This window comes from Nocardia brasiliensis, from assembly GCF_011801125.1.
In the GTDB taxonomy this organism is placed as follows: domain Bacteria; phylum Actinomycetota; class Actinomycetes; order Mycobacteriales; family Mycobacteriaceae; genus Nocardia; species Nocardia brasiliensis_C.
Genome location: NZ_CP046171.1, coordinates 2,569,335 through 2,626,049 on the forward strand (window position 1 = coordinate 2,569,335; position 56,715 = coordinate 2,626,049).

Below are 56,715 nucleotides of genomic sequence, written 5' to 3' on the forward strand. Positions count from 1 at the left end.
GGTCGAGCCGGGCCCGCGAGGCGTCCAGTTCGGCCAGTTCCAATTGGCCGCAGGCGTATCGGGCCACCTCGGCCACCGCGCCGAGCCTGCCCGGCCCCGGCTGACCGGTGGTCACGACGCCGATCGCCCCCGCGACGCCGGTGCTGTCGATCAGCAGCGGCTGCGCGATGAGCGTGCGCCCGGCGTGCTCGCTGTGGCCCGGCCCGGCGACGAGCACCGGCCGCTCGCCGGTGACGGCCCGCTTGGCCGCCTCGGCGAAGTGGTCGGCGAGATCGGCGTGCGGCCCGTCCCAGGCGAGCACCGTGCCGTCGGGGTCGGCGATGCCGAGTGCCTCCGCGCCGGTCAGCACCCGCAGATGCGGCGCGGCCTCCTGCGCCGATTGGTCGGTCAGCCCGCGGCGCAGCGGAATCGCCGCCAGCGACGCGGTGTGCAGCGCGGTGTGCACCGCGCGCTCGGCCGGGGTGGTGACCACCCGGCGGGTGCGCGGCCAGATCACCAGCGCCCCGGCGATCAGGGCCGCCGAGACCACGAGGGCGACGACCGTCGCCGTCATCGCGCACCGCCCGGCGCCGCACCAGCGTTCATCCGCCGATTATCGCTAGCCCTGGTACTTGTCGACGCGGAACTCGACCTCGCCGGGTTCGGGGAGGTGCGCGGCCCCGACAGTGAGCGTGGCGGTGAACGTGCCGAGACCGGGATGGAACAGCGCGGAACGTCCGCTGTTGCTCCAATATCCGGGGCCCTGCGCGGTCACCGTGAAGGTGCCGGTCTCGCCGGTCTCCACATTGCGCCAGTTCAGGGTGAGCGGCAGCGTGCAGCCGCCGACGCCGTACATCGTGGTGGCCACGCTGAACGCCGCGTGTTCGGGATAGGCGTTGCTGGTGACGCCGGAACTGACCGACGCGGCGCACAAGCCCTGGGTGAGCGAGTAGACCGTCTCGAACCGGTCGTAGAGCTGGGCGGCGGCCGGAGCCGCGGTGGCGACCATGGTCGCGACGGCGACGGCGGGGACCGCGGGAACGGCGAACAGTGCTTTGAGCGAATTCATCAACACCTCCGCAGGTTTGGGAACACTCGTGTCTGTCACTGCTGACTATGCCCCCGATTCCGCCGTGCCAGCCCCGATTCGGTGCCCTCGATTCCAGGGGCAGCGCGCGGGGGTCCGCCGGTGACCGACGTGCCCGCGCGCGTCGAGTAGGGTCGGTCGGTCCGCGCGGCACGTCACTCGCGGAAATCGGACTGCCCGAGAGTGTCTCGTCGGACGAGCCGGCGTGCGGCCGTTCGGACGCGCCGGTGATCTTCGACACCGACACGCCGGACGCTCCTGGGATGTCTCGATGCGCCGCGCGCGCCTCGAAAAAAATTTCGTACCGACGTGCCTAGAATCGCTAGGCCAACCCCCGTCGAGACCTTGGGAGGAAGGACCGTCTTGGCCGCCTCGTCCGGATCGTTCGTTCACCTGCACAACCACACCGAGTACTCCATGCTCGATGGTGCGGCAAAGATTTCGCCCCTGTTCGCGGAGGCGAAACGGCTGGGAATGAACGCGGTCGGGATGACCGACCACGGCAATATGTACGGCGCGTCGGAGTTCTACAACTCGGCGAAGAAGGCCGACATCAAGCCGATCATCGGCATCGAGGCCTACATCGCGCCCGGCTCCCGCTTCGACACCAAGCGCGTGCAGTGGGGCGACCCCAGCCAGAAGGGCGACGACGTCTCCGGTTCCGGCGCCTACACGCACATGACCATGGTCGCCGAGAACGCGACCGGCCTGCGTAACCTGTTCAAGCTGTCCTCGCTGGCCTCGCTCGAGGGACAGCTCGGCAAGTGGGCGCGCATGGACGAGGAGATCATCGCCCAGTACGCCGAGGGCATCATCGCGACCACCGGCTGCCCCTCCGGCGAGGTGCAGACCCGGCTGCGCCTCGGTCACGACCGCGAGGCGCTCGAGGCCGCCGCCAAGTGGCAGGAGATCTTCGGCAAGGACAACTTCTTCCTCGAGATCATGGACCACGGGTTGTCCATCGAGCGCCGGGTCCGCGAGGGCCTGCTCGAGGTCGGCCGCAAGCTCGGCATTCCGCCGCTGGCCACCAACGACTGCCACTACGTCACCAAGGACCAGTCGACCAATCACGAAGCGCTGCTGTGTATTCAGACCGGCAAGACGCTCTCGGACCCGACCAGGTTCAAGTTCGACGGTGACGGTTACTTCCTGAAGTCCGCCGAGGAGATGCGCGCGCTGTGGGACGCCGAGGTGCCAGGCGCCTGCGACAACACGGTGCTCATCGGCGAGCGGGTGCAGTCCTACGACGACGTGTGGGCCTTCAAGGACCGGATGCCGGTGTTCCCGGTGCCCGAGGGCGAGGACCAGGATTCGTGGTTGCGCAAAGAGGTCGACCGCGGCCTGGCGCGCCGCTTCCCCGGCGGCGTGCCCGAGGAGTACTACAGCCGCGCCTACTTCGAGCTGGACGTCATCAAGCAGAAGGGCTTCCCTGCCTACTTCCTCGTCGTCGGTGACCTGGTCTCGCACGCGAAAGAGGTCGGCATCCGGGTCGGTCCCGGCCGTGGTTCGGCGGCCGGTTCGCTGGTCGCCTACGCGCTCGGCATCACCAACATCGACCCGATCCCGCACGGTCTGCTGTTCGAGCGGTTCCTGAATCCGGAACGTCCGTCCGCACCCGATATCGATATCGACTTCGACGATCGCCGCCGCGGTGAAATGGTCCGCTACGCCACCGAGAAGTGGGGCAGCGACCGGGTCGCCCAGGTGATCACCTTCGGCACCATCAAGACCAAGGCCGCGATCAAGGACTCCGCGCGAGTTCTGTTCGGCCAGCCCGGTTTCGCCATCGCCGACCAGATCTCCAAGGCGCTGCCGCCGCCGATCATGGCCAAGGACATCTCGGTGGCCGGCATCACCGATCCCGACCACGAGCGGTACAAGGAGGCCGCCGAGGTCCGCGAACTCATCAGCACCAACCCCGATGTCGCCAAGATCTACGAGACCGCCCGCGGGCTGGAGGGCCTGATCCGTAACGCGGGCGTGCACGCCTGCGCGGTCATCATGTCGTCCGAACCGCTGACCGACGCCATCCCGGTGTGGAAGCGGGCCCAGGACGGCGCCATCATCACCGGCTGGGACTACCCGTCCTGCGAGGCCATCGGCCTGCTGAAGATGGACTTCCTCGGCCTGCGCAACCTCACCGTCATCGGTGACGCGCTGGACAACATCAAGGCCAACCGCGGCATCGATCTCGACATGGACAACCTGCCGCTCGACGATCCCGCGACCTACGAATTGCTCTCGCGCGGTGACACGCTCGGCGTCTTCCAGCTCGACGGTGGCCCGATGCGCGACCTGCTGCGCCGCATGCAGCCGACCGGCTTCAACGACATCGTCGCGGTGCTCGCGCTGTACCGCCCCGGCCCGATGGGCATGAACGCGCACAACGACTACGCCGACCGCAAGAACGGGCGGCAGGAGATCAAACCGATCCATCCCGAGCTCGAAGAGCCGCTGAAGGACATTCTCGCCGAGACCTACGGTCTGATCGTCTACCAAGAGCAGATCATGTTCATCGCGCAGAAGGTCGCCAGCTACACGATGGGCAAGGCCGACGCGCTGCGTAAGGCCATGGGTAAGAAGAAACTCGAGGTGCTCGAGGCCGAGTACAAGGGCTTCCACGAGGGCATGACCAACAACGGGTTCTCCGAGGCCGCGGTGAAGGCCCTGTGGGACACCATCCTTCCGTTCGCCGGCTACGCGTTCAACAAGTCGCACGCCGCCGGCTACGGCCTGGTCTCGTTCTGGACCGCCTACCTCAAGGCGAACTATCCGGCCGAATACATGGCGGGCCTGCTCACCTCCGTCGGTGACGACAAGGACAAGGCCGCGGTCTACCTCTCGGACTGCCGCCGCCTCGGCATCACGGTGCTGCCGCCGGACGTCAACGAGTCCGAGCAGAACTTCGCCTCGGTCGGCAAGGACATCCGGTTCGGGCTCGGCGCGGTGCGTAACGTCGGCGCCAACGTGGTGTCCTCGATCATCGCCGCGCGCAAGGAGAAATCGCGGTTCACCGACTTCTCCGACTACCTGAACAAGATCGACGCCATCGCCTGCACCAAGAAGGTCACCGAATCCCTGATCAAGGCAGGCGGATTCGACTCGCTCGGCCATCCGCGCAAGGGCCTGCTGCTGGTGCACTCCGACGCCATCGACGCGGTGATGTCCACCAAGAAGGCCGAGGCGATCGGGCAGTTCGACCTGTTCGGCGGCGTGGACGCGGACGAGTCGGTGGCCTCGGTGTTCAACGTGAAGGTGCCCGACGAGGAGTGGGAGTCCAAGCACAAGCTGGCCCTCGAGCGCGAGATGCTCGGCCTGTACGTGTCCGGGCATCCGCTCAACGGCGTCGAGCACGTGCTCGCGGCGCAAGCGGATACCCAGATCCCCGCCATCCTGGAGGGCGACGTCAAGGACGGCGCGCAGGTGACCCTCGGCGGCATCCTCGCCTCGGTGAACCGGCGGATCAACAAGAACGGTCTCGCCTGGGCGTCCGCGCAGCTCGAGGACCTCTCCGGTGGGATCGAGGTGCTGTTCTTCCCGCAGGCCTACTCGGTGTACGGGATGGACGTGGTCGAGGACGCGGTGGTGCTGGTGAAGGCGCGGGTCTCGGTTCGCGACGACCGGATCTCGTTGATCGCCAACGACCTCGTCGTGCCCGACCTGTCCTCCATCGGCGTGGCCAAACCCCTCGCCGTCACCCTGTCCACCCGCCTGTGCACCCCCGACAAGATCGGCGAACTCAAGCGCGTGCTCTCCCGCCATCCCGGCACCGCCGACGTGCACATCCGCCACGTCGGTGCCCGCGACAAGACCACGCTGCTCAAACTCGATGACAGCCTGCGGGTCTCGCCGTCCTCGGCCCTGATGGGCGACCTGAAAGCCCTGCTCGGTCCGGGCTGCCTGGCGGTCTGACCCGGCTCGATTGCGCCGGTCTGATTGCGCCGCGACCACTCTGGCCGGCCAGAGTGGTCGCGGGCGCTGTTCCAGGGTCAGTGGGTCAGGGCTGGGGCCGAGTGGCTGACGACGGGTGCGGCGGTGCGGGGGAGTAGCTGCTCGCACGTCACGGTGACCAGCGCGGCCAGCGCGACGGCGGCGCCGATCCAGGCGACGGCGGCATAGCCGAGGCCGGCGCCGATGGCCAGTCCACCGAGCCAGGGACCGACGGTGATGCCGATGTTGAAGGACGAGACGTTGAAGGCCGGTGCCAGGGTGGGGCCGTCGGCGGCCAGATTGAAGACGCGGCTGTTGAGGGTGGGATTGGTGCCGAAACCGAAGGCGCCGAGCAGGAATACCAGCACCACGACGGGTGCGGGGTACGCGGCGGTGAGGGCGAGCAGCACCGAGGTGACGAGCAGCCCGGTGATGCCGACGTAGAGGGTGCGCACGGGGTACGCGTCGGCGGTGCGGCCGCCCACCACGATGCCGAGCAAGCTGCCGACGCCGTACACCGCGAGCACGATCGGGATCCAGCCGTCGCGCAGTCCGGTGGTCTCGGCGAGCAGCGCGCCGAGGTAGGCGAAGCTGGCCAGCAGCGCGGCGGTGGCGAGCGCGGTGGTGGCATAGGCGAGCCAGAGCCGGGGATTGACCATGCTGCGCAGTTCTTTTCGCAGGTCCGGGGTGATCTCGGCGCGCCAGGCGGGAATCTTGGCGAGCACGCCGAGCATGGCAATGGTGGACATGATCGCGACGGTCCAGAACGCGGCACGCCAGCCGAGGTGCTGGCCGATCACGGTGCCCGCGGGCAGGCCGACGACGGTGGCGACGGTGAGTCCGCCCGCGACGATGCTCATCGCCTTGCCGCGCGCGTTCACCGGAACCAGCCCGATCGCGGTGGTCGCCGCGACCGACCAGAAGCCCGCGTAGACGAAGGCGCCGACCGCCCTGGTCGCGAACAGCACCCAGTAGTCCGAGGTCAGCGCCGCGACCACGTGGGTGGCGACGAAGACGGCGAGGAAGGCGAGCAGCGCGTTGCGCCGCGGCAACCGCAGCGTCGCGACGGCCAGCACCGGCGCGCCGACCAGCATGCCCAGCGCGAAGGCCGAAATGAGCAGTCCCGCCTGCGGAATGGTCACACCGAGGTCGACCGAGAGCTCGGTGAGCAGGCCGGAGAGCATCAGCTCCGAGGTGCCTTGGGCGAAGATGGACAGCCCGAGGATGTAGACGGCTAGGGGCATCGGAGACCTCTCATATTTTGGATCGCGCAGTACAAAACTGGGGCAAAAACGTAGGGGCGTCGAGCTGTCGTGGTCGATCGCGAACCTGTTGTGGTCGATCAGAAGGTGTCGAGTGCGGTCGTCGCGATCGCGATCAGCGCGTCGCGGTCCGCACCGCCGCGGGCGGCGACGCGCATGCCCGCGATGGTCGCGTTCAGGAAGTGCGCGAGCTCGTCGGCGCTCTTGTTCGCGTCGATTTCCCCTGCGCGCCTGCCGCTTTCGAGTGCGCTACGGAGCGCGGCGAGGCGACGCCGCTGGTCCTCGCGCAGTGTGGCGGCGATCTGCGGATCGTGCGGCGCGAGCTCGACCATCGAGTTGACGACCAGGCAGCCGAGCGGGTCGGACTCCGGCGCGTCGACCACCTGCCACAGCAGGGCGCGCATCTTCGCCTTCGCGTTCAGGTCGCTGTCGAGCAGTTCGAAGGTGGCGGTGTTCTTGACGGTCATGTATCGCCGCAGCGCCCGTTCGAACAGGTCGTGTTTGCTGGCGAAGGTGTTGTAGATGCTGCTGCGGCCCAGACCGGTCGCCTCGCACAGCGCCTGCGTGGAGGTGGCCTCGTAACCCGCGCTCCAGAACGCCCGCATCGCGGCGTCCACCGCGCGCTCCTCGTCGAACTGTCTCGGTCGTGCCATGCGGGTCACGCTAGCACATTTTGAACCGATCATTTCAAAACGGGAGGTGCGCACAGGCTGAGCTGCATCGTTGGCAAGCGACTACGCCGCGACCGCTACGCCGAGCGACTGCGCGGCCAGGAACCGGGGCGCGTCCTCGCCGTAGAAGACGTCGATGTCGCGGATCTCGAAGCCCGCGGCGGTGAGCAGGCCACGGATATCGCGGTTCAGGTGGCAGCCGCCCGCGACGGCCTTCTGGATCGGATTGAGCCGGTGCTGCCACACCTGCACGCGGGCGTCGGGCGCGAGGCCGTGCTCGACGAAGTGCAGCGTGCCGCCCGGCGCGAGGACCCGGCGCACCTCCGTCAGCGCGGTCGCGACATCGGGGATGGTGCACAGGGTCCAGGTCGAGAGCGCGCAGTCGAAACTGTCCTCGGCGAACGGCAGCGACTGTCCGTCCAATCCGGAACGCTCGATCGGCACCTTCGCGGCCGCGACCCGCTCGCTCGCCAGCCGCCAGCCCAGATCGGCGGGTTCGACCGCGCTGACCTTGTCGACGGTGTCCGGATAGAACGGCACGTTCAGCCCGGATCCGAATCCGATCTCCACCACCCGGCCGGTCAGGCCGGCGCACACCCGTTCGCGCAGCGGCTCGTTGAACCGCATTCCGCAGGCGAGGTCCACGATCCTCGGCACAACTCGGTCTCGATATAGGCCCACATGCTCACTCTTCCAGTACTCGCGCGATCTCGCCACGCCTGTTTCTGAGACGGACCGCTACCGGATCGCGAACGTGGTCCGGATCGTCCGGTGTCTCGAACGCGCTGGTCCGTGCGCCGCGGGGCCCCTAACGGCCCGACCGGCGACGTTTGCTGTGCCCGCGGACCCGAGAACGCACACGGGTTCGCGCGCCGTTTGCGGGAAGGTCACGAAACGTACTGTCCGAGACAGGTCCATTGCCGGGCGCGGGCGCCGCCATTACCGTGGAAAGATGAGCAACGATGCTGCGGGGGGTCCAGCGCCGATCCCCGACGGGACGAGCGGGCGCGCCACCGCCGAATTCGCGCCCCTGGTGCGCGCTTTCGCCAGGGCCTTCGGCCGGCGTCGCGGGGCGGGCGCAGCGCTGGCGGTACACCTGCACGGCGAGCCCCTGGTCGAGATCTGTACCGGATCGGCGGGTGGTGACGCACCATGGACGCAGGACACCGGGTCGATCATCTTCTCCGCCACCAAGGGTGTCACCGCCACCGTCATCCACCGGCTCGCCGATCGCGGCCTGATCGACTACGCGGCGCCGATCGCCGAGTACTGGCCGGAGTTCGGCGCGAACGGCAAGGACCGGATCACGGTGCGTCAGGCGATGACGCACAGCGCCGGGCTGTCCGCACTCGCCCCGATCGCCACCGGCCTGGACGACGTGCTCGATCACGAGCTGATGGAACAGCGTCTCGCCGCCGCGAAACCCGATCGGCTGCTCGGTGTTCCGGCCTATCACGCACTCACCTACGGCTGGCTGATGGCCGGTCTCGCCCGCGCGGTCACCGGCCGTGGCATGGGCGAGCTGTTCCGCTGCGAGGTCGCCGATCCGCTCGGCATCGAGGGCATTCACCTCGGTCTGCCGCCCGATCACGCGCGCACCACGTACGCGCCGCTGGCGGGCACGCACCTGAAGGCGATCGGAAACCCGCTCGGCGCCTTGATCCTCGGTCGCAGCCACCGGATTCCCGGCGCGCTCGGCGCCGCGACGCGGTGTCTGTTCCTGCCCGGTCTGGAATCCATTCTGGAGGGCGAGGCCCCGCCGATCCTGCGCACCGAACTCGGCGCGGGCAACGGCGTGTGCACCGCGGCCGGCCTCGCCGCGATGTACGGCGTGCTGGCCAATGATGGTGTCGCGCAGGGCAAGCAGTACCTCGGCCCGCGAACCATGAAGGAGATCCGGCGGATTCAGACCTATCGGCTCGACAACGCGTTGTTCTACGTCCCGATGCTCTGGCGGCTCGGCTACCACTCGCTGCCGATGCCGGGCGCGCGGGCCGGGTTCGGTCACATCGGTCTCGGTGGGTCCTTCGGCTGGGCCGAACCGCGCCTGGGGCTTTCGGTCGGGTTCGTGCACAACCGGCTGTCGGCGGCGCAGCTGTCCTATGACCAGTCCGCGGCCTTCTGGCTGCTGCCGCTGGTGCTCAACGGCCTGCGGGCCACCCGCCGTGTCCCGATCGAGACGACCGAGGCCGCGGCGGCCTGAGTCGGGCACTGTCTCGGCGACGATTACGGCCGCACTGCGGAAAGCGGTGCGGCCGTAAGGTTTCGACTCAGGTCAGATAGCGGTACGCGGGCGAGCCCGGTTCGAGTCGTTCGCACTGGATCGGCGACTCGTCCATGCGTTCCAACAGCGGTCCCAGTCCCTCTGGCACGCCGAGTTCGATGCCGACCAGCGCCGCGCCCGTCTCGCGGTTGTTGCGCTTGACGTACTCGAACATGGTGATGTCGTCGTCGGGCCCGAGCACCTCGTCGAGGAAGCGCCGCAACGCGCCCGGCTCCTGCGGAAAGTCCACCAGGAAATAGTGTTTCAGGCCGCGGTGCACCAGGGAGCGTTCGATGATCTCGCCGTAGCGCGATACGTCGTTGTTGCCGCCGGAGACCAGGCACACCACCGTCGATCCGGGCGGCACGCTCAGCTCGGCCAGTGCGGAAACCGCCAGCGCCCCAGCGGGTTCGGCGATGATGCCCTCGTTCTGGTAGAGGTCGAGCATGGTGGTGCAGATCGCGCCCTCGTCGACCTGCATCATCCGGAACGAGCTCGTCCCGCCGGGCGATTCGGTGGTGGTCAGCAACGGGAGCGAGGCGTGCGAAACCACCCGCCCGCCGAAGCTGGCGACGGCCGCGTACGGCACCGCGCCGATCCGGCGCACCGCCGCGCCGTCGACGAACGGGTCGATCTCCGGCAGTGTCACCGGACCGCCCGCGACCAGCGCCGCGGTCATCGAGGCCGCGCCGGCCGGTTCCACGCCGAGGATCGAGGTGCTCGGCGCGCGGTCGCGCAGGTAGGTGCCGATGCCGGCCAGGCAGCCACCGCCGCCCACAGGTACCACCACCAGGTCCGGCGCGGTGCCGAGCTGCTCCAGGATCTCCGGCGCGATGGTGCCCTGCCCGGCCGCGGTGCGCGCGTCGTCGAACGGGGGCACCATGGTCGCGCCGGTGCGGGCCACGTCGTCGGCTGCGGCCGCGGCGGCCGCGTCGTAGGTCTCGCCGACCGCGATCAGTTCCACGAATTCGCCGCCGTGCACGCGAATACGGTCCCGCTTCTGCTTGGGGGTGGTGGTGGGGACGTAGATGCGGCCCTTGATGCCCATCGCGTGGCAGGCGAACGCGACGCCCTGGGCGTGATTGCCCGCGCTGGCGGCCACCACGCCCGCCGCGCGCTCGGTCTCGGTCAACTGCATGACCAGGTTGTAGGCGCCGCGCAGCTTGTAGGAGCGGACCGCGGAGAGGTCTTCGCGCTTCAGGTAGACATTGGCCCCGGTGAGGCGCGATAGCCGCTCGCTGCGCTGCAGCGGAGTCGGCTCGATAATCTCGGCAATGCGCTTGGCGGCAGCGTCGATCTCGTCCGCGCTCAGCGCGGGACGAGAACTGGACAGTGCGTCGATGACATCAAGCGGATTGGACACCCGAAATATGCTGCCACCCGCCGCGTCGCGCGGACGCGGCGGGTGTGCCGCCGAGCCGAATTCGCCCGGCGTTCGCTCAGCGCGGCGTGAGCACGAAGACCGGAATGACCCGATCGGTCTTCTTCGTGTACTCGATGTAGTCCGGCCACACCTCGGTGGCCCGGTCCCACCACAGCCTGCGCTCTTCGCCGAATACCTCGCGGGCGGTGTAGTCCTTGTTCACCTCGCCGTCGCGCAGCTCCACATGCGGCTCGGCCTTGATGTTGTAGTACCACACGGGGTTCTTGGGTGCGCCGCCCAGCGAGGCGACCATCGCGTACTCGCCGTTGTGTTCCACCCGCATGAGCGGGGTCTTGCGCAGCTTTCCGGTCTTCGCGCCCTTGGTGGTGAGCAGGATGACCGGCTTGCCCTGCAGCGTGGTGGCCGTGGTGCCGCCGGAGTTCTCGTACTTCTCGGCCTGTTCGCGGGCCCAGTCGGATGTACTCGGTTCGTATTCTCCAGTCAGAGGCATAAAGAGGACAACACGCGTCGGATCGGCCGTGTTCCCGGCGACTTCGCTGTGTCACCGGGAACATGAAGTTCGGTGGACCGAACTTCGCTGTGCGTATATCCTTACTGGATGGCAATTGTTCACCCATCGGCCCGCCGCGCGACGGTTGACATCGCGGGCAGCGCGTGGCCTGTCTACAAGCTCGATGCGCTCGCCGCCGGGCTGGTGACCTGCCTGATCCTGGCCCTGATCACCGGCTCGCCGCAGCTCGCCGTGCTCGCCGCGGCCGCGGTCGGCGCGACGCGCTGGATCGCCGGACTGATCCTCGCCCGGCGCGCGCACGACCGGCGGGTGCTCGGCGTCGAGCGATAGGCCCGACCCGGCCATAGTTCGCTCGTGTCATACGCATGGGAGATAGCGAACGGCTACTACAGTCTGGGCTATGGCGTCGAACGTGAAGAATGCGGTCCGGGCCATGGCCGGAACGGTCATGGCTTGTGCGTCGGTGGCGACCCTCGCGCCCGCGGCGGACGCCGAAATCCTGAGCCTGCCGCCGCACGAGAAGACCTTCGTCGCGCCCGGTGACTCGGCGATGAAGTTCACCGTCGGCAGCCGGGAGGAGAAGATCCACCGGATTCCGCCGCTGAACTTCATGGGCACCACCCGCGAGGCGCTGGTCAGCACCATCGCCTACGGCAAGCTCGACGGCGCGAGCTCGGGCAAGCTCCGGATGGGGTATCACGTGGGCTGCGCGGTATCGATCGGCGCGGGCACGCTCGGCGTGGCACCCGATGTGATCATCTCGCAGAGTCCCGCGTTCAACCCGAACCCCATGGCCACGTTGAACATCAGCCCCGGCGAGGTCGGTGAGGTCGCGATCGCGGAGAAGGAGATGATCCCCGGCAAGCTGATCCAGCTCAGCGTCCGGGACTTCCACATCAAGGTCAACTCCTGCACCGGGCCGGTCACCCTGCGTCAGTACGCCTACGTGGATTCCAAGTCGCCGGAGGTCGACGATTCCGGGGCCGTCTTCGGTGACCCCACCTGGCTCTGAGCTGGCGAATCCACCCCGGACGTGGTTGGAAACACGCGTCTTTCATTAACGTCCCCGCGGCGTCACTCGATGATTCGAGTAGTCGAGTACGCAGGTTTCCCATGGATCCCAGCGGGAGGATGAGTCCATGAAACGCCTGATCGTGTGTTGTGACGGCACGTGGAAAGCCGAGTCGAGCAGCACGGTATCGAACATCATCAAGATCGCGCAGACGATCCGATTCGACGCGCCGGGACCTGCTGGGGAGAAGATCCAGCAGTGGGTCACCTATGTGTCCGGGCCCGGTGCCCGCGGCTTCCTCGCCGACCGGCTGATGGGCGGCGCGTTCGGCCTCGGCCTCGAGGCGAACCTGTCGTCCGCGTACTGGCACCTGGCGCTGAACTGGGAGCCGGGCGACGAGATCTACATCTTCGGCTTCAGTCGTGGCGCGTTCACCGCGCGCAGCCTGTCCGGGCTGATCGACCGCATCGGCATGCTCACGCCGGAGGCGATGATCAACGGCAAGTACCCGAAGGCGCTGCGGATCCATCAGCAGGTGCCGCCCGGGGACGGTTCCATCCCGGCCGAATGGACCCAATTCCGTAAGGACAACTGCCATCTCGAGCAGCCGAAGGTGAACTTCCTCGGTGTCTTCGACACCGTCGGCGCGCTCGGGGTGCCGGGGCTGACCTCGCTGCGCTACCGGTTCCACAACGTCAAGCTCGCGCCCAGCGTGCACTGCGCGCGCCAGGCGCTGGCCATCGACGAGCGGCGGCGCAACTTCGAGCCGTGCCTGTGGCAGGTGCCGGTCGAACCGAACATCAAGTACCGCAGGGGATTCCAGCGGGTCAAGCAGGTGTGGTTCGCGGGCGCGCACAGCGACATCGGTGGCGGCTACAAGGAGTGCGGACTCTCCGATGTGACGCTGCGCTGGATGGTGCGCGAGGCCGAATCCGTCGGACTGGCCTTCGATCACGATCGGCTGGCCGAATTGTCCAAGTGCTGCCTGGCCACCGGCGCGGACCACATGAAGCTGCACTCCTCGCTCAGCCTGGGCTACCGCGTGCTGAATGTGCTACGCACGCTCCGGCATCCGCGCAGCTCCCGGTTCTATCTGGATTCCTGGCGCCGCCTGGCGAACGGCCGCGAACAGGGGGTCCGGCTGGCTTCGCTGGTCAACGAGGTCGAGGACTACCTGCCGCCCAACCTGCGGCGCTGGCGCGCCCGTTTCGGCGGCATGTTCCCCGAGGAACTGCTGGAGAAGGTCACCCCGGTCTCGGTGCACCTGCTCGACGAAAGCGTCGAGCAGGACCCGGCCCGCGTCTGAGCCGCGGTCTCGTCGCACGCAAGCAGACCCACCGCTCGGCCCCATGCGCTGCCGCAGCGTTCTGCGGTAGCGCCGCGCAGTCGAATAGGCGTGGGGCCGGGCGATCGAGTCCCGGTCAGCGGACGAGCAGTGCCACGGGGAGCCGGGCGAAGAGTCGCTCGATGCGGATGCGGCCCTGGAAGGTGTGGCCGGTCAGGCGATCGATCCAGGTGCCCTCCGGCAATTCGAGAGCGGTGTCGCCCCAGCCGGTTTCGGCGAGACCGACGCTGTGCCGGGTGGCCGCGACGATGATCTCCGGCGCCTCGGCGGGCCTGCCGCGGCTGTAGGCGATCAATCGCTGGGCTTCGCTGCCGGTGCCGAACAGCGGGGCGTAAGTACCGCCGACGAAGCAGTCGGGACGCTCCCGGCGCAGCCAGAGCGCGTAGGCGACGATCCACATCTTGACGGCCCCGGTGACATCGAGTTCCGGTGTGCCGGTGAGCGATTGCAGCATGCCAGCACGCAGCCCGAAATCGACCGGACGGCGGTTGTCCGGGTCGACCAGCGAGTCCTCCCACAGCTCGCAGCCCTGATAGAGATCGGGAATGCCGGGCCCGCACAGCTGCAACAGCTTCTGCGCGAGCGCGTCCGACCAGGCGTGCGGGGCGAGACGGTGCACGAGGTCACCGAGCTCGGTGCCGACCGGTCCGTCGATCACCGTGTCCACCCAGGCGTGCACCTCGTCCTCGAACGCGGCATCGGGCTCCTCCCAGGAGGTCTTGGTGCCCGCCTCCCGAATCGCCTTCTCCGCGAACTGATGCAGACGCTCCCGGAAGCCGGGGATCGACGCCGCGGGCCTGCCGTCCGGCGGCCACACACCGAACATGTTCTGCAGCAGGAACAAAGTGGTGGCGCCGTCGGGGCCGGGCGCGCTCTCCTGCCACGAGGTGACGCTGCGCGCCCAGTCCTTGGCGGCCTGGGAGAGCACCCCGATGCGGGCGCGCACGTCCTCGCCGCGTTTGGTGTCGTGGGTGGACAGCGTGGTCATCGTGGCGGGCCAGCGTTGCGCGCGTTCGATATTGGCGAGATGGAACTCGATCAGCGAGCGCCCGAAGCGGGCCGGATTGCCGCCCATCTCCTGCAGCGACACCAGCCGGGCCGCCTGATAGAACATGGTGTCCTCGACCGCCTTGGCCAGGATCGCGCCGCCCACCTGATGGAAGCGGGTCACCGCCTCGCCGCCGACGGCCAGCGCCGCGGTCAGCACCGCGAGCGGGTTGGTCAGCTCGCTGTTGCGCCGCTCCACCTCGGTGATCACGGCGGCGGTCATTCCGGCCAGCGGCGCGTAATCGGTGCGATAGACCGGCATGAAGGCCAGCACCTCGATGGTCGCGTTGGTCAACGCCATGGTGTCCACCGACTCCGCGCGCGCGTCGCGCTTGATCGCGGCGACCAGCCGCCGCACATCGGCGCTGAGCACGGTCTCGGCGACGGCCCGCTTGATCCGATGCTCGGTCTCGGAGATCCAGGCCCGGTCGCTGCCGTGTCCGGCGAAGCGGCAGGACAATTCGGTGAGCGCGGGCTCGCCGTCCGGATCGATCAGCACCCCGCCGACGTCGGCGAGCGCGTCGTAGCCGGTCGTGCCGTCGATCGGCAGGGTCGCGTCCAGCGGCTCCCGGTTGGACAGCACCTTCTCCACCAGCAGCAGCCGGTTCGGACCGATGAGCTGGCGCAACCGGATGAGATAGGCGCCGGGATCGGCCAGTCCGTCCGGATGGTCGACCCGCACGCCGTCGATGAGGTCGTGCGCGCACCACGCCGCGAGCTCGCGGTGGGTGATCTCGAAGACCTCGGGGTCCTCCTGCCGGAGTGCGGCCAGCCCGCCGACGGTGAAGTACCTGCGGTAGGTGCACACGCCCGCTTTCCAGCTGACCAGGCGGTAGTGCTGCTTGTCGTGGATGCGCAGTGCGTTGTCGCCGTCGGTGCCCGGCGCGATCGGGAAGCGCAGATCGTGCAGTGCCAGCATGGGTTCGGCGCCGGAACGGTCGACCGTCAGTGCGGCAGGGTCGTTCTCGCTCTGCAGCACCGGCAGCGCGAGGCGCCCGCCCGCGCCGTTGCCCGCGCTCCAGTCGATGTCGAAGTAGTGTGCGAAGGCCGACTCGCGGCCGTTGCGCAGCACGTCCCACCACCACGGGTTCTGCCGCGGGTCGGCCACGCCGACGTGGTTGGGCACCAGGTCGACGAGCAAACCCATACCGCGACTGCGTACTTCGTCCGAGAGCGCCTTGAGGCCGGCCGGGCCGCCGAGCGCGGCGGACACCGTGGTCGGGTCGGTGACGTCGTAGCCGTGCGTCGAGCCCTGCGTCGCGGTGAGGATCGGCGACAGGTACAGGTGCGAGATACCCAGCTGCTGAAGGTATTCCGCGATCGCGCGGGCGTCGGCGAAGGTCAAGGCGTCGGGGCGCAGTTGCAGCCGGTAGGTGCTGCGGATGGGGGTCGGGCGGGCGTGGGTCCGGCGCAGGGAAAGAGGATCGGTCACGTGGGTCTCTGTGGCATCCGATGGGGTCATGGGCGGTGGGGTCATCCCGCGTGGCGCAGGACGAGTAGACAACGGGATTCGACCGTGACCGTGGCCGCGGCCGGGTAGTGCGCTTCGGCGATGCCGGTCGGCGTCGCGCAGTCCAGCGCGACCGTCCAGGACATGCCGTAGTCGGAATTCGGCAGGGTGAAATCTATCGGTTCGTCGTGGGCGTTGAAGCACAACAGGAACGAGTCGTCGGTGATGCGCTGCCCGCGCGGGTCCGGCTCGTGGATGCCCATGCCGTTGAGGAACACGGTCAGCGACTTGCCGAACCCGCTGTCCCAGTCCGTGGTGGTCATCTCCGCGCCGTCGGGGGTGAGCCAGGCGACATCGCGCGCGTGGTCGCGCGAGCGCACCGGCCTGCCGTCGAGGAAGCGGCGGCGCCGGAAAATAGGGTGCTCGGTGCGCAACGCGATCACGTGCCGGGTGAACTCGAGCAGATCCGAATTCTTGTGCATCAGTGACCAATCCATCCAGGCCAGCGGGGAGTCCTGGCAGTACACGTTGTTGTTGCCGTGCTGGGTGCGGCCCATCTCGTCGCCGTGCGCGAGCATCGGCACGCCCTGGCTGAGCACCAGCGTGGCCAGCAGGTTGCGGCTCTGCCTGGCGCGCAGCGCGAGAATGTCCGGGTCGTCGGTGGGCCCCTCGACGCCGCAGTTCCAGGACCGGTTCCAGCTCTCCCCGTCGCGGTTGTCCTCGCCGTTGGCCTCGTTGTGTTTCTCGTTGTAGGACACCAGGTCTCGCAGCGTGAACCCGTCGTGCGCGGTGACGAAGTTGATGCTCGCGCTCGGCCTGCGGCCGGTGGCCTCGTAGAGGTCGGAGGAGCCGGTGAGCCGGGACGCGAACTCGCCAAGCGTCGCGGGCTCGCCGCGCCAGTAGTCGCGCACCGTGTCGCGGTACTTGCCGTTCCATTCGGTCCACAGCCCGGGGAAGTTGCCGACCTGGTAGCCGCCCTCGCCGACGTCCCACGGCTCGGCGATCAGCTTCACCTGGCTCACCACCGGATCCTGTTGCACCAGATCGAAGAACGTGGACAGCCGGTCGACGTCGTGCAGCTCGCGCGCCAGCGTCGCGGCCAGGTCGAACCGGAAGCCGTCGACGTGCATGTCCAGGACCCAGTACCGCAGCGAGTCCATGATCAACTGCAACGTGTGCGGGTGGCGCACGTTCAGGCTGTTGCCGGTGCCGGTGTAATCCATGTAGAGCGCCGGGTCGTCGTCCACGAGTCGGTAGTACGCGGCGTTGTCGATGCCGCGGAAGCCGATGGTCGGGCCGCGGTGGTTGCCCTCGGCGGTGTGGTTGTAGACCACATCGAGGATCACCTCGATGCCCTCGGCGTGCAGCGCGCGCACCATCGCCTTGAACTCGGTCACCGCGGAGTCGGCGCGCTTGGTCGCGGCGTACTCGTTGTGCGGTGCGAGATAACCGAAACTGTTGTAGCCCCAGTAGTTTCGCAGGCCCTGCGCCAGTAGCACCCGGTCCTGCAGGAACTGGTGCACCGGCATCAACTCGATCGCGGTGATGCCGAGGCCTTTCAGGTGCTCGATGATCGCCGGATGCGCGATGCCGGAGTAGGTGCCGCGCAACTCTTCCGGCACGTCGGGGTGCGTCGCGGTCATGCCCTTGACGTGCGCCTCGTAGATCACCGTCTCGTGATAGGGCCGGTTCGGCGCGCGGTCGGTGCCCCAGTCGAAGTACGGGTTGATCACCACGCCGGTCATGGTGTGGCCGAGCGAGTCCAGTCCGTGGGTGTACAGCGACGGATGGTCGTCGAACGCGCCGTCGAACGCCTTGCCGTACGGGTCGAGCAGCAGCTTGCTCGGATCGCAGCGCAGGCCGTGCTCGGGATCGTAGGGGCCGTGCACCCGGAAGCCGTAGCGCTGGCCCGGCCCGACGGCGGGCAGATAGGCGTGCCACACGTAGCCGTCGACCTCGTCGAGCGCGACGCGCGACTCGGTGCCGTCCCGGGCGATCAGGCTCAACTCGACGGCGTCGGCAACTTCCGAGAACACCGAGAAGTTGGTGCCCGCCCCGTCGTAGGTCGCGCCCAGTGGGTAAGCGGTGCCGGGCCACACACCGAGTGGTGTCGCGTCACCGGGCGCTGCGTCGGGCTGAGCCATAGCAACGACACTAGCGGCAGCGGTGATTCGGGTGCTGCGGGTGGTTGCGACCGGGCGGTCGGTCCGACGGTGTAAGGGGCGTGATCGGCCCGGTCCGCCGGTGGGTGAACCGGACAGCTTGCCGGGCCGGGCCGCCCGATACCGCACGTGGCCCCCAGCCGGGCGGCCTGTCTGGAGGAAGTCTGGTAATCCCGCAGCTATGCCCGGTGTGCGAGGTTCGCGTGGCACGAGGTCGATTCCGTTGTGGGTGGCTCGGGGCGTCGGCTCCGGGTTCGGCCGAAGAGATCCGCGACCCAGTCGCGGGTACGGCCGCTGCTTCGCGACGGTGTCCTCTGCACGCTGTCATGCCTTGTGTCCCAACTGTATTCGTCGGCGCAGCGGCGGGCGTGGCGTTCGATGACCGAGCCGAAGACGCAGGTTCGACTTGCCCCCGGCGATGAGTCGCACCCGCTGGCGGCGGCCGTCGTGGCTGAATGGCCCGCGCGGCGCCAAGTCGCGTCGAGAAGGCCGTCGACGGCTTTCACGGCGCAGCTCGGATGGTAACTTGAACGCTGTTCAAGCCCGGTCGTCCGGCCGGGCGGTCGCGACCGCGAGGATTGCTGTGGCACTGACACCTGACGAGATCACCGCCATCGACGCCGAACACGTCTGGCACCCCTACGGCGGATTTCCGGCGACCACCGAACCGCTGGTGGTGTCCGAGGCGGCCGGCGCCCGGCTGACCCTGGCCGACGGCCGGGTGCTGGTCGACGGGATGAGCTCGTGGTGGGCGGTCATCCACGGCTACCGCAACCCCGTGCTCGATGCCGCGCTCGTGGCGCAATCCCAGCGGATGAGCCATGTGATGTTCGGCGGGCTCACCCACGAACCGGCCGCGCGCCTGGCCGAACTGCTCGTCCAGATCACCCCCGCCGGGCTGGACAAGGTGTTCCTCTGTGATTCCGGCTCGGTCGCCGTCGAGGTCGCGGTCAAGATGTGCCTGCAGTACTGGCGCAGCCAGCAGCGGCCCGCGAAGCGCAGGCTGCTCACCTGGCGCGGCGGGTACCACGGCGACACCTTCACCCCGATGAGCGTGTGCGACCCCGCGGGAGGCATGCACGCGCTGTGGACCGACGTGCTGGTCGATCAGGTCTTCGCGCCGATGCCGCCGCGCGACTACGAGCCGGAGTACGTGGCGGAGCTGGCGCGGCTGATCGGCGCGCACGCCGACGAGCTCGCCGCGGTCATCGTGGAACCGATCGTGCAGGGCGCGGGCGGCATGCGCTGGCATCATCCGCGTTATCTGACCGAGCTGCGCAGGCTGTGCGACGAACACGGCGTGCTGCTCGTCTTCGACGAGATCGCGACCGGATTCGGCCGCACCGGAACGCTTTTCGCGGCCGATCAGGTCGGCGTGAGCCCGGACGTGCTGTGCGTCGGAAAGTCGCTGACCGGTGGGTATCTCACGCTGGCCGCCGCGCTGTGCACCGCGCGGATCGCCGAGACCATCAGCGCGGGCCACGGCGGGCTGATGCACGGGCCGACCTTCATGGGCAATCCGCTGGCCTGCGCGGTCGCGGTCGCCTCGATCGAGCTGCTGCGCGCGCGGGACTGGCGCGGCGAGGTGGCGCGGATCGCGGACGAGCTCGCCGCGGGCCTCGCGCCGGTGCGCGAGCTGCCCGGCGTCGTCGACGTGCGGGTGCTCGGCGCGATCGGCGTGATCGAACTGGACCGGCCGGTGGACATGCGCACTGCGACCGACGCGGCGGTGGCGGCCGGGGCGTGGCTGCGGCCGTTCCGGAACCTGATCTACACAATGCCGCCGTTCATCAGCACCACCGAGGAGGTCGCGACGATCACCGCGGGGATGCGGGCGGCCGTCGCGGCGCAGGTTCGCTGAGGTCTCGGGCGACGAGCCCGCGCCGCGCTGTCTCGTCGGCGATGGTGGGGGCTCGCGAAGGGGGTGGTGCGCCGGGGAATGCCCGAGTCGTCCGCGTGTGCGACTTGAACGGCGTTCAAGTATGCTGCGGAGCTGTGACTATCGATCCGTTGAGCTGGTTGGACGAGCGTGCTTCGGCGCGGGTGGCCGCTGGGTTGCGCCGGGAACTGCGGCCGCGGGCGGCGCACTCGCCCGCGATCGACCTCGCCTCGAACGACTACCTGGGGCTGGTGCGCCACCCCGAGGTGATCGACGCCGCGGTGGCCGCGGTGCGCCGGTGGGGCGCGGGGGCCACCGGCTCCCGGCTCGTCACCGGGACCACCGCCGCGCATGCCGAGCTCGAGGCGGACCTCGCCGAATTCGTCGGCGCCGAAGCGGGATTGGTGTTCGCCTCCGGCTACGCCGCCAACCTCGGTGTGGTCACCGCGCTGGCCGGGCGTGGGGCCCTTGTGGTTTCGGACGCGGGCAGCCATGCCTCGCTGGTGGACGCGTGCCGCTTGTCGCGGGCCAGGGTGGCGGTCGCCGAGCACCGCGATGTCGACGCCGTCGACCGGCTGCTCGCCGCGCGCACCGAGGAACGGGCGCTGGTGCTCACCGACTCGGTGTTCAGCGCCGACGGAGATCTCGCGCCACTGGTCGAGCTGCACCGGGTCACCCGCGCGCGGGGCGCGGTGCTGGTCGTGGACGAGGCGCACGGCCTCGGCGTGCGTGGCGCCGGAGGTCGCGGCTTGGTGCACGAACTCGGGCTGGCCGGTCAACCGGATCTGGTGATCACCGCGACGCTGTCGAAAGCCCTTGCCGCGCAAGGCGGCGTGGTGCTCGCCGCCGAGCGGGTCCGCGCCCACCTGGTGGACGCTGCCCGCACCTTCATCTTCGACACCGGCCTCGCGCCCGCCGCCGTCGGCGCGGCCCATGCCGCACTCGGCGTGCTGCGCCGCGAACCCGAGCTGGCCACCCGCGTGCTCGAGCGCGCCGCCGACATCGCCCGCATCGCCGCGGTGCCCGCCCCCGCGTCGGCGGTCGTCTCGGTGGTGCTCGGCAAGGCGCAGGTGGCCTTCGAGGCGGCCCAGCAATGCCGAGCCCGCGGGTTGGACGTCGGCTGTTTCCGCCCGCCGTCGGTGCCGGAAGGGACCTCCCGCCTGCGCCTCACCGCCCGTGCCAATCTGACGCCGGACGAGATCGCCGCCATCGCAACGGTTCTCGGTGCGGTACTGGCCGATGCCCAGGCGCCGGAGCTGGCGCACACGTAAGCGAACAACAGTGCCCCGCTGTGCCGCGCACCCGGCGGCGGCGCGGGTGCGGGTCGATGGCAGGAGCGATTGTGGGTGTTTTGCTGATCACCGGGACGTCCACCGACGTCGGCAAGACGGTGGTGACCGCGGCCGTCGCGGCGGTGGCGCTTGCGCAAGGGAAAACCGTCGCGGTGTGCAAACCCGGGCAGACCGGCGTCGCCCCGGGGGAACCGGGCGACCTCGCGGCGATCGAGCGGCTCAGCGGCGTCCAGCGGACCGTCGAATTCGCCAGGTACCCAGACCCTTTGGCACCCGACACCGCGGCGCGGCGCGCCGGGCTGCCGGAACTGACCCTGGCCGAAACCGTCGCGGGCATCGCCGAACTCGGCGACGCCGATCTCGTTCTGGTGGAGGGCGCGGGCGGGCTGCTGGTGCGGCTCGGTGATTTCACCCTGCTCGACCTGGCCGAAAAGCTCGACGCGCCGGTGCTGGTGGTGGTCGCGGCCGGACTCGGCACACTCAATCACACCGAATTGACCACCCGCGCATTGCATGCCGCAGGCGTGCGCTGTGCGGGCGTGGTGATCGGCGCCTGGCCCGCCGAACCCGACCTCGCCATGCGATGCAATCGGGTTGATCTGCCGCGCCACACCGGCGTGGAAGTGGTCGGCGTGGTGCCCGCCGGCGCGGGTTCCTGGCCGCGCGTGAGTTTCACCAGCGCGGCGCCCTCGTGGTTCGACCCGGCGTGGTCACCGTTGGCCTGACCGTCGCGCGCCCCTGCGGATTTCGGGCACCCGGCGCGGCAAGCCGCAACGAGTGCCGGTCAGCGCAGCGCGTCGTCGGCCTGTGGCTCGATCGCGGACGCGGGGACCAGGTCCCATTGCTCGAGCTGCTTGCGGATCTGTTCCGCGGCATCGATATTCAGCGGTCCGCTGGTCCACATGGCGTAGGGGAGATTGAGGAAGCGGCCGTCCCTGACGGCGCGCAGCTGGTTGATCCCCGGCTTGGCGCGCAACGCGTCGAGCTTCTGCGCAAAGGTCTGTGGCGGGTAGTCGACGAACATGATGGCGTCGGGGTCCGCGGCGGCGAGCCGCTCCCAGGACACCCGCGTCCAGGTGTCGGGGACGTCGCTGAGCGCGTTGCGCCCGCCCGCCGCCTCCAGGATCGCTTGGGGCGCACCGAAACTACCGCTGGACATCAGCGAGTCGGTGGCGCTGTCGAACAGGAAGATGGTCGGGGTGCGCTCGGCCCGCGGCGCGGCGCGTAACGCGGCGAGGCGCCGATCCAGGTCGGCGTTGAGTTCGGTGGCGCGCTCGGTGCGGCCGGTGATCGCGCCGAGGTTGGCGAGGTCGGTGCGCAGCGCCGTCCACGGCTCGACGATGCCGCGCGGCTTCTCGCCGTCGCGTTGGCGGCAGCTCTCGGTGAGCGTGTAGGCCGCGATGCCCGCCTTCCGCAACGAATCCGGGGTGAGGTTCTTCGCCTCGTCGTAGCCGTAGCTCCAACCGGCCACCATTACGTCGGGGCCCTGCGCCAACACGGTCTCTCGCGACGGATACTCGGGTGCAACGGATTTCAACTTATCGACGGCGGGGCCGTAGTGCCTGCGCAGCGTGTCCGCGTCCCGCTGCACGCTGGAGACCGCGACCGTCTGGTCCTGCGCGCCCAGCGCGAGCACCATCGAGATCAGATTGCCGTCATTGACGAACAGTCGCTGTGCGGGGGAGGGAAAGCGCACGTCCGCATCGCAATTGCGCACCGTCAGATCGCCGCTCGCGGACCTGTCGGCGGCGCACCCGGCCACCGTCGCGGCCAGCGCCAGCGCCAGCAGTACGCGCAACCCGTGTCTCATCCGTCTCCCTCTCGTCGTTCGCCGATAGTTCCGAAAAGTTCTGCCGCTCATGGGACACGCGGGGTGATGAGCAGGTGGGGGTGGCCGGTGTGCGGGTGGGGAACCCGTAGCGCCCGCACGCCGAAGACGGCTTCGACGATGTCGGGGGCCAGTGCGGTGGCCGGTGGCGCCAGCGGGTGGGCGGTGCCGTTGTGCAAGACCAGGATTCGGTCGCAGTAGCGGTCGGCCAAGGTGAGGTCGTGCAGCGCCGCGACCACGGTGCGGTTCAGGGTGCGGGCCAGCGCGAGCAGTTCCAGGCTGTGCGTGATGTCCAGATGGTTGGTCGGCTCGTCCAGCAGCAGCACGGGCGTGTCCTGGACCAGGGCGCGCGCCAGCAGCACGCGCTGCCGCTCGCCGCCGGAAAGGTGATGCACCGGACGGTCGGCGAAGCCCGCCAGATCGACGGTGGCCAGCGCCTGTTCGATCACCTGCTGTTCGCGTGGTGACCCGGCGCCCCACGGCGGCAGGTAGGGGGTGCGCCCGAGCGCCACCACCTCACCGGCGCGCAGGTCGGCGGGCGGCCGCTCGTCTTGCGCCACCGACGCCACCGCCCTGGCGCGCCTACGTGCCGACAACCCGTGCAGCACTTGGCCGTCCACGAGCACCCGGCCGCGTACCGGCTTGCGTACCCCTGCGAGCACCTGCAGCAGGGTGGTCTTGCCGGTGCCGTTCGGCCCGACGATCCCGATCGTCTCACCGGCCCGCACCGTGAAACTCACCTCGGACAACACCGTTCGCCTGCCCGCCGCGCAGGCGAGCTCCTCGACGGTCAGTGTCGCGGCCGCACCGCCGCTTTCGGCCGTTGCCTGGTTTTCGTCCGGTAGTGCCGCGCCGTCCTGCCGGACCGTTTCCTTCGTCTCGACCGGGCCGCCGTGCCGGTTCACGATTCCCCGAAGCGGTAGCGGCGGCGGCCCATCAGGATCAGGAAGACGGGCGCGCCGATGAGGCCGGTGAGCACGCCGACGGGGATCTCGGTGGGCCGCACGATGACCCGGGTGCAGGCGTCGGCGACCACGAGGAACAGGGCGCCGCAGAGCGCGCACGCGGGCAGCAGGCTGCGGTGCCGCGGGCCGACCAGCAGGCGGGTGGCGTGCGGTACGACCAACCCGACGAAGCCGATGCCGCCCGACACCGCGACGAGCACACCGACGAGCACCGCGAGCAATACGAACAGGCCGATCCGGAGCTCCTTGACCGGAACACCCAGCGAGGCGGCGGTATCCGCGCCGACGGTCAGCGCGTCCAGCCACCCGCCGGTGACCAGCAGCATCAGGCCCGCGATGGCGACCACGCTGAGCGGCAACGCGATTCGGGTCCAATCGGCCCCGGCGAGACTGCCGAGCAGCCAGAACAGCACGGACTGGGCGGCGGCCGGATCGGGGCGCCGGAAGATCAGGTAGCTGCTCAGCGCGGCGAACGCGGAGCCGAGCACGGTGCCGGTGAGCACCAGTCGCAGCGGCGTGAGTCCGCCCTGCGCCACGGCGATCAGGAACACCAGCGCCGCCGCGACGAACGCGCCGACCAGCGCGCCGCCCGAGAGCGCCCACACGCCGGCCCCGGCGAAGAGCCCGGAGGTGATGACGGCGGCCGCGCCGACGCCCGCGCCCGAGGACACCCCCAGCAGGTACGGATCGGCGAGCGGATTGCGCACCAGCGTCTGCATCGCGGTGCCCGCCAGCGCGAGGCCGGCCCCGACGATGGCGGCGAGCACGGTGCGCGGCACCCGCAGCTGCCACACGATGGTGTCGAGCCCGAAGTCGGTGGGCGCCTGCCCGGTGAGCCGGCGTCCCAGCACCTCGACGACCGTGGCGACCGGCAGATTCTCCGCGCCGAATCCGGTCGCGAGGATCATGGCGCAGACGAGCAACCCGCCGAGGACGGGCAGCACGATCGCCGTGCGGGCACGGTTCATCGGCGTTGCTCCACAGGCAAGTCGCGGCCTCTCCAGAGTTGCGTGGCAGGGGAGGTCTGACTCTCGCCGTGGTGGCGATCACAGTGGCGCGACCGTACCGGATTCACACCGGTTTCCCGCACCTGCCAGGTAGGACGGGAGAACTCTACCGGTCGGTCGGGTCCACGCCCGCGCGGGGTTGCGGGCGACGTGGCGACGGCCCGGTTCGCTTACCTACAGTGGGGAGGATGTCGCCGTTCGAAGACCGGCACCCGTCCACCGTCGCGGACTGGGACGACGCGCGACGCAAAGCCCGGTTACGGGAAACGAACCCGTGGCACGAGTGGAAGACGTTGCGCCGGACCAAGTCGGCGGTGGTGCGGGTGCTCGTACTGTTCGTCGCCGTGCTGGTCTGCTACGCGCAGTACCTGACCTTCGACGTGAAACCGGAGGCGGCGCGGCTCGCGCGCACCGACCCCGCGATCCTGCCCGTGGCGGCCCCGGCCGACCCGCGCGACTGGGACACCGTGGTGGTCGACATGGTCGGCCTCGGCAACCTCGACGCCGGCGCGACCGCCGCGGCGCTGCCTTCGCTGCGACGGATGGGCGTGGTGTGGGCGATCCGCTACGACAACGAAGGCATCGACACCAAGGTCATCGCCGATCTGATCGTGCGTGCCGCCGAACTGTCCGGGCTGAAGAACGTCGTGCTGGTCGGGCACAGCATGGGCGGGGTGATCGCGCTGGAGGTCGCCAAGCACCTGCACCTCGACAGCGACCGCAGGCTGGTCGGGGTGATCTTGGACTGCACCCCGGTGGACCTGGACGCGGTCCGGCCGGAGAGCCGGGGCCGGGGCGAGGATATGGTGCGCTGGATGCGCTGGCTGCCCGGCGCGCGCGAGAGCAGGCTGCTGCGGCTGGCGGTGGAAACCTATGCGCGGCGCGACCGTTTCGTCTCGCACGGTGGTGGCGGCACGCCGCCTGGCATCCGGTTCGAACGGTTGCGTGCGGTGCTCGACGAGGTGCTGCGGGAGAAGATCTTCTCGCGCAACGCGGCGAGCAACGGTCTGATCGAGGCGCAGTTCACCGCGATCGTGGCGGGCGGCGCGACGAACGATCTGCGCGCCCTGGCCGGGCCGACGCACGGAAAGACCCGCCCCGCAGTCGTATTCATCCGGCCGAGGGATGCGAGCCGCGATCGTGTGGTCGATGTCGAGTACTCGCACCGGGTGCTGATCGATCAGGTGGGTGGCGTCGACGGCACGCTCTCGGTGGTGCGGGCGCGAAACACGGGGCACGCCAATCCGATGCAGCGGCCGGTGGAGTACAACACGGTGATCGAGCAGCAGGTCGTGCCGTTCATCCAGCGCTATCAGCAGCAGGTCCGCACGACGAGCGCCGCGGCCGCACCACGCTGAGCCGGTTCGGACCAGGCTGGGCCAGTTCGAACCAGCCTGAGACAAACGGTGTTCCGGCCGGATTTGTCTTGTTTGAATCCCGGTATGTACCGACCACGCACGTCCTTGTTCGGCCGCCATGGCCGCACCACCGCCGCATTGCTCGCCGTGGCAACCGTTGCGACCCTCGGACTCACCGGCTGCTCGAACTCCGACAAGCCGGTCGGTCCCGTCGCCGATACGCCACTGCCCGTGGAGGTTCCGGCTGGAACCAAACTCGTCGTCGCCGACCAGCAGGAGCGGTTGCAGACCGCGCTGCGGGTGTCCGGTGAGCTGGACAAGCTGCCGTTCAAGGTGGAGTTCGCCAACTTCATCGGTGGACCCGCGATCCTGGAGGCGTTCCGCGCCGGGGCGGCCGATATCGCGCCGGTCGGTGACGTCCCGCCGATCCACGCGTTGGCCGCGGGCCAGGACGTGCCCATCGTCGCCGCCTACCAAACCAGCACCACCGCACTGAAACTCGCGGTCGCGCCCGGCAAGCAGATCAGTAAGCTGGCCGACCTCAAAGGCAAGAAGATCGCCTACGCCGAAGGCACCGCCCAGCAGGCGGCGGTGCTGCGGGCGTTGGACAGGGTGGGCCTGAAACCCGCTGACGCGCAACTGGTTCGACTGCAGCTGGCCGAGTTCCTCGACGCGGTGCGCACCGGGCAGGTTGATGTCGCCCCGCTGCTCGAGCCGAATGTCACCCGCCTGCTGCGGACTCCGGGCGCGAGCCTGATTCCCGACAGTGAGACCGACGGCATCTACGGTGGGCTCGCGTACCTGTACGCGCGGCGCGCGGTGGTCCAGGACCCGGCCAAGGCGGCCGCGACGCGCGCCCTGGTCGGCGCCTACGTCCGTGCCTACCAGTGGACCAACACGCACCAGGACGAATGGGCGCGCAAGTACTACATCGACAACCAGAAGGTGAGCGCGGAGGATGCCGGGCGCATCGTGGACTCGCTCGGCATCCTCACCTTCCCACACCTGGACCAGCAGCTCGTGGAGCGGCAGCAGGCCACCATCGACGCCATCGACAAGGCGGGTGAGTTGCCCAGGAAGGTGCAGGCCGCCAAGGGCTTCGATCTGCGCTTCGACGCCGCGATCACCGAGGCGGTCAGCGCCAGCGGTGCCGCGCACGCACCGAAGCAACGCTGATGGCGACACTGGACGCGGGCGTACTCAGCGGGCTGGGGCGCGGTAGCGCGCAGGCCGAGGCGCTCGCCAAACGCAAACCGGCCCGGCGGCGGCTCGGCCCTGGGCGGCCGATTCCGTTCGGCGTCGCGCTCGGCCCCGCGCTGCTGATCACGGCCTGGGTGATCGGATCCGCCTCCGGCGCACTGGATCCGGAGACCCTGCCCGCGCCGTGGGTGGTCGCCCAGACCGCGAGCGAGCTGGCCGCGGACGGTCGTCTGCAGTCGAATCTGCTGACCTCGGTGCAGCGGGCCGGTGTCGGCCTGGTCATCGGTGTGCTCGCCGGGTTGGTCCTGGCGCTGATCGCCGGACTGAGCCGGATCGGCGAGGCGCTGGTGGACGGTCCGATCCAGATCAAGCGGGCGATCCCGACCCTGGCGCTGATTCCGCTGTTCATCGTGTGGTTCGGCATCGGCGAAGAGATGAAGCTGGTCGTCATCACGACCAGCGTGGCGATCCCGATCTATCTCAACACCCACGCGTACCTGCGCAGCGTCGACGCCAGATACGTGGAACTCGCCCAGACGGTCGGCCTTTCGCGCTGGGGCTTCATCCGCCGGATCGCGTTGCCCGGCTCGCTGCCCGGCTTCTTCATCGGGCTGCGGCTCGCGGTCACCATCGCCTGGCTGGCGCTGGTCGTGGTGGAACAGGTCAACGCGACCAGCGGCATCGGCTACCTGATGACCCAGGCCCGCACCTACGGGCAGATCGATGTGATCGTGGTCGGCCTCGTGATCTACGGCCTGCTCGGGCTTTTCGGTGATCTCGCGGTCCGCGCGGTGGAAAGGAAGACGCTGTCATGGCGAGCGACACTGGGCGACTGAACGTCGTGCGGACCAGGGAGCTGCGCCGCGGCTTCGGTGACCGTGTCGTGCTGCGCGACCTCGACATCGATATCGCGCGCGGCGAATTCGTCGCCCTGCTCGGGCGCAGCGGTTCCGGCAAGAGCACCCTGCTGCGGGCGCTGGCCGAATTGGACTACGACGTACCCGGTTCCGGTGAACTGACCGTGCCCAGCGAGCGGGCCGTGGTGTTCCAGGATTCCCGGTTGCTGCCGTGGACCCGGGTGCTCGACAACGTGATCCTCGGCCTCGGCGGCCACGACGCGGCCGAGCGCGGCCGGGCCGCACTCGCCGAGGTCGGCCTCGCCGGGCGCGAAAAGGCTTGGCCCAGAGAACTTTCCGGTGGTGAGCAGCAGCGCGTCGCGTTGGCGCGCTCGCTGGTGCGGGAGCCGGAACTGCTGCTCGCCGACGAACCGTTCGGCGCGCTCGACGCGCTCACCCGGATCAAGATGCACGCGCTGCTGCAGGACCTGTGCGCCCGGCACAAGCCCGCCGTCCTGCTGGTCACCCACGACGTCGACGAGGCCGTGCTGCTCGCCGACCGGGTGCTGGTGCTCGACGAGGGCGCCATCGCGGTCGATCAGCGCATCGATCTGGAACGCCCTCGCCACCACAGTGATCCGGCGTTCAACCACTACCGGTCCCTGCTGCTGGCCAGCCTCGGCGTCGGTCCCGCGGGTCAGCCGACCGTTCGTCCAGAAGAGAAGAAAGCCTCATGAGTCATCCCCGTCAGCTCAGCCTGAACGCGTTCATCTATCCGTCCGGCCACCACGAGGCGGCCTGGCGTCATCCCGACAGCCAACCGCACCGGATCTATGACGCCGCCTACTACCAGGAGATCGGCCACACCGCGGAGGCCGCGAAACTCGACGCGGTGTTCTTCGCCGACGGTCCCGCGCTGCGCACCAACGTCGAGCACAACGCGGGCTCCGGGCTGGAGCCGATCACGCTGCTCACCGCGATCGCCACGGCGACAACGCATCTCGGTCTGATCGCGACCGCGTCGACGACCTACTATGAGCCCTACAACCTGGCCAGGCTGTTCTCCACGCTCGACCACATCTCCGGTGGCCGGGCCGGCTGGAACATCGTCACCACCGGAACCGATCTCGCCGCCGCGAACTTCGGTCTGGACAAACACCCCGACCACGCCGAACGCTACGCGCGGGCACGGGAATTCGTCGACGCCGTGGTGGCGCTGTGGGACAGCTGGGAAGACGACGCCATCGTGCTGGACCAGGCGAGCGGGCGCTACGCCGACCCGGCCAAGATCCACCCGATCGACTTCGTCGGCGAATACCTGCGGGTGCGTGGGCCGTTCAACGCCCCGCGCACGCCGCAGGGGCACCCGGTGCTCGTCCAGGCGGGCGCCTCCAACGAGGGGCGTTCGTTCGCGGGCAAATACGCCGAGGCGATCTTCACCGCCCATCAGCGGCTCGAGGACGCGCAAGCCTTCTATGCCGATATCAAGGCGCAGGCACAGGGTTTCGGCCGCGATCCCGAGCACGTCAAGATCCTGCCGGGGATCAGCCCGTTCATCGGTGACACCGAGGCGGCGGCCAAGCGGCTCGAACGCGAGTTCAACGAGCTCACCGTGCCGGAGTACGGCCTGACGCAGCTGGAGAACATCGTCGGCAAGAGCCTGCGCCACCTCCCGCTCGACGGCGACGTTCCGGTCGATCTGTTCGACGACGCGGGCGATGTCACCGACAACGGGCGCAGCCGCCTGCAGGTCGTCGCGGGCATCGTGCGACGCGAGCGGCCGACCGTGCGCGGCCTGCTGCACCGTCTGGCGGGCGCGCGTGGCCATCGCGTGTTCGCGGGCACACCGGAACAGGTCGCCGACACCATCGAGGAATGGTTCCGCGGCGGTGCCGCGGACGGTTTCAACGTGATGCCGCCGTACTACCCCGGCGGTCTCCAAGTGTTCGCCGAGACCGTCGTCCCGATCCTGCAGGAACGCGGGCTCTTTCGCACCGAATACAGCGGCACCACCCTGCGCGATCACTTCGGGTTGCCCCGCCCGGAGAGCCGCTTCGCCCGACGCCCCGCTCTGGCACAGTGAGTGCCCTGAGTATCGCGAGTTCGGCTCTGCCGCAACGACAGTGGGCATCGCCGTGCGGCGGCGGCGCAGCATGGGTGTCGTGTCGCGCTCGGTCGTCCCGGTGGTGCGCGTGGTCGCACGCCGAAACCCGGTGCCGCGGCGCATGATGCCACGGGTAGGACAGCGAACAGGCACGCACATCAGGCGGCTCGCCGATCCGGCCGCGGCGTGGTGAGCGCCGCGGCAGGCGCCGAGGCGGTTCGACTGCGCTCGCTCACCTGGTCGGTCTTCGTCCCGATGGTGTTGTACGGCATCGGCGCCGGTGCGGCCGCCCCGATGTACGCGCTGCGCGCGCTGGATCTCGGCGCGTCGCTCGGGTCGGCGGGGCTGCTGGTCGCGCTGAGCGGGCTGGGCATGGTGCTGGCCGATCTGCCCGCCGGGCGGATCGTCGCGCGGATCGGGGAGCGGGGCGCGATCGGGGCGGGCTCCTTGCTCGGCGTTCTCGGCGTACTGCTGGCCATCGTCGCACCGAATCAGGGTGTGCTGGCGGTGGGATTGCTGCTCAACGGCGCCGCCGCGGCCGTGTGGGGGCTGGCGCGCCAGACCTACATCGTCGCGGTGGTGCCCGCCGCGGACCGCGGCCGGGCGATGTCCACCCTGGCGGGATCGCATCGGCTCGGCTACTTCGGCGGGCCGTTCCTCGGCGCGGTGCTCGTGCACGCGATGGGCCCGAGCGGTGCGCTGTGGCTGCAACTGGCCACCATGCTCCTCTCGGGTGCGGCCATGGTCGCGATCCCGGCGCCCGACGACGCGCGGGGCAAGCCGGACGCGCACACGCTGCGCTCGGTGGTCGTCGAGAACATCGGGGTGCTCGGCACTTTGGGGTCGGCGGCGCTGCTGATGGGGGCGGTGCGGGCGGCCAGGGTCGCGGTGCTCCCGCTGTGGGCGGCGCACATCGGGCTCAGCGCCGCGGCGACCAGCGTGGTGTTCGGCATCGCGGGCGCGGTGGACGTGCTGCTGTCCTACCCGGCGGGCATCTGGCTCGACCGGCGCGGCAGCCGCGCCGTCGGCGTCCCGGCAATGGTGTTGTTCGCCTTGGGTTTCGCCGCGCTGCCCGGCACCTCGTCGGTACTCGGGCTCGGCACGGTCGCCGTGCTGCTCGGACTCGCCAACGGCGTCAGCAACGGCGTGATCATGACCGTGGGCGCCGACGCCGCGCCCGAGGACCGGCGCACCGAGTTCCTCGGGGCCTGGCGCCTGACCCACGACACCGGCATGTTCGCGGGTCCGCTGGTCGCGGGTGCGATCAGTGCGGTCGCGCTGCTGAGCGTCGCGGCCTTCGCGCTGGCCGGTGCCGCCGTGGTGGGCGCGGCCGCGATGTATCGCTGGTTTCCCGGGCCGAACGGGCTACGCGCGCAACCGGTTCCGGTCGACTCCTGACCCGGCGCGCCGCATGCGGGCGACGCCCGCATGGACCTCAGCGCACGCGGCTGCCGAGCAGGTGCCGCACACCCGCGATGAACAGCTGCAGGCCGAAGTCGAAACGGGCGGTGGGGTCCGGGGTTTCGTCGAGCGGGGTCTCGTCTTCGGGCAGCGCGCCCGCGGAATCCATTTGCATCCTGGACTGTTCGTCGACGGTCTGGCCGAGCACGTAGTACAGCAGCGTGAAGGAGCTGAGCTCGGCCTCAGGGCGGGGCATGCCCGCGCGGATGGCCGCGCTCACCATGCGTTCGCGCCCCTTGCTGGTGGTGAGCCGGGAAGCGTAGGTGGCCGAGACCAATTCGGCGCCGTCACGGTAGGCGAGCAGGCAGTCGCGCAGCCGGTGTGCCAATTCGCTGATCTGGCCGTCCCATTCGGTCGCGACGATCGGATCGTCCATCGGCGCGAGTATCTTGTCCGCGACCGCGCCGAGCAGCGCCTGCTTGTTCGGGAAGTGCCAGTACAGCGCGCCCGGCTGCACCTGGAGCGAGCCGGCCAGCCTGCGCATGGTCAGGTCGGCGAGACCGTACCGGTCCAGAATCGCGATGGCGCCGTCGACCACGTCCGCTCTGTGCAGCTGCACCCGAATTCCTCCGTCTATCCATCGCAGTACCTGTCTGTGCACGCTACCGCCTCGGGGCCGCCGGTCGGGCCGCCGCGTACCGCCGCGGTGTTTTGACTCACTGCCTGCGCTACCCTAACCTGAACGCCGTTCAAGTTGCACGGCCACCTCGGCCGGACGAAGGGATTCGCGCAGTGACCCAGGCTCCCGTAGACACCTCGATCCTGACCATCGCGCGCGAGCAGGTGCTCGAACGCGGCGAAGGGCTCACCCAGGAGCAGACCCTCGAGGTGCTCCGCCTCGGCGACGATCAGCTCGAAGAGCTGCTCGCGCTGGCCCACGACGTGCGGATGAAGTGGTGCGGCCCTGAGGTCGAGGTCGAGGGCATCATCAGCCTGAAAACCGGCGGCTGCCCGGAGGACTGCCACTTCTGCTCCCAGTCCGGCCTGTTCCAGTCGCCGGTGCGGGCCGCGTGGCTCGACATCCCGAGCCTGGTCGAGGCCGCCAAGCAGACCGCAAAGACCGGTGCTACCGAGTTCTGCATCGTCGCCGCGGTGCGCGGCCCGGACGCGCGCCTGATGGCCCAGGTCGCCGCGGGCGTCGAGGCCATCCGCAACGAGGTCGACATCCAGGTCGCCTGCTCGCTGGGCATGCTGACCCAGGAACAGGTCGACCAGCTCGCCGCGATGGGCGTGCACCGGTACAACCACAACCTGGAGACCTCGCGCTCCTACTTCCCGAACGTGGTCACCACGCACACCTGGGAGGAACGCTGGGACACCCTGCGCATGGTGCGTGCCGCCGGCATGGAGGTGTGCTGTGGCGGCATCCTCGGCATGGGCGAAACGCTGGAGCAGCGTGCGGAATTCGCGGCGAACCTGGCCGAGCTCGAACCGGACGAGGTCCCGCTCAACTTCCTCAACCCGCGTCCGGGCACCCCGTTCGGCGACCTCGAGGTGCTGCCCGCCGCGGACGCGCTGCGCGCCGTCGCCGCGTTCCGGCTCGCCCTGCCGCGCACCATCCTTCGCTTCGCGGGCGGTCGCGAGATCACCCTCGGCGACCTGGGCGCCAAGCAGGGCATGCTCGGCGGCATCAACGCCGTCATCGTCGGCAACTACCTGACCACGCTCGGCAGGCCCGCCGAGGCGGATCTGGATCTGCTCGGTGAGTTGAAGATGCCGATCAAGGCGCTCAACGAAACCCTCTGATCCGCCGCATGAGTAGTGTCATGCCCATGGACGAGCGCTACAACCCGTTCACCGGCAAACCGATCGTGCCCGGCCGCGACGACGCCGTGCCGGCGGCCGCCGCGCTTGGCCTCGAGCCGCCGCGCTTCTGTGAGCGGTGCGGTCGCCGGATGATCGTGCAGGTGAGTCCGGACGGCTGGTGGGCCAAATGCTCCCGGCACGGTGTGATCGACGCCGCCAGTCTGGAACTGCGCTAGTGCGCGCGGCACCGAACGCGGCGCGCGGCGCCGCCGTTGTCGCGCTGCTCGTGGTGCTGGCCAGCGCGCTCGTCGGCGTGCTGTGGGGTCTGCTCGCGCCGACCGAGCAGCTGTTCGTGGTGGAGCAGGGCCGCGGCGCCGTGCTCACCGGGGAGAGCACGCATCAGTTCGACGCGGTCGCGATGTTCGTGTGCCTCGGCGCGGTCACCGGACTGCTCGCCGCGATCGCCGCCTGGCGGTGGCGGGCGATGCGCGGGCCGCTGCTGCAACTCGGGCTGCTGGCCGGCTCGATCCTCGGTGCGATGGTGATGGCGAAGCTCGGCGAGCAGGTGGCCGCGTGGGCGCATCCGCGCCCGCACAATCCGCCGATCGGCCAGATCGTCGAGTTGCCGAGCGAATTGGGGACCTGGCTGGCGCTGATCGTGCAGCCACTGGTCGCCTCACTCATCGTGCTGTTCGCCGCGGCGCTGAGCCCGACCGAAGACCTGGGCACCGGAACCCGTGCCGTCGCGACGGACCCGTACGGAACGCTCGGCGCACCCGCCTATCCCGCGGGCGACGCGTCGTACCGGCCGGGTGGACCTGCGGTGCCCTACGGTGGATACGAGCCAACCGGCGAGGCCGGTTCCGGATCGCTGCCCCAGCCCCGGCCCAGCCACTGACGCGTTGTCCGAACCGTTGCCCGGTCGACAGCTCAGATGTACCGCAGCCCCCTAGAATTGGGGGACACGCTGTGCGTTCGGAGAGGAACGGATTGTGGCGTTCGTCGGTAGCGGGCTGGTCGTCGAGGAGCTCGACGCGAAGTTCTGGCGGGTGGTCGAACCGCTCGTCTATCAAGGTGATTCCCAAGAGTTCGTGATCCCGGCCGGGTTCCGCACCGACTTCGCCTCGGTGCCGCGGGTGCTGGTCTGGTTGGTGCCGCGCTACGGCGCCTACACCCGCGCCGCCATCCTGCACGACTATCTGCGCAGCACCGGGGCGGTGGGCGTCGCCGACGCGGACGGGCTGTTCCGCCGCTGCCTGCGCGAGATGAACGTGACGCTGCCGCGCCGCTGGATGATGTGGGCGGCGGTGCGTTTGACCAGCGGGCTGCGCGGCGCGAGCCTCGGTGCGGTCGCGCTCTGGGTGTTGATCGCGATCCCGTCGGTGGTCTTCCTCGCGGTGCCGGTCGTCGTGGTGCAGCTGTTCCTGGTGCTGTTCTGGTTCGTGGAACTGCTCTGCTGGGCCGTTTCCCGCGTGTTCACCCGCACCGCCGCGCCACCGCCCGAACCCCAGATGAAAACCGCGTGAGCCTGCCCGATCGCCCTGGACACGCCCGTCATCGAGGTCGGCACCGACGCGGGCTACGGCCCGTCGCCGAACGAAGTCGCCGCCTTCGTCGACCGGTGCGGGCCCGGGGCACGTGCGGAAAATGGGTGGAGGGCTCGCCCGCCCTGGCGTAGGGTCGCCGGTCGGACCAGACAAAGGAAGGAGGTCCGGTGATGAACGGAAAGAACGGGGCGGCGGCAGCACCGACCTCCGTCGCGACCGCCGAGCGAGCGGATCTGGTCGCCTGGCGCCGCCGAGATGCGTTGCGCCGCAGCAACGCCGCACAACCCCTCCCGAACAAGCGCCGCTACCGGCGCACTACCAAACACCGCAAGCCCTTCGCCGAATAGCCCGCTCGACAGCCCCGGTCAGGTTCGTGGGCGTAGGGCGGCGAACTCGTCGGTGACTCGGATGCCGGAATCGGTGTAGCGGTAGACGGCGGCGGGGCGGCCGCCCGCGCGGCCGGGTGCTCTGGTCTGGCCGGTGGGGGTGATCACCTTGCGGCGGGCGAGGACTCGCTGCAGGTTGGTCGTGTCCACGTCGTAGCCCAGTGCGGCGCAGTAGATTTCGCGCAGCGTGGACATGGTGAAATCGGCGGGGGCGAGCGCGAACGCGATATTGGTGTAGGAGAGCTTAGCGGCGAGTCTGGTGCGTGCGTGCTCGACCACCGTGCCGTGATCGAACGACATCGGCGGCAACGCGGAGACGGGATGCCAGGCGGTGTCGGCGGGGAGTCGCGGGTCGGCGGTGAGCGGGACCAGCCCGAGATAGGCCGACGCGATCCGGCGCGGCGCTGGCACCCGGTCGGGCGCGCTGAACACCGACAGCTGCTCGAGGTGGGCCAGCTCGCGCACGTCGACCTTCTCCGCGAGCTGCCTGCCCGCCGAGGTGTCGAGGTCCTCGTCGTCGCGCAGCCGGCCGCCGGGGAGCGACCAGGTGCCCTTCTGCGGGTCCAGCGCGCGTTCCCAGAGCAACACGGCCAATTCGGTCCGTTGTCCAGGAGGGCACCGCCCGATGTGCTCCTTTCCGGCCGCGTCAGGGTCGGGACCTGCGGCGATGTTGGCGGGGAAGCGGCGAACCTGGAACACCGCGGTGAGCGTTTCGTGGATGGTGCTACTATGGGGCACGTTTTCGATTATAAGTCGAAAACCTGGTTAGGTGCGAATCGGTGGTGTAACTGGTCGCACGACGAAGGGAGCCATCATGGCGACGATGGGTGCGAAACTGGCGCCTCCGCTGATGGAGCAGGTGTTCGACGGGCCGTCAGGGTTCACCGGTGTCGAGGCGACGCCGCAGTGGGCTCAGGAAGTCAAGCGGCTGGCCCGCGAGCGAAACGCGACGATTCTCGCGCACAACTATCAGTTGCCGGAGATCCAGGACGTGGCCGATCACGTGGGTGATTCGCTGGCGCTGTCGCGGATCGCGGCCGAGGCGCCCGAGGACACGATCGTGTTCTGCGGTGTGCACTTCATGGCGGAGACCGCGAAGATCCTCTCGCCGGACAAGACCGTGTTGATCCCGGATCAGCGGGCGGGTTGTTCGCTGGCGGATTCGATCACGGCCGCGGAGTTGCGGGCGTGGAAGGCGGAGTTCCCCGACGCGCTGGTGGTGTCGTATGTGAACACCACCGCCGAGGTCAAGGCGCTGACCGATATCTGCTGCACGTCGTCGAACGCGGTGGACGTGGTGGCTTCGATCGATCCCGATCGCACGGTGCTGTTCCTGCCGGACCAGTTCCTGGGCGCGCACGTCAAGCGGGTCACCGGGCGCGAGAACATGCACATCTGGGCGGGGGAGTGCCATGTGCACGCCGGTATCAACGGTGACGAGCTGACCGAGCAGGCGCGCACCCACCCGGAGGCGGAGTTGTTCGTGCATCCCGAATGTGGTTGCGCGACTTCGGCGTTGTATCTGGCTGGTGAGGGCGCGTTCCCCGCGGAGCGGGTGCACATTCTTTCGACGGGCGGCATGATCGATGCGGCGCGGGAGGTGCGGGAGCGCCGTGGTGCGGCCGCGTCGACGCAGGTGCTGGTGGCGACCGAGGTCGGCATGCTGCATCAGCTGCGAAAGGCCGCGCCGGGCATCGACTTCCAGGCGGTGAACGATCGCGCCTCGTGCAAGTACATGAAGATGATCACCCCGGCGGCGTTGCTGCGTTGCCTGGTGGAGAACCGGGACGAGGTGCACGTCGACCCGGAAACCGCGGCCCGTGGCCGTAGTTCGGTCCAGCGCATGATCGAGATCGGCAATCCGGGCGGTGGTGAATGACGCCGACCTCTGCCCGCGCGGCAGTGGTCGGGCCGTCGATCGAGTGGGAGGCCGAAGCCGACTTCGTGGTGATCGGCGGCGGCGTCGCCGGGCTCACGGCGGCGCGCACCGCCTCACTGCGGGGCCTGCGGGTGCTCACGCTCAGCAAGGGCGGGGCGACCGACACGTCCACGCAATACGCGCAGGGAGGCATCGCCGTCGTTGCGCCGGAAGGCGATTCGGTGGCGTCGCACGTGCAGGACACGGTCGAGGCCGGTGCCGGACTCTGCCGGGTCGATGCGGTGCGCTCGATCGTCGAGGGCGGGCAGGACGCGGTGGCGGCGCTGACCGACCTCGGCGCGGTGTTCGATCTCGGCCGGGACGGCCAGATCTCGCGTACCAGGGAGGGCGGGCACAGTACCCGGCGGATCATTCATGCCGGTGGTGACGCGACCGGTGCGGAGGTGCAGCGCGCGCTCAACGCGGCGGGTCTGCCGGTGTTGTTCGGTGCGGCGGCCGGTGAGATCGTCACCGGGCCGGACGGTGTGCAGGGCGTTGTGGTGGTGTCGGAGCGCGGTTTCGGCGTCGTGCACACCCCGGCGGTGCTGTTGGCCACCGGCGGTCTCGGGCAGCTCTACGCGTTGAGCACCAACCCGCCGGGTGCGACCGCCGACGGTGTCGCGCTGGCGCTGTGGGCCGGTGCGGCGGTGGCGGATCTGGAGTTCGTGCAGTTCCATCCGACGGTGCTGTTCACCCCGGGCGGGCTCGGGCGTCGTCCGTTGATCAGCGAGGCGGTGCGCGGGGAGGGCGGGATTCTGGTCGACGCCGAAGGGGATTCGGTGACCGCGGGGGTGCACCCGCGTGGCGATCTCGCGCCGCGCGATGTGGTGTCGCGCGCGATCGCGGCCCGGATGCGGGTCTTGGGCACCGATCACGTCTATCTCGACGCTCGCGCCATCGCCGGTTTCGCGCAACGGTTCCCGACGATCACCGCCTCCTGTCACGAGGCGGGCATCGATCCCGCGACGCAGTTGATCCCGGTGGCCCCGGCCGCGCACTACCAGTGCGGTGGCGTGGTCACCGACCCGCACGGCCGCACCGGCGTGCCCGGGTTGTATGCGGCGGGCGAGGTCGCGCGCACCGGCCTGCACGGCGCGAATCGGCTGGCCTCCAACAGCTTGCTCGAGGGCCTCGTGGTCGGCGAACGGGTCGGGGTCGCCGCCGCGGAACGCCAGGGTGTGCCCGCGACGGTGGCCGCGATCCCGGCCCGCGTCGCCGAGACGGCCGACCGGCCGGTGCTGCAGCAGTTGATGAGCGAGCACGCCTCGGTCGTGCGTGATCAGGCGGGCCTGGACGAGGCGATCAAGCGGATGGAAGACGCTGTGACGCCACGCCACACGCTCGTGCCCGGCGCGGGCTTCGCCGAACGGGTCGCCGGACTCGAGGACGCGGCGCTGACCCTCGCGGCGCGCACCCTGTTGCTCACCGCCTCGACCCGCACCGAAAGCCGGGGCTGTCACACCAGATCCGATCACCCCCACCCCGATGACCGGCTGCGCCTGAGCTTCTCGGTCCGACTCGACGGCGCCGGTCGACCCCAACTGGGCCCACCCGCCTGATCTATCTCCGGTGGCACACGCGCCACCCGCACCAGCGATCGACATGACCAGAGGAGTGCGCTGATGGCACTGGATACCGCGTTGGACCGCGATGAGCTACTCACCCTCATCCGGACCGCGCTAGACGAGGACCTGCGCTACGGGCCCGACATCACCACCGCCGCAACCGTTCCCGCCGACGCGGTCGTCAAGGCGTCGGTGGTGGCACGTCAACCCGGCACCCTCGCCGGCCTCGACATCGGGCTGCTGGTGCTCGACGAAGTCCTCGGCGCGGGCAACTACGAGATCACCGGCCGCTGCACCGACGGAACCCGGCTCACTCCGGGACAATCCGTGCTCACCATCCTCGCCCCCACCCGCGGCCTGCTCACCGCCGAACGCACCATGCTCAACCTGGTCTGCCACCTCTCCGGCATCGCGACCACCACCAGCGCCTGGGTCGACGCCGTCACCGGCACCACCTGCCAGATCCGTGACAGCCGCAAAACCCTGCCCGGCCTGCGCGCCCTGCAGAAATACGCGGTCCGCGTCGGCGGCGGCGTCAACCACCGCATGGGACTCGGCGACGCCGCACTCATCAAGGACAACCACGTCGTCGCGGCGGGCTCGGTGGTCGAGGCCCTGCGCGCTGTGCGCGCCCTCGCCCCCGACATCGCCTGCGAGGTCGAGGTCGACAGCCTCGACCAACTCGACGCGGTGCTCGCCGAGAACGTGGAACTGGTGCTGCTCGACAACTTCCCGCTCTGGCAGACCCAGGCGGCCGTCCAGCGCCGCAATGCCGTCGCGCCGGGGACGAAGCTCGAGTCCTCCGGCGGGCTCGCCCTCGACGTGGCCGCGGACTATGCCCGCACCGGCGTCGACTACCTGGCCGTCGGCGCGCTCACCCACTCGGTGCGGGTGCTCGACCTCGGGCTCGACATGTAGCGGAACGATCTCGTTCGCCGATCTAAGGGCGTGTTGTCTCGACCCGATCGGTACCTGGTTCCACCGCGCGTCCGTTTCCGTCTGTGGCACGCTCCGCGCATGAAGTCGGCGGGGTCGGTGGCGTTATCGATCGTTTCGGCGCTGGCCGCGCTGTGGTCCGGTGGAGCGCCCGCGGTCGCGGCACCGGGCTGCGCCGCGGACAACGTTGCGCGCCAAGCGATCACGATCGCGGTCGACGGGGAGCAGGCGAGCGGCTGGGTCTATGAGCCCTATTACTGCGAACCCGGCGACCGGCCCGCGCGGCAGCTGATCGTCGCGGTGCACGGCTTCAACGAGAAGTCGGGCGACTATCCCGATGTGATGGCGGCGATCGCGCGGCGCGGCGGCGCGACCCTGCTCACGCTGGACCAGCGCGGGGCGCAGAGCCGATGGAAGACCGGGGAGTGGAACCCGTGGGCAGGCTGGCACGACGTGGTGGCCGCCGCCGAGCAATACAAGCAGGCGCATCGGTCGGTCGCGCGCACCGTGCTGTGGGGCTGGAGCCAAGGCGGCATGACCAGCGGTCTGGCCTTGGCACACGGGCCGCGCGGGCTGTTCGACTACTGGGTGAACACCGCGGGGCCGTCGAACGCCGTCGACTATTGGAATGTGGGCAACACGCTCGGGCTGCCGCAGCTGACTCAGATCGAGCGGGACGCGGGGGACTGTTCGCCCACGCAATGCCCGCAGGCGTACCGCGATCGCTCCACCACGGCGCTCGCCGCGCAGCTGAGCGCGCGGCGCAGCTTCCTAGTGCACGGCACCGCCGATCCGATTGTCCCGTACCAGCATTCGCTCGATCTGAAGGCCGCACTGGTGGCGGCGGGCCGACCCTATTCGATGTATACGATCGTCACCGGCCGCGGTCCGGACGGGGTGGTCCTACCCGGGACGCACTGGATCGGACCGGTCTGGTTCGAGGGCGCGTGTGTGGTGGAACGGATCCTCACCGATCGTGAGCCGATGGACCGCGCCGCCCTGGAATACACCACCGATGTGCTGGCGGGCGTCGACACCGCGCCGCCCGCACCGCCCGGCGCGATCTGCGCGGGCTGAGCCGCGCCGCCTGCTAGGCCGTCAGTTCCCGCTCCAGCGGGGTCCGGAACCGGGGAATGGCGCGGACCGTACCGAACCACGCGCTGGTGCGTTCGGCCTCGGCCTCGATCATCGCCACGGCGTCCGAGCCGACGTCTTCCAGTAGCCGCCAGACGATTTCGCCGTCCTTGCGCTGCGCCCAGCCGCCGACGATGCGGCCGTCGCACCAGATCGTCGGGCCGATATTGCCGTTGCGGTCGAACAGCGACGGCCCGTGCGGGCCGAGATACCACTGCCTGGACTGCCAGCCCATCGGCGTCGGATCGAGGGCGGGCAGCAGCGCGACCCACGGTGCCGGTGCCGCAACGGGTTCCACGTCGTCGGCGAGCAACAGGCCGGTGCCGCCGTCGATGTCGACCTCGACGGTGTCGAGATCGGTGAGTGCCTTGCGCACCTCGCCCACGCCCCAGCCCGTCCACCACTTGAGGTCGGTGAGCGGCGCGGGACCGAAAGCGCGCAGCCACTGCCGGAGCAGCTCGGTGCGCGCCTGCTCGGCCGAGAGCGCCGCGACGCCCTCGGGCAACCAGGATTCGATCGGTGACCAGGTGTACTGGCTGCTGGTCCAGCCGCCGTTCGGGCGGCCGCGCACGATGCGGCCCTCGCAACCGAGGGTCACCAGCACCCAGGTGGTGATGTTGGTCGGCTTCGAATACGCCTTCTCCGGTGCGGTGTTCACCTGGGTGCGCAGCCGGGGCACGTCCTTGCTGAGCTGTGCGCCGGTGGCCGCGCCGCGGGCCAGCAGCGCCGCGTGTGTTTCGGCTTCCACCTCGGCGAGCCACGGCCCCACCGCGCCGTCGACGACACCGGCCACTTCCAGATACTTGCCGTAGGTGCGGCGTTGCTTGTGTGCCAGCGCATCCGCGCACGAGGCCTGCAGCACCGGCAGCAACTCGACCGGGGCGACGAACATGGTGCGGCGCATCGCAAGCAGGCGCAGCAGCGTCCGGTCGTCATAGAGCGCCTGTTCGACGTGCGCGGGGGTGAGCGTATTGCTGCGCGCCCCCACCGACAGGAACACCGTCGCCGGGTCGGTCGCGTGCAGGGCGACTACCGAGCGGGCGATCTCGGCAACCTGATTCGACCGGCTCGCCGTCGCCAGCCGATGCCGCACCGCCAACCGAGCTCGCCGCTCGGCCACATCAATCGAACGCATAGGCGAAAGCCTAACGTTTGCCGGTGACAGACGCCGTGCCATCATTCGGGGATGACGCGCGCGAATGTACTGGTGGCGGTGGGGGTGCTGTGGGGTGCGCTGATGGTGGGCGCGCCGGTGGCGGCGGCGGAGCCCGAATGCGTTGCGCGGGTGGGGGTGCGGGCGGTGGCCTTGGCCGTGGACGGGGAGGAAGCGACCGGGCGGGTATACGAGCCGTCCGGGTGCGGCGCGGCCGCGCCGACGAAACTCGTTGTCGCGGTGCACGGTCACGATGGGTCGTCGGCCGATTTCGCCGGGTATCTGACCTCTATCTCGCGGCGTACCGCGACCCCGGTGCTCTCGATGGATCTGCGGTCGGCGCAGAGCCTGTGGCGGACCGGCGAGTGGAATCTGTGGGCGGGACAGCGCGACATCGTGGCGGCGACCCAGTGGTATCGCAGCGAACACCCCACCATCGAGCGCACCGTGCTGTGGGGCTGGAGTCAGGGCGGCATCATGAGCGGTCTCGCGGCGATGCACGGGCCGCGCGGCCTGTTCGACTACTGGGTCGACAATTACGGTCCCGCGGACGATTTCACGATGTGGCTGGCCGGGGGAGCGGTCGATCCCGCGCTACCGGGACAGATCGAGCGCGACGCGGGCGGCTGCACGCCGCTGGCCTGTCCGCAGGCATACGCGGAGCGTTCGCCCGCGCTGCTGGCCGGTCGCCTGGATGTGCGGCGCACCTTCCTGATCCACGGCACCGGCGACGATGTGGTGCCATACGCGACCTCGCTGGAGATGCGGGCCGGGCTGCTCGCCGCGGGCAAACCCGCCTCGATGTACACCGTCGTCACGGGCCGGGACCTGAACGGCGCTGTGGTCCCCGGCGACCACAGTGTGGGCCCGGCCTTCTTCGAGGGCGGCTGCGTGGTCGAACGCCTGTTGCTCGGCACCGAACCGGTCGACGGCCCCGACCGTGACTACGTGATCGACGTCGCGCACGACATCGTCACCGCCCCGGCCGCCCCGCCGAACGCCAAGTGCGCCGCGTGAACCTGTGCTGAGTCGGTTGCCTTTCGCGCGGCCAGTTGGTGTCGGACCCCGCTGGTAGCGTCCGATTCGTGGGCAGCAGAGCGACGCCGGTCGGGTTCGGACCGCACACCTGTGCGGCGCGGTCGCCCAGCGCGTGGCGGGCAACGGCGGCGCGTCGGATCGTCGACGGCAACCACTCGGCCGCAGCACCGGGAACGATCGTGCATCGATGACGGACGAACTCGACGACCGGTTACACCGGATCGGACAACACCGATTCCGTGCGAAGTTCCGGCTCCGCGGCCGGGACCGCGCGGTCGTCGACCTGCGCGGCATCGCGACCGTGCGCAAACACGCCGAGGACCTGATCGCCCGCAGACTCGCCCCGGCCGACCCGCCCAACGACGGCAAACAGACGCCCTACCGCGGCCATCCCGTCTTCGTCGCCCAGCACGCCACCGCAACCTGCTGCCGCACCTGCCTCGCCCGCTGGCATGCCATCCCCGCCGGCCACGAACTCGATTCCGCCGAGCGCACCTACGTCGTAGCAGCGATCTGCCGCTGGATCGAGCAGCAGTACGCCCCCGGCCACCCACCCCCGTAAACTTCACTCCCGCAGGTGGTCAGCGGTGTCCGGCTCCGGTGCGCGGAGTCCGCTCAGCGGGATTCGGTGGGGAACAGGCGCTCGGTGGCGGGGGTTCCTGCCGCGTCGTAGAGGGTCCGCAGGTTGGCCCGGGAGAAGAATTCGGTGCTCTTCATGCCGCCGCCGCAGAGGGTGAGGTATTGGTTCCCTCCCAGCACGCTGCGCCCGGCCGCCTTGATCGCGGCCGACTGGAGGGGTGCGGGCTTCATCTGGGCGAGCGCGCAGGTGCGTTCGAAGGTGTCGATGCTGTGTTCGTCGCGGAGTCGCTCGTATTCACGCAGTGCCTCGTCGAGGGGCCGGGAGCCGGACAGGCCCGCGTGCAGACTGTCGGCAAGCAACTCGCCGTGGATCAGCGCGTCGGAGATGCCCCATCCGGTCAGTGGGTCCTTGTGGTGACCGGCATCGGTGGTCCCCACCTCACCGGCTGGGCCGTTGCGATGTGCTGTCGAAGAGCCTGTCCAGGTAATAGTCGATCGCGGCCGACACGGCGTCGGCATCGATGACGTCGAGGCCGAGCAGCGGGGTGAAGCCGGTCAGCGCGAGTAGCAGATGGGCGAAGCGCCACTGCGGAGTTCGCCACTGATGGAGCCGTCGACCGCGCCACGGTTGACCGGAGGTAGCGAACGCACCCCACTGTCGTTCCGTCACGCGGATTGACGGGCGCGATGGAGCGAAAGAGCAACCGACCGTGTCGATCCGAGGCTTGACGCCCCCGCGGTGTGTGGTCAGCGTTTCGCGTCGTCGAAGGACTGGTCGGCTGCCGTGGCGGCGCGGAATCCGATAGCCCTCGAACGGCTGACCGGCCAGAACCGCAAGGCAGGCCGAGGGCGTCCTCTCAACGACTGCGTTGGTTGGGGTCGGTGATGGCGAGGGTGCCGCGCAGGACGGCTTCGACGACGTCCGTGGGCAGGGGGGTGGCGGTGACGGCCTGGAGGAACAGGCCGTCGAGGGCGGCGAGTGTGGCGGACACGGCGACGGGGTCGGTGGTCCATCGGGCGAGGATGGTTCGCATCGACTCGGTCCAGGGGGCGAGCGCCGGGCGTAGTTCGGGGCGGCGGGCCGCGAGCAGGTACAGCTCGTATTCGGTGATCAACCGCAGCCTGTCGTGGTGCAGGGTGTGGGCCAGGTATTCGGCGAACGCCGCCACTGTGGCGGCTTGTTCGAGTCGTTGGGTCAGCTCGGTGGTGAACCGTTCCATTCCGGCGGTGATCACGGCTGCCAGCAGGTCGTCCACGGTGGGGAAGTAATAGGTGCCTGCCGTCGCGGCGACACCGGCTTCTGCGGCCACCGCGCGGTGGGTGATCGCGGTGACGCCGTCGCGGGCGGCCACCCGTAGCGCCGCGTCCACGAGGTCGCGGCGGCGGCGCTCGCCACGCGCGCGGCGACCGTCCGGTCGAGCGTGCGCCGAATCAGGTTGCTGCCGTGAGGAATCCCCGGCCACGCGTGTGTCGGGCATCGCGCTCCTTCCATCTGCCAACTACTTGAACAGATGTCATACTATATCGTAATTTATTGAACAGATGTCGTAGTTTATTGCGGCTCGCGTGGGATGAGACCCCGCGGGCACGAGAGGAGACGGAGTGGGCCGATACGACCCGGTACGCATCTTCGAGGGCCTGACGCCCGAGCGGGACCACGAACTGATCTACCGATTGGACTGCCGATACGAGTTCCCGTTCGAGATCGCGGTCGGCACGGAGCTGGCGCAGATCCACACCTTCGCCATCCCGACCATCGGTGAATTGCTGGGCAGCACTGGTGAGTTCGTGAACCGGCCGGAAAAGCGGTCCGATGACACCGCGCTGCTGCTGACCGAGATCCTGGCCAACGGCATCGAATCCGAGCGGGGAAAGCGTGCCGTGCGCCGCATCAACCGCGCGCACGCCCCGTACTCGATCCGCCAGGACGACTTCCGCTATGTGCTGGCGACATTCGTCGTGGTCACCGCGCGCTTCATCGATACCTATGGCTGGCGGCCGCTGTCGGATATCGAGCGCACCGCGCTGTACGTCTACTACCGGCGAATCGGTGAGCACATGGCGATTGGGAACATTCCGCGCTCGTATCAGGAGATGGCCGACTTCCTCGACGACTATGAGGCGCGTTTCGTCGGCCCTAGCGACGGCGGGCAGCGGGTCGCCCTGGCCAATCGTGACCGTCTTGCCCGAGATCTGTTGCCGTATGTCCCATTACGACTGGCGCGCGCCGCGGTCGACGCGCTCACCCCCGGCCATATCCGTCGCGCGTTGGCCCTGCCGGAGGCCGGCGCGATGACCCGAGCCGCCGTCACCGCGATACTGCGCATCCGCGGGGCGGGGCGGCGCGGGTGGCCGATCCCGCCCAAGCCGGTCGGCCTGTTCGACTTCAACTGGCGCCGCACCTACCCGGACGGATACCGCATCGACCAACTGGGCCCAGCCCACCTGTCTGCCGCGTGTCCCGTCGTGCGTCGGAGCTGGGAGCCGATTCCCGAAGCATCGGACGATAGGGAATCGAACGCTCGATAGTGTTCGGGCGCGCCGACATGCCTATTGGTGAAGTAGCTCACTCGCCGTCACGTCGCCAGCCGCTGTCTCGTCCTAGGAGCAAACAGGTTTACACACCCTTGGAGGACGACATGCGAATGAGGTTTCGCCGGATTGCCATTGGGCTTGCCGCCGTTCTGGCCGTGCTGTTCGGGGCGAGCGTTTCGGTTGCTTACGCGTGGGAGCCGCCGGGCGTGGAGCTGCCGTCCCGCTATCTGAGCCGGGTCGACTCCCGTTATGTCGACACGGATCTCGCGCGTTTCCACTACACGGTGTCGGGCAGCGGTTCGCCGGTCGTATTGATCGCCGGTGGTGGTCTGTGGGGCTACTCCTGGCGCGAGGTGCTGCCGGAGTTGGCGCGCGAGCACACCGTTTACGCGGTCGACCTGCCCAGCCAGGGCTACACCGAACTGCGCACCGCCGATTTCGCCTACGACCTGCCCGCCATGTCGAACGCCATCGCGACATTCCTCGATGCCGTCGGACTCGACCGCGCGGCATTGGTCGGCCATTCGTGGGGAGGTGCCTGGAGTCTGTATTTCGCCGAACAGCATCCGCAACGGGTCGACCGGCTCGTGCTACTGGACTCGCCCGGCCTGGACGCCGAAAAGGCGCCCATCACACCGGTATTCAAAGCACCGGTGCTCGGTGAACTGACCACGAAACTCACCACCCGCTCGTTCTACGCGGACAGCATCCGTGGCACGTTCAACCACCAGGATCTCGTCACCGACGAACTGATCGACGAGTTCTACCCGCCGTTCTCGCGTCCCGCCAACCGCGACGGCTTCCTGGCCCTGTGGCGAAATCTCGACTACCGCCTGACCGACGCCGCACTGTCCGAGGTGACCGCACCGACACTGGTGCTCTGGGGCGGCGACGACCAGTGGCTGCCGTCTTCCCAGGCCACCCGCCTGGCCGCCCGCATACCCCACGCCGAAGCGGTCGTCCTACCCGGCTGCGGTCACACGGTCCACGAGGACTGCCCCACCACTACCATCCCATTGATCGCGACATTCCTCGACTGACGACCGGAACAACGGTGTGCCCGACCCGGCGCGGGCACACCGCTGGTTCTAACCACGAGTGGCGCAGCCGCCCGTCATGAGTGTCAGCCCGCCCAGCGACTTTCGCTGGGCGGGCTGTCGTCCGTCTACGGAGCCGCGTCGTTGTGCTGCATCGTCGCGGCCCGGCTGACGTCGAATGTGTTCGCGCCTCGTGGAATTCGGGTCAGGCCGCGCGCACCGAGTGCACCTGCTTGGCGACATCGGCGGGCACATTGCTCTGCTGGCCCGGAGTGGTCAGGAAGATGACGCCGCCGCGATAGTTGTAGTCGGTGAACCCGTGCCAGTATTTGCCGGTGCGGTTCCACAGCGCATAGGCCTGGCCGTCGATGTTCTGTAGACGCAGATCGGTGGAGCCGAGGCGGAAGTACGCGATTCGCCCGCCTCCCTCGGCGGCGCTGAAGAGGCAGAAGTACCCGTCGGGGCAGCGGGCCCATCCGGTGGCCTCTTCGGCGGGGTCGGCCTGGGCGGGGCCTGCCAGGCCGGAGACGCCGAGGACCAGCAGTGCCGTCACGCCGAGTTCACGCAGTTTCATCGATTGCTCCTGACTATCGAGATCACCTGTGACACAGGAGGTTCAGTGAGTCGACGGTATAAGTCGGCGGATATCGGCGGTGTATCGAGAATTGCATACGCGCGGACAACGACGCGCCGTCGACAATGCTCGCGGCCCCGAATCCGGCGAAGATCCAGATGCCGCCTAGTCGTGCTTGGTGCCGAGGATCGCGACGACGGCACGGTGGATTACCTCGCCCACGCGCTACTCGCCGCAGTGCGTAGCGACCTGGTCGAGCACCTCGGCGACTGGCCGCCGGAGAAGTGGCAGGCGGGACTCGCCGCGCTGGTTCGCGCACCGGATGGGCACAACCCCTGGCCTGCAAGCGATCTCGCGAGCCCTGTCGATCAGGTGCGGTCGATCTCCGATGCCCCGCCCTGGCTGCGTCCGGCGAGCTCGACGGGTGTGAGCAGCATGCCCGCGATGACGGTAGTGAGGTATTCGCGGGTGGCGGTGAATTCGCCACGGATCCATGCGGCGACTAGTTCGAGCGTGCCGCTGACAATGGTGTAGGCGGCCATGTCGGTATCGACCGGCAGTACGGCGTTGTCGGGCAACAGTTCTCGAGTCATGGCGGCCATGGCGTCGGCGATGGTGCGCTGGGTGGTCAACCGGGCGCGATTGACGGCCTCGGTGGTGTGGGAGCCCAGCAGCAGCGCCTTGCGCCGCGGGTCGGCCGTGAGGAAGTCCAATGCGGCTTCGGCCGCGGCGTGGACCTGTGCGCGCAGTTGCGGTTCGGTGGCCAGCACGGCCCCGACCACGGCCGCGATGCCGTCGGCGGTCTGTTCCTGCGCAACGGCCTCGAGCAGGGTGTCGCGGTCGGCGAAATGCTCGTAGAAGTAGCGGTCGTTGAGATGGGCCCGCGCGCACACCGCGCGCTTGGTGACCGTGGCCGGGCCGCCCTCGGCGATCAGATCCAGCGCGGCGTCCAGGAGTGCGGCGCGGCGCCGCGACCGGCGTTCCGCCGCGCTGATGCCGCCGTAATCCCGTGTCGTCGCCATGCCGTGCCCCTCTTGCCGTGGGTCTTGACCGCAGCCCCAATTGTGGTGCACTCTAGCACCACAATATTTGGTGCCTCATGGCACCAAATGGCGGCGTGCGGTGCCGCACTGGTATCGCACGGCACGGCTAGTGGCAAAGGAGTCGGCCATGACCTGCCCTGTACATCCCGTGGGAAACGCGCGGACACCCACCGTGGCGCGGTCGGCTGCGAACACGGTCACCGATGGTGTGGTCCAGCGCTTCGAGGAGGTCGCCGGGTCGGTGTTCGTCGGCCTGTTCGCCGCCGCGCTGTTCGATCAGACGATGCTGCCGGAAGTCTCGGCCGCGCTGGTGGGCACCGGCCGGATCCGTTATGCCCCTTGGGGGCGGGCGCTGCGCACCGCCGCGTCGGATCAGATCGTGTTCCATGGCGACGAGGCCGATCGCCGGGCTGAGATGGCACGGCTCAAGCTGCTGCATCGCGATGTCAAAGGCGTCGGCGCCGACGGGGTCCGTTACAGCGCGCTGCATCCCGAGAGTTGGAACTGGATCCTGATCAGCACCTTCTTCATGTATCGCGGTGCGTTCGTGGCCATTGGCGGTGGAAAGCTCAGTGCCACAGACAATCAGGCGCTCTGGGAGCACTTCCGCACCCGACTCGACGACCTCCAGTTGCCGGGACGATCGCGACTGGTCGAGGAATATGCGGAGCTGTGCGGCTATTACGATCGCGTCGTCGCACAAAAGCTGCAGCCCACAGCGACTCTCGCCGATGCATGTCGGACCGTGCGTCGCGCGCCGCGGCCGCCGTTTCTGCCCGGTGTGACCGACCCGCTGTGGCGGCTGGCCCGGCCGGTCGCCGGGCACGTCGCGGAGATACTGGGGTACGGCATCATGCGTCCGGGTGTCCGGGCCGTATTGCCGATGCGCTGGACCCGCCGCCACGACCTCGAATTCGCCTTGCTCACAACGCTGATCCGCCTCGCCTACCGGTACCTGCCGACCTGGGCCACCGACACGCCCCTGGTCCGCAACCGCCGCCGATACCGACAGCTCATGGCCTCCTACCAGGGCATCGGGCTCATCTCCTTCGTCCCCGACGCCGACGTGCCGAGCACCGAGACCGCGGTTTGATCGCGTCGCTTCAACGGCGTAGGCGGAGCGCCGGCCCGCGTTGCCGCCGGGTTGGGTCGTACACCGGCTCGGCCTGCTGACAATTAGGCGCACCAGAGCCGCGAAAGATCGAACATACGTTCTATTGTGCGGTAGTCTGACTCGCGTGAAAACACCTTCGACCGCGCTCGCGCCGGATGTACCGGGATGGCCGGACCTGGCCGATGTCGACCTGCTGCGTACCCTCGTCGAAACCGAACGTCGCAGGCGGCGACTGGACGCCGCGATGCGTGCGGCCGTCGCCGAAGCCGAACGGCGTGGCCTCGCCGCCGGCACCGGCTATCGCGACACCGCCGAGCTACTGACCGATCTACTGCGGATCACCACCAACGAAGCGCGCCGCCGCATCGAGTACGCGGCCCCGCAACCTCGCCCCCGCGTCAGGAAGATGTGGCGCGCCCTGGCCCCGGCGAGCTGATCCGAGTGCCTCGGCCTGCCGCGGGGGAGTCGTCGATCGGCGATCGTGTCGGTGGCGGGAACATGATCGCGATCGGGCGGGTTGACGTGGTCAGATCGACGACGAGGTGAGGGTGCGATGACCAAGCCGAACGACCCGGCCTACCACTGGAACAACGCCGAGCTGGACCTCGACGGGTATCTGGCGCGGATCGGGTTCGACGGGGAGCTCGCGCCGACAGTGCGAACGCTGCGGGAGTTGGTGCGGTTGCACACCACCACCATTCCCTTCGAGAACCTGGAGATCATTCTCGGGCGGCCGATCCTGCTCGATCTGGAGTCCTTGCAGAACAAGCTGATTCGGCAGCGGCGTGGCGGTTACTGCTACGAGCACGTCACCTTGTTCGCCGCGGTGCTGGAACGGCTCGGCTATGGCGTGATCGGCTTCAACGGCCGGGTGACGATGGGTGCGGAGCAGGGCCTGCGCCCGGCCACGCACGCGCTGCTGCGGGTGACGACGGCCGATGACGACCGGGTCTGGCTGGTCGATGTAGGGTTCGGGTCAGGTCCGCTGGAGCCCTACGAATTGTCCACCGAGACCGGTGAATTCAAGGCGGGCGCGTGGCGTTTCCGGCTCGAGCACACCCTCGGCGAGCTGGACAGCGATCGGTGGGTGCTGCATCAGTTCGGCGCGGACGGCTGGATCGACCGCTACACCTTCGCGACCACACCGCAGTACCGGATCGACTTCGCGGTCGGCAACCATTTCGTATCCACCTCGCCGCGTTCGCCGTTCACCACCCGGCCGTACGCGCACCGCTTCCTGCCCGACGCCGACCACATGATCGACGGCACCACCGTGGTCACCACCCGCCCGGACGGCAGCAGCGAGACCAGGGAGATCGAGGTGTCCGAGGTGCCGAAGATTCTGGCCGAACTGTTCGACATCGACCTCACCGAAGCCGATGCCGCGGTGCTGGCCGAGGGGAAATGGCAGCAGCGCTGAACGGGGCGTCGCAGCTGCCCTCCGGAACTACCTGAGGTTACAGTCGGCGGGGTGCGTAACCACCGCAAGTGCCTCGCCCTGTTCGCCGCACCCGCGCTCGTGCTCGCGGCCTGCTCGTCCGGACCGGACCAGCCCGACACGGTCGCCGGCCAGTTCGCCGACGCGCTGAACCGCGACGATGTCGCCGCGGCGGCCAACCTGACCGACGATCCCGCGAAGGCCACCGACGCCCTCGGCAAGCTCTACGACGGCCTGGGCAAGGAGGTGCGCTTCGATGTCCGTTCGATCGACAAGGGCTCCTTCACCTTGGCCGCGACCTGGAAGCTCGGCAAGGACGGCAAGTCCGAGTGGACCTACACCACCACCGGCACCGCGAACGATCGCGGCGACGGCTGGAAGATCGCCTGGAATCCGGACACGGTCGCGCCCGGCCTCGCGGCCGGGCCGCTGACCTACAGCCCGGTCTACCCGCAGCCGGCCCGGGTGCTCGATGCCAGCGGGGGCGATCTGATGACCCAGCAGGTGGTCACGCTGGTGAACGTGAGCCCCGGCGCGGACACCGGCGCGCTGGCCGGGCTGCTCGGACCGATCTCGCCCGGTATCACGGCCGCCTCGCTGCAGTCGGAACTCGCTGCGGCGCAGGGCAAACCGATCACCGCGATCAGTCTGCGCGACGCCGACATCGCGCCGATCCAGGCGCAGCTCGCCGCGTTACCGGGCGTTACGCTCGCGCCGCAGACCAGGCTGCTCACCACGGACAAGGCGCTGTCCTCGCCAGTGCTGTCCGGACTCACCGAGCTGTGGCAGCAGAGCGCCGAGGAGAACGCGGGCTGGGCGGTGCGCGCGCAAACCGCGGACGGCACCGAGCGGGTCGCCGGTCAAGAGGCGAAGCCGACCACCGATATCGCCACCACCCTGAACATCGACCTGCAGCAGGCGGCCGAGGCGGCGCTGGCGCCGATCACCCAGCCCGCCGCGATCGTCGCCCTGCAGCCCTCCACCGGCAATGTCGTCGCGGTCGCGCAGAACGAGGCCGCCGACGAGCAGGGCCCGATCGCACTCACCGGTCTGTATCCGCCCGGCTCGACCTTCAAGACGGTGACCGTCTCGGCCGCGCTGGAGGCGGGCGCGGTGACCCCGGACACGGTGCTGCCGTGCCCCGGTGTGGCGACCATCGAGGGCAGGCGCATCCCCAACGACAACAACTTCGACCTCGGGTCGGTGCCGCTGCACACCGCGTTCGCGCGTTCGTGCAACACCACGATGGGCGCGCTCGCGGTGCGGCTGCCCGCCGACGCGCTGACCAACGCCGCGGCCCAGCTCGGCCTCGGCATCGACTACGTCACACCGGGTTTGACCACCGTCACCGGCAAGGTGCCGCCCGCCGACACCCCGGCCCTGCGGGTCGAATCCGCCATCGGCCAAGGAAAAGTCACCGCGACCCCGTTCGGCATGGCATTGGTCGCCGCGTCGATCGCGCACGGTTCGACGCCGGCGCCCGCGATCGTCAAGGGCAAGCCCGCCACCGCGGACAAGACGCCCGCACCGTTGCCCGCCGCGGTCGCCGAGCAGGTCAAGGCGATGATGCGGGAGACCGTGACCGCGGGCACAGCCACGCAGCTGCGGGATATTCCCGGACTGCTCGGCAAGACCGGCACCGCGGAGTTCATCGACGACAAGCACGCGCACGGCTGGTTCGTCGGGATCGCCGATGACCTGGCGTTTGCCGTGTTCGTCAACGACGCCAACAGTTCTGGTCCCGCGGTCGACGCGGCGGGTCGGATGCTGCGCGCCGTGCGGTAGATCCGGCGCCGCGCTACGCGCGCACAATTCGCCCATGCTGAGGAGCGCGGAAGTTCGGTGGCCAGCTACACTCGTCCCCGGACCGCGTCTGTAAGCAATATGCGGGATGTCACGATTTCGAGAAGGTTCGGAGTAGGCGCCATCGATACCGGTCAGTTGATCGCGGAGCACTACCGCCTGGTCGAGCGGATTGGTAGCGGCGGCACAGGCGTGGTTTGGCGTGCCATCGATGAGCGCCTGCAACGCTCGGTGGCCGTCAAGCAGATCCATATCAAGCCGAGCCTGCCCGAGGCCGAGCGTGATGTGGTGCGCCAACGTGCGATCCGGGAGGCCCGCAACGCCGCCCGCTTCCAGCATCCCAATGCGATCGTCGTGTTCGACATCACCGAGCATCAGGGCGACCCCTGCCTGGTGATGGAGTACCTGAAATCCAACAGCCTGGCCGCGGTGCTCTCCACCCAGGGCCCGCTGCCGCTGACCCATGTCGCGCGCATCGGCGAGCAGGTCGCCTCGGCGTTGATCGCCGCGCACCAGGCGGGCATCGTGCACCGGGACGTCAAGCCGGGCAACATCTTGCTCGACGATCACGGCACCGTGAAGATCACCGACTTCGGCATCTCGCGGGCCGCGGGCGATGTCACGCTCACCGAGACCGGCCTGATCTGCGGTACCGCCGCCTACCTCGCGCCGGAGATGGCGCGCGGCGCCGATCCGACCCCCGCCTCGGACGTGTTCGCCTTGGGGGCAACGCTTTTCCACGCGCTGGAGGGCGAGCCGCCCTACGGCGCGAACGCCAACCCGCTCGCGGTGCTCTACGCCGCCGCGAACGGTCAGGTCAGTGAACCGCGAAACGCCGGTCCGGCAACGGATTTCCTGCTCGACCTGCTCAGCCCGGACCCGCAGGAGCGGCCGACCATGCGCGCGGCGCTCGACCACCTCGCCGCCTTCGCCGACTCCGGCCCCGCGCCGGTGGCCGCCGGATTCGTCCCAGCCAGTGAGGCTTTCGCGCGGCGCCGCAACGGCGCGCCGGAGTCGGCGACGCGCGCGCTGCGTCCGTCGGCGGCCGCGGGCGCCACGCACAACCCGACCGAGCGCCAACTTCCGCCGGAGCGCCAGCACCTGCCCGACCGGCAGGCCAGGCCGCGGCCCGCGCCGCGTCCGGCGCAGCACAACACCGCGGCGCACCCGCGCACCGCGACCCAGCCGCGACCGGTGCCGCGCAAGTCCGGCAGCAAGCGCAAGGCCGTGCTGGTCGGCGCGCTGATCGGCGGAATCATCGCCGCGGTGGCGGTGAGCATCGCCGCGATGTCCCGTGAGGACGCGAACCAGCCTGCGGTGCAGGCGAACCCGCCGACGTCGAGCGTGTCCTCCGGTCGCCCGGGGACGTCGACGCCGTCCGGTCCGGTGGGGCAGACGCCGAGCGAGGGCACGGTGAACGAGGGAGCCGCCGCCCAGCTGGTGGTGCAGTTCTACAACAATGCGGGTTCCTCTTGGTCGCTGCTCACCCCGGCAGCACAGAAGGTTTACGGCAGCGAGTCGCAGTATCGCCAGTATTGGGACACGCACACCATCGACACCTTCGCCAGCATCGCCAGGGAAGGTGCCAACAAGTCCGACGGCGCCCTGGACATCAAACTGGCCAGCCTCGTCGTCGACGGCCAGAGCAAGCCGCTGATCCTGCGCGTCGTCGACCGCGGCGGCAAGCTCATGATCGACAGCGACACCCGATTCCCCACCGCCGGCTGACCGGACGTGCGCCCGGCGCACGGTCGCTACCGGTGAGCTGCGCCGAGACGCCGGCGCGGTATCGCGCCGCGCGGCTGAGCGGACCGGGGGGATAACGGGTGGCGTGCGCCCATTAGGCTGGTAGCTGCAACTTTCCTGTTGCGGATCAGCTGAAGACAAGGATCGCCACCACATGACAACCCGCATCGAGCTCGCCCGCGTCGATCTGCGCGGTCGCACTCCCTCCGTTGCCGAGCTGCGCGCCGCGCTGCCGCGCGGGGGAGTCGACGTGGACTCGGTGCTGCATCATGTGCGGCCGGTGGTCGAGGCGATCCGGGACAACGGGGTCGCGGCGGCGCAGGAGTTCAGCGAGAAGTTCGACGGGGTGATCCCCGCCACGGTGCGGGTGCCCGCGGCCGAGCTGGAGAAGGCGCTGGCCGAGCTCGATCCCGCGGTGCGCGCGGCGCTGGCGGAATCCATCGCCAGGGCCAGGAAGGTGCACGCCGATCAGCGCCGCACCGACAAGACCACCGAGGTGGTGCCCGGCGGCACCGTCACCGAGCGCTGGGTGCCGGTCGAGCGGGTCGGGCTGTATGTGCCCGGCGGCAACGCGGTCTACCCGTCGAGTGTGGTGATGAACGTGGTGCCCGCGCAGACCGCCGGTGTCGGCTCGCTCGTGGTCGCCTCCCCGCCGCAGGCCCAGTTCGGCGGGCTGCCGCACCCCACGATCCTGGCGGCGGCGCGGCTGCTCGGCGTCGACGAGGTGTGGGCGGTCGGCGGCGCGCAAGGGGTGGCGCTGCTGTCCTACGGCGGCGTCGACACCGACGGCGCGCAGCTGGAGCCGGTCGACCTGATCACCGGACCGGGCAATATCTACGTCACCGCGGCGAAGCGGCTGTGCCGCGGGCTGGTCGGCATCGACGCCGAAGCGGGCCCGACCGAGATCGCGATCCTGGCCGACGCCACCGCGGATCCCGGGCACGTGGCTGCCGACCTGATCAGCCAGGCCGAGCACGACGTGCTCGCCGCCAGCGTGCTCGTCACCGACAGCGTCGAGCTGGCCGACGCGGTCGATGCCGCGCTGACCCGGCAGCTGAGCGTGGTCAAGCACGCGCAACGGGTCACCGAGGCGTTGCGCGGCAAGCAATCCGGCACGGTGCTCGTCGACGACGTCGAGCAGGGTCTGCGGGTGGTCAACGCCTATGCGGCCGAGCACCTGGAGATCCAGACCGCCGACGCCGCCGCGGTCGCGGGCCGGGTGCGCAGTGCCGGTGCGGTTTTCGTCGGCGCGTACGCCCCGGTGAGCCTCGGCGACTACTGCGCCGGGTCCAACCACGTGCTGCCGACCGCCGGATGCGCAAGGCACTCTTCGGGTTTGAGCGTGCAGACCTTCCTGCGCGGCATCCACGTGGTCGAGTACACCGAGGCG

At 69.4% G+C, this 56,715-nt stretch carries 53 protein-coding genes (2 of these 53 running past the window's edge); 33 read left to right on the forward strand and 20 right to left on the reverse strand.

The window, feature by feature from the left end; genetic code table 11:
* Both F5X71_RS11635 and F5X71_RS11640 read right to left on the reverse strand, forming a co-directional pair.
* Window positions 1-553 carry the 5' portion of a sensor histidine kinase gene (locus F5X71_RS11635; protein ID WP_167461950.1) on the reverse strand. 647 nt of this gene lie to the left of the window's left edge, so the window shows 553 of its 1,200 coding nt (coding positions 1-553); it begins with the start codon at window positions 551-553; the stop codon falls past the left edge of the window.
* A gap of 45 nt (window positions 554-598) precedes the next feature.
* Window positions 599-1,048: a hypothetical protein gene (locus F5X71_RS11640; RefSeq protein WP_167461951.1), complete on the reverse strand. Its 450-nt coding sequence runs from the start codon at window positions 1,046-1,048 to the stop codon at window positions 599-601.
* Between the two features lie 381 nt (window positions 1,049-1,429).
* Here F5X71_RS11640 and dnaE point away from each other — a divergent pair, with 381 nt between their 5' ends.
* Window positions 1,430-4,978, forward strand: coding sequence for a DNA polymerase III subunit alpha (dnaE, locus tag F5X71_RS11645; RefSeq protein WP_167461952.1), 3,549 nt, complete (start codon window positions 1,430-1,432; stop codon window positions 4,976-4,978).
* Window positions 4,979-5,055: 77 nt separating this feature from the next.
* Here dnaE and F5X71_RS11650 read toward each other — a convergent pair whose 3' ends face one another.
* The 3 genes from F5X71_RS11650 to F5X71_RS11660 form a co-directional block, all read right to left on the reverse strand.
* On the reverse strand, window positions 5,056-6,240 hold the full coding sequence (locus tag F5X71_RS11650; RefSeq protein ID WP_167461953.1) for a Cmx/CmrA family chloramphenicol efflux MFS transporter: 1,185 nt from the start codon (window positions 6,238-6,240) through the stop codon (window positions 5,056-5,058).
* Between the two features lie 98 nt (window positions 6,241-6,338).
* Entirely contained in the window at window positions 6,339-6,911 is a 573-nt protein-coding gene (locus F5X71_RS11655) for a TetR/AcrR family transcriptional regulator (protein ID WP_167461954.1), read from the reverse strand.
* A gap of 81 nt (window positions 6,912-6,992) precedes the next feature.
* Window positions 6,993-7,610 (reverse strand): class I SAM-dependent methyltransferase, encoded by a 618-nt coding sequence (locus tag F5X71_RS11660; RefSeq protein ID WP_167461955.1) that lies wholly within the window; start codon window positions 7,608-7,610, stop codon window positions 6,993-6,995.
* 271 nt (window positions 7,611-7,881) lie between these two features.
* Here F5X71_RS11660 and F5X71_RS11665 point away from each other — a divergent pair, with 271 nt between their 5' ends.
* Window positions 7,882-9,132 (forward strand): serine hydrolase domain-containing protein, encoded by a 1,251-nt coding sequence (locus tag F5X71_RS11665; RefSeq protein WP_174817041.1) that lies wholly within the window; start codon window positions 7,882-7,884, stop codon window positions 9,130-9,132.
* A 67-nt stretch (window positions 9,133-9,199) separates the two neighbouring features.
* Here F5X71_RS11665 and ilvA read toward each other — a convergent pair whose 3' ends face one another.
* A complete protein-coding gene (gene ilvA, locus F5X71_RS11670) occupies window positions 9,200-10,555 on the reverse strand; it encodes a threonine ammonia-lyase IlvA (protein WP_167461956.1) in 1,356 nt (451 codons plus the stop codon).
* Between the two features lie 76 nt (window positions 10,556-10,631).
* On the reverse strand, window positions 10,632-11,066 hold the full coding sequence (locus F5X71_RS11675; protein ID WP_167461957.1) for a nitroreductase family deazaflavin-dependent oxidoreductase: 435 nt from the start codon (window positions 11,064-11,066) through the stop codon (window positions 10,632-10,634).
* A 108-nt stretch (window positions 11,067-11,174) separates the two neighbouring features.
* Here F5X71_RS11675 and F5X71_RS11680 point away from each other — a divergent pair, with 108 nt between their 5' ends.
* The 3 genes from F5X71_RS11680 to F5X71_RS11690 all read left to right on the forward strand — a co-directional run bounded on the left by F5X71_RS11680 (window position 11,175) and on the right by F5X71_RS11690 (window position 13,405).
* The gene (locus tag F5X71_RS11680; RefSeq protein WP_167461958.1) at window positions 11,175-11,417 is read left to right on the forward strand and encodes a hypothetical protein; all 243 of its coding nucleotides are present in this window, start codon (window positions 11,175-11,177) and stop codon (window positions 11,415-11,417) included.
* 70 nt (window positions 11,418-11,487) lie between these two features.
* Window positions 11,488-12,099 (forward strand): MspA family porin, encoded by a 612-nt coding sequence (locus tag F5X71_RS11685; RefSeq protein WP_238815845.1) that lies wholly within the window; start codon window positions 11,488-11,490, stop codon window positions 12,097-12,099.
* A 127-nt stretch (window positions 12,100-12,226) separates the two neighbouring features.
* Window positions 12,227-13,405, forward strand: a complete 1,179-nt coding sequence (locus tag F5X71_RS11690) for a DUF2235 domain-containing protein (protein ID WP_167461959.1) — start codon at window positions 12,227-12,229, stop codon at window positions 13,403-13,405.
* 115 nt (window positions 13,406-13,520) lie between these two features.
* Here F5X71_RS11690 and treY read toward each other — a convergent pair whose 3' ends face one another.
* Together treY and glgX are read right to left on the reverse strand one after the other, a co-directional pair.
* Window positions 13,521-15,953 (reverse strand): malto-oligosyltrehalose synthase, encoded by a 2,433-nt coding sequence (gene treY / locus F5X71_RS11695; RefSeq protein ID WP_238815846.1) that lies wholly within the window; start codon window positions 15,951-15,953, stop codon window positions 13,521-13,523.
* An 11-nt stretch (window positions 15,954-15,964) separates the two neighbouring features.
* Window positions 15,965-18,085, reverse strand: a complete 2,121-nt coding sequence (glgX, locus tag F5X71_RS11700; RefSeq protein ID WP_167461961.1) for a glycogen debranching protein GlgX — start codon at window positions 18,083-18,085, stop codon at window positions 15,965-15,967.
* A 601-nt stretch (window positions 18,086-18,686) separates the two neighbouring features.
* Between glgX and F5X71_RS11705 the strand changes: the two genes are divergently transcribed.
* The 3 genes from F5X71_RS11705 (at window position 18,687) to bioD (ending at window position 21,999) form a co-directional block, all read left to right on the forward strand.
* Complete coding sequence (locus F5X71_RS11705; protein ID WP_174817042.1) at window positions 18,687-19,964, forward strand: adenosylmethionine--8-amino-7-oxononanoate transaminase; 1,278 nt, start codon at window positions 18,687-18,689, stop codon at window positions 19,962-19,964.
* Between the two features lie 134 nt (window positions 19,965-20,098).
* Window positions 20,099-21,253 (forward strand): 8-amino-7-oxononanoate synthase, encoded by a 1,155-nt coding sequence (locus F5X71_RS11710; RefSeq protein WP_167461962.1) that lies wholly within the window; start codon window positions 20,099-20,101, stop codon window positions 21,251-21,253.
* Window positions 21,254-21,324: 71 nt separating this feature from the next.
* Window positions 21,325-21,999, forward strand: coding sequence for a dethiobiotin synthase (bioD, locus tag F5X71_RS11715; RefSeq protein WP_167461963.1), 675 nt, complete (start codon window positions 21,325-21,327; stop codon window positions 21,997-21,999).
* 59 nt (window positions 22,000-22,058) lie between these two features.
* Here the strand turns inward: bioD and F5X71_RS11720 are convergent, their stop codons facing one another.
* Genes F5X71_RS11720 through F5X71_RS11730 form a run of 3 tightly spaced genes read right to left on the reverse strand, consistent with a single transcriptional unit; the run spans window position 22,059 to window position 25,035 of the window.
* Entirely contained in the window at window positions 22,059-23,084 is a 1,026-nt protein-coding gene (locus tag F5X71_RS11720; protein ID WP_167461964.1) for an ABC transporter substrate-binding protein, read from the reverse strand.
* A 47-nt stretch (window positions 23,085-23,131) separates the two neighbouring features.
* On the reverse strand, window positions 23,132-24,007 hold the full coding sequence (locus tag F5X71_RS11725) for an ABC transporter ATP-binding protein (RefSeq protein WP_238815847.1): 876 nt from the start codon (window positions 24,005-24,007) through the stop codon (window positions 23,132-23,134).
* On the reverse strand, window positions 24,004-25,035 hold the full coding sequence (locus F5X71_RS11730) for a FecCD family ABC transporter permease (protein WP_167461965.1): 1,032 nt from the start codon (window positions 25,033-25,035) through the stop codon (window positions 24,004-24,006). The genes F5X71_RS11725 and F5X71_RS11730 overlap by 4 nt, the downstream gene beginning before the upstream one ends.
* A gap of 227 nt (window positions 25,036-25,262) precedes the next feature.
* On the opposite strand from F5X71_RS11730, the gene F5X71_RS11735 reads away from it, so the two are divergent.
* The 6 genes from F5X71_RS11735 to F5X71_RS37440 all read left to right on the forward strand — a co-directional run bounded on the left by F5X71_RS11735 (window position 25,263) and on the right by F5X71_RS37440 (window position 31,970).
* Window positions 25,263-26,432, forward strand: a complete 1,170-nt coding sequence (locus F5X71_RS11735) for an alpha/beta fold hydrolase (protein ID WP_167461966.1) — start codon at window positions 25,263-25,265, stop codon at window positions 26,430-26,432.
* An 84-nt stretch (window positions 26,433-26,516) separates the two neighbouring features.
* Complete coding sequence (locus F5X71_RS11740; protein ID WP_174817043.1) at window positions 26,517-27,608, forward strand: ABC transporter substrate-binding protein; 1,092 nt, start codon at window positions 26,517-26,519, stop codon at window positions 27,606-27,608.
* Window positions 27,608-28,468 carry an ABC transporter permease gene (locus tag F5X71_RS11745; RefSeq protein WP_167461967.1) on the forward strand — a complete coding sequence of 287 codons (861 nt, stop codon included), beginning with the start codon at window positions 27,608-27,610 and terminating at the stop codon, window positions 28,466-28,468. The genes F5X71_RS11740 and F5X71_RS11745 overlap by 1 nt, the downstream gene beginning before the upstream one ends.
* Window positions 28,444-29,205: an ABC transporter ATP-binding protein gene (locus F5X71_RS11750; protein WP_174817044.1), complete on the forward strand. Its 762-nt coding sequence runs from the start codon at window positions 28,444-28,446 to the stop codon at window positions 29,203-29,205. Before F5X71_RS11745 ends, F5X71_RS11750 begins: the two co-directional genes overlap by 25 nt.
* Window positions 29,202-30,551 (forward strand): LLM class flavin-dependent oxidoreductase, encoded by a 1,350-nt coding sequence (locus F5X71_RS11755; protein WP_167461968.1) that lies wholly within the window; start codon window positions 29,202-29,204, stop codon window positions 30,549-30,551. Before F5X71_RS11750 ends, F5X71_RS11755 begins: the two co-directional genes overlap by 4 nt.
* Window positions 30,552-30,761: 210 nt before the next feature.
* Window positions 30,762-31,970 (forward strand): MFS transporter, encoded by a 1,209-nt coding sequence (locus F5X71_RS37440; RefSeq protein WP_275106780.1) that lies wholly within the window; start codon window positions 30,762-30,764, stop codon window positions 31,968-31,970.
* Between the two features lie 37 nt (window positions 31,971-32,007).
* Here the strand turns inward: F5X71_RS37440 and F5X71_RS11765 are convergent, their stop codons facing one another.
* Window positions 32,008-32,592: a TetR/AcrR family transcriptional regulator C-terminal domain-containing protein gene (locus F5X71_RS11765; RefSeq protein WP_167461969.1), complete on the reverse strand. Its 585-nt coding sequence runs from the start codon at window positions 32,590-32,592 to the stop codon at window positions 32,008-32,010.
* Between the two features lie 173 nt (window positions 32,593-32,765).
* Between F5X71_RS11765 and bioB the strand changes: the two genes are divergently transcribed.
* The 5 genes from bioB to F5X71_RS11790 all read left to right on the forward strand — a co-directional run bounded on the left by bioB (window position 32,766) and on the right by F5X71_RS11790 (window position 35,673).
* Entirely contained in the window at window positions 32,766-33,779 is a 1,014-nt protein-coding gene (gene bioB / locus F5X71_RS11770; RefSeq protein WP_167461970.1) for a biotin synthase BioB, read from the forward strand.
* 8 nt (window positions 33,780-33,787) lie between these two features.
* Complete coding sequence (locus tag F5X71_RS11775; protein WP_238815848.1) at window positions 33,788-34,015, forward strand: hypothetical protein; 228 nt, start codon at window positions 33,788-33,790, stop codon at window positions 34,013-34,015.
* Entirely contained in the window at window positions 34,015-34,677 is a 663-nt protein-coding gene (locus tag F5X71_RS11780; protein WP_238815849.1) for a DUF2567 domain-containing protein, read from the forward strand. Before F5X71_RS11775 ends, F5X71_RS11780 begins: the two co-directional genes overlap by 1 nt.
* A 94-nt stretch (window positions 34,678-34,771) precedes the next feature.
* Window positions 34,772-35,305, forward strand: a complete 534-nt coding sequence (locus F5X71_RS11785; protein ID WP_167461972.1) for a DUF1353 domain-containing protein — start codon at window positions 34,772-34,774, stop codon at window positions 35,303-35,305.
* 191 nt (window positions 35,306-35,496) lie between these two features.
* Entirely contained in the window at window positions 35,497-35,673 is a 177-nt protein-coding gene (locus F5X71_RS11790; RefSeq protein ID WP_167461973.1) for a hypothetical protein, read from the forward strand.
* An 18-nt stretch (window positions 35,674-35,691) separates the two neighbouring features.
* Here F5X71_RS11790 and F5X71_RS11795 read toward each other — a convergent pair whose 3' ends face one another.
* Window positions 35,692-36,450: an NUDIX hydrolase gene (locus F5X71_RS11795; RefSeq protein ID WP_167461974.1), complete on the reverse strand. Its 759-nt coding sequence runs from the start codon at window positions 36,448-36,450 to the stop codon at window positions 35,692-35,694.
* Between the two features lie 76 nt (window positions 36,451-36,526).
* Here F5X71_RS11795 and nadA point away from each other — a divergent pair, with 76 nt between their 5' ends.
* The 4 genes from nadA (at window position 36,527) to F5X71_RS11815 (ending at window position 41,208) form a co-directional block, all read left to right on the forward strand.
* Entirely contained in the window at window positions 36,527-37,591 is a 1,065-nt protein-coding gene (nadA, locus tag F5X71_RS11800; RefSeq protein ID WP_167461975.1) for a quinolinate synthase NadA, read from the forward strand.
* Window positions 37,588-39,189 carry an L-aspartate oxidase gene (locus F5X71_RS11805; protein ID WP_174817045.1) on the forward strand — a complete coding sequence of 534 codons (1,602 nt, stop codon included), beginning with the start codon at window positions 37,588-37,590 and terminating at the stop codon, window positions 39,187-39,189. The genes nadA and F5X71_RS11805 overlap by 4 nt, the downstream gene beginning before the upstream one ends.
* A gap of 63 nt (window positions 39,190-39,252) precedes the next feature.
* Window positions 39,253-40,113 carry a carboxylating nicotinate-nucleotide diphosphorylase gene (nadC, locus tag F5X71_RS11810; protein ID WP_167461976.1) on the forward strand — a complete coding sequence of 287 codons (861 nt, stop codon included), beginning with the start codon at window positions 39,253-39,255 and terminating at the stop codon, window positions 40,111-40,113.
* A gap of 99 nt (window positions 40,114-40,212) precedes the next feature.
* Window positions 40,213-41,208: an alpha/beta hydrolase family protein gene (locus F5X71_RS11815; protein ID WP_167461977.1), complete on the forward strand. Its 996-nt coding sequence runs from the start codon at window positions 40,213-40,215 to the stop codon at window positions 41,206-41,208.
* 13 nt (window positions 41,209-41,221) lie between these two features.
* Here the strand turns inward: F5X71_RS11815 and F5X71_RS11820 are convergent, their stop codons facing one another.
* Window positions 41,222-42,400, reverse strand: a complete 1,179-nt coding sequence (locus F5X71_RS11820; protein WP_167461978.1) for a winged helix DNA-binding domain-containing protein — start codon at window positions 42,398-42,400, stop codon at window positions 41,222-41,224.
* A 51-nt stretch (window positions 42,401-42,451) separates the two neighbouring features.
* Between F5X71_RS11820 and F5X71_RS11825 the strand changes: the two genes are divergently transcribed.
* Window positions 42,452-43,435: an alpha/beta hydrolase family protein gene (locus tag F5X71_RS11825; protein ID WP_238815850.1), complete on the forward strand. Its 984-nt coding sequence runs from the start codon at window positions 42,452-42,454 to the stop codon at window positions 43,433-43,435.
* Window positions 43,436-43,643: 208 nt separating this feature from the next.
* A complete protein-coding gene (locus F5X71_RS11830; protein ID WP_167461979.1) occupies window positions 43,644-44,018 on the forward strand; it encodes a DUF4186 domain-containing protein in 375 nt (124 codons plus the stop codon).
* Between the two features lie 53 nt (window positions 44,019-44,071).
* Here F5X71_RS11830 and F5X71_RS11835 read toward each other — a convergent pair whose 3' ends face one another.
* The 3 genes from F5X71_RS11835 to F5X71_RS11845 all read right to left on the reverse strand — a co-directional run bounded on the left by F5X71_RS11835 (window position 44,072) and on the right by F5X71_RS11845 (window position 45,513).
* Entirely contained in the window at window positions 44,072-44,473 is a 402-nt protein-coding gene (locus tag F5X71_RS11835) for an NAD(P)/FAD-dependent oxidoreductase (protein ID WP_167461980.1), read from the reverse strand.
* Window position 44,474: 1 nt separating this feature from the next.
* Window positions 44,475-44,705, reverse strand: coding sequence for a hypothetical protein (locus tag F5X71_RS11840; RefSeq protein WP_167460069.1), 231 nt, complete (start codon window positions 44,703-44,705; stop codon window positions 44,475-44,477).
* Window positions 44,706-44,892: 187 nt separating this feature from the next.
* Window positions 44,893-45,513 (reverse strand): TetR/AcrR family transcriptional regulator, encoded by a 621-nt coding sequence (locus F5X71_RS11845; protein WP_167461981.1) that lies wholly within the window; start codon window positions 45,511-45,513, stop codon window positions 44,893-44,895.
* A gap of 124 nt (window positions 45,514-45,637) precedes the next feature.
* On the opposite strand from F5X71_RS11845, the gene F5X71_RS11850 reads away from it, so the two are divergent.
* Window positions 45,638-46,564, forward strand: a complete 927-nt coding sequence (locus F5X71_RS11850) for an oxygenase MpaB family protein (RefSeq protein ID WP_167461982.1) — start codon at window positions 45,638-45,640, stop codon at window positions 46,562-46,564.
* Window positions 46,565-46,674: 110 nt separating this feature from the next.
* On the forward strand, window positions 46,675-47,610 hold the full coding sequence (locus tag F5X71_RS11855; protein ID WP_167461983.1) for an alpha/beta fold hydrolase: 936 nt from the start codon (window positions 46,675-46,677) through the stop codon (window positions 47,608-47,610).
* Between the two features lie 202 nt (window positions 47,611-47,812).
* On the opposite strand, the gene F5X71_RS11860 is transcribed toward F5X71_RS11855, so the two are convergent.
* Window positions 47,813-48,181, reverse strand: coding sequence for a peptidase inhibitor family I36 protein (locus tag F5X71_RS11860; RefSeq protein WP_167461984.1), 369 nt, complete (start codon window positions 48,179-48,181; stop codon window positions 47,813-47,815).
* Between the two features lie 368 nt (window positions 48,182-48,549).
* Window positions 48,550-49,203 (reverse strand): TetR/AcrR family transcriptional regulator, encoded by a 654-nt coding sequence (locus F5X71_RS11865; RefSeq protein ID WP_167461985.1) that lies wholly within the window; start codon window positions 49,201-49,203, stop codon window positions 48,550-48,552.
* Window positions 49,204-49,465: 262 nt separating this feature from the next.
* Between F5X71_RS11865 and F5X71_RS11870 the strand changes: the two genes are divergently transcribed.
* The 6 genes from F5X71_RS11870 to hisD form a co-directional block, all read left to right on the forward strand.
* Window positions 49,466-50,317 carry an oxygenase MpaB family protein gene (locus tag F5X71_RS11870; RefSeq protein ID WP_238815851.1) on the forward strand — a complete coding sequence of 284 codons (852 nt, stop codon included), beginning with the start codon at window positions 49,466-49,468 and terminating at the stop codon, window positions 50,315-50,317.
* A gap of 145 nt (window positions 50,318-50,462) precedes the next feature.
* On the forward strand, window positions 50,463-50,774 hold the full coding sequence (locus F5X71_RS11875) for a DUF222 domain-containing protein (RefSeq protein ID WP_238815852.1): 312 nt from the start codon (window positions 50,463-50,465) through the stop codon (window positions 50,772-50,774).
* Window positions 50,775-50,891: 117 nt separating this feature from the next.
* Complete coding sequence (locus F5X71_RS11880; protein ID WP_167461988.1) at window positions 50,892-51,758, forward strand: arylamine N-acetyltransferase family protein; 867 nt, start codon at window positions 50,892-50,894, stop codon at window positions 51,756-51,758.
* Window positions 51,759-51,809: 51 nt separating this feature from the next.
* Window positions 51,810-53,561 carry a penicillin-binding transpeptidase domain-containing protein gene (locus F5X71_RS11885; RefSeq protein WP_167461989.1) on the forward strand — a complete coding sequence of 584 codons (1,752 nt, stop codon included), beginning with the start codon at window positions 51,810-51,812 and terminating at the stop codon, window positions 53,559-53,561.
* Between the two features lie 99 nt (window positions 53,562-53,660).
* On the forward strand, window positions 53,661-55,307 hold the full coding sequence (locus F5X71_RS11890; RefSeq protein WP_167461990.1) for a serine/threonine-protein kinase: 1,647 nt from the start codon (window positions 53,661-53,663) through the stop codon (window positions 55,305-55,307).
* A gap of 172 nt (window positions 55,308-55,479) precedes the next feature.
* Window positions 55,480-56,715: the 5' portion of a histidinol dehydrogenase gene (hisD, locus tag F5X71_RS11895; protein ID WP_167461991.1), read on the forward strand. Its footprint extends 102 nt past the window's final position; 1,236 of the gene's 1,338 nt are visible here — the first part of the coding sequence; it begins with the start codon at window positions 55,480-55,482; its stop codon lies off the right edge, out of view.

Excerpts from the sequence above, each read along its gene's own strand:
- F5X71_RS11735 (WP_167461966.1), top strand. The coding sequence starts at position 25,263 with ATGTCGCCGTTCGAAGACCGGCACCCGTCCACCGTCGCGGACTGGGAC.
- nadC (WP_167461976.1), top strand. The coding sequence starts at position 39,253 with ATGGCACTGGATACCGCGTTGGACCGCGATGAGCTACTCACCCTCATC.
- F5X71_RS11790 (WP_167461973.1), top strand. The coding sequence starts at position 35,497 with ATGAACGGAAAGAACGGGGCGGCGGCAGCACCGACCTCCGTCGCGACC.
- F5X71_RS11685 (WP_238815845.1), top strand. The coding sequence starts at position 11,488 with ATGGCGTCGAACGTGAAGAATGCGGTCCGGGCCATGGCCGGAACGGTC.
- F5X71_RS11855 (WP_167461983.1), top strand. The coding sequence starts at position 46,675 with ATGCGAATGAGGTTTCGCCGGATTGCCATTGGGCTTGCCGCCGTTCTG.
- nadA (WP_167461975.1), top strand. The coding sequence starts at position 36,527 with ATGGCGACGATGGGTGCGAAACTGGCGCCTCCGCTGATGGAGCAGGTG.
- F5X71_RS11820 (WP_167461978.1), bottom strand. The coding sequence starts at position 42,400 with ATGCGTTCGATTGATGTGGCCGAGCGGCGAGCTCGGTTGGCGGTGCGG.
- F5X71_RS11825 (WP_238815850.1), top strand. The coding sequence starts at position 42,452 with ATGACGCGCGCGAATGTACTGGTGGCGGTGGGGGTGCTGTGGGGTGCG.
- F5X71_RS11830 (WP_167461979.1), top strand. The coding sequence starts at position 43,644 with ATGACGGACGAACTCGACGACCGGTTACACCGGATCGGACAACACCGA.
- F5X71_RS11675 (WP_167461957.1), bottom strand. The coding sequence starts at position 11,066 with ATGCCTCTGACTGGAGAATACGAACCGAGTACATCCGACTGGGCCCGC.
- F5X71_RS11690 (WP_167461959.1), top strand. The coding sequence starts at position 12,227 with ATGAAACGCCTGATCGTGTGTTGTGACGGCACGTGGAAAGCCGAGTCG.
- F5X71_RS11665 (WP_174817041.1), top strand. The coding sequence starts at position 7,882 with ATGAGCAACGATGCTGCGGGGGGTCCAGCGCCGATCCCCGACGGGACG.
- treY (WP_238815846.1), bottom strand. The coding sequence starts at position 15,953 with ATGACCCCATCGGATGCCACAGAGACCCACGTGACCGATCCTCTTTCC.
- F5X71_RS11650 (WP_167461953.1), bottom strand. The coding sequence starts at position 6,240 with ATGCCCCTAGCCGTCTACATCCTCGGGCTGTCCATCTTCGCCCAAGGC.
- F5X71_RS11755 (WP_167461968.1), top strand. The coding sequence starts at position 29,202 with ATGAGTCATCCCCGTCAGCTCAGCCTGAACGCGTTCATCTATCCGTCC.
- F5X71_RS11805 (WP_174817045.1), top strand. The coding sequence starts at position 37,588 with ATGACGCCGACCTCTGCCCGCGCGGCAGTGGTCGGGCCGTCGATCGAG.
- F5X71_RS11865 (WP_167461985.1), bottom strand. The coding sequence starts at position 49,203 with ATGGCGACGACACGGGATTACGGCGGCATCAGCGCGGCGGAACGCCGG.
- F5X71_RS11750 (WP_174817044.1), top strand. The coding sequence starts at position 28,444 with ATGGCGAGCGACACTGGGCGACTGAACGTCGTGCGGACCAGGGAGCTG.
- F5X71_RS11860 (WP_167461984.1), bottom strand. The coding sequence starts at position 48,181 with ATGAAACTGCGTGAACTCGGCGTGACGGCACTGCTGGTCCTCGGCGTC.
- F5X71_RS11745 (WP_167461967.1), top strand. The coding sequence starts at position 27,608 with ATGGCGACACTGGACGCGGGCGTACTCAGCGGGCTGGGGCGCGGTAGC.
- F5X71_RS11880 (WP_167461988.1), top strand. The coding sequence starts at position 50,892 with ATGACCAAGCCGAACGACCCGGCCTACCACTGGAACAACGCCGAGCTG.
- glgX (WP_167461961.1), bottom strand. The coding sequence starts at position 18,085 with ATGGCTCAGCCCGACGCAGCGCCCGGTGACGCGACACCACTCGGTGTG.
- F5X71_RS11640 (WP_167461951.1), bottom strand. The coding sequence starts at position 1,048 with ATGAATTCGCTCAAAGCACTGTTCGCCGTTCCCGCGGTCCCCGCCGTC.
- F5X71_RS11845 (WP_167461981.1), bottom strand. The coding sequence starts at position 45,513 with ATGCCCGACACACGCGTGGCCGGGGATTCCTCACGGCAGCAACCTGAT.
- F5X71_RS11680 (WP_167461958.1), top strand. The coding sequence starts at position 11,175 with ATGGCAATTGTTCACCCATCGGCCCGCCGCGCGACGGTTGACATCGCG.
- F5X71_RS11730 (WP_167461965.1), bottom strand. The coding sequence starts at position 25,035 with ATGAACCGTGCCCGCACGGCGATCGTGCTGCCCGTCCTCGGCGGGTTG.
- F5X71_RS11775 (WP_238815848.1), top strand. The coding sequence starts at position 33,788 with ATGAGTAGTGTCATGCCCATGGACGAGCGCTACAACCCGTTCACCGGC.
- F5X71_RS11815 (WP_167461977.1), top strand. The coding sequence starts at position 40,213 with ATGAAGTCGGCGGGGTCGGTGGCGTTATCGATCGTTTCGGCGCTGGCC.
- F5X71_RS11890 (WP_167461990.1), top strand. The coding sequence starts at position 53,661 with ATGCGGGATGTCACGATTTCGAGAAGGTTCGGAGTAGGCGCCATCGAT.
- F5X71_RS11655 (WP_167461954.1), bottom strand. The coding sequence starts at position 6,911 with ATGGCACGACCGAGACAGTTCGACGAGGAGCGCGCGGTGGACGCCGCG.
- F5X71_RS11720 (WP_167461964.1), bottom strand. The coding sequence starts at position 23,084 with ATGAGACACGGGTTGCGCGTACTGCTGGCGCTGGCGCTGGCCGCGACG.
- F5X71_RS11740 (WP_174817043.1), top strand. The coding sequence starts at position 26,517 with ATGTACCGACCACGCACGTCCTTGTTCGGCCGCCATGGCCGCACCACC.